Origin of the sequence: Natrinema salaciae (assembly GCF_900110865.1) — an archaeon.
GTDB classification, from domain to species: Archaea; Halobacteriota; Halobacteria; order Halobacteriales; family Natrialbaceae; genus Natrinema; species Natrinema salaciae.
In genome coordinates, this window is record NZ_FOFD01000002.1 from 744,705 (window position 1) to 801,874 (window position 57,170).

Here is a 57,170-nt window from a genome sequence, read left to right on the forward strand (position 1 = left end):
CGCGTTTCTCGCGGTCCTCGGCGGCGTCCCGACGCTGTCGCTCGGCGAACTGGCCGTCCTGTTGCTGGGGTCCTCGCTCACGCTGGGGGCCGTCGCCGGCGGGGGGACCTACTGGCTCCGGTGGTGGTACCCGGGGTACGTCGCCGACGCTCGCGCCCGCCGGATCGAGGCCGGACTTCCCTCGACGGTCGCGTTCATCTACGCGCTCTCGAAGAGCGGGATGGCGTTCCCGGCAGTCGTCCGCGTCGTCGCCGACCAGGAGGACACCTACGGTGAGGCCGCCGCGGAGTTTTCCGTCGCGGTCCGGAGCATGGACATCGTCGGGACCGACGTCATCACCGCCCTCCAGACGATGGGGCGGCGCTCGCCGAGCCCGCAGTTCCGCGAGTTCACCGAAAACCTCGTCAGCGTCCTCCAGAGCGGCCAGGGTCTCTCCGGGTTCCTCGAGCGCCAGTATCAGGACTACCGCGAGGAGGCCCAGTCGCAGCAGGACGGCATCCTCGACCTGCTCGCGACGCTCGCGGAGGCCTACGTCACGGTGCTGGTCGCGGGACCGCTCTTTCTCATCACCATCCTCGTCGTCATCGGGATCGCCGCGGGCGATACGTTCGGACAGCTGCAGGTACTCGTCTACGTGCTCTTGCCCGTCGCCAACCTCGGGTTCGTGGTCTACCTGAGTATGGTTACCGAGAAGCTCGATCCCAGTAGCGGGGTCGACGGAGCGCGCGCGGCGGTCGAGCCACCGTCGACGGCGGCGACCCGAACGGGCGGGGCCGCCGGCGAGGAGTCGGGTCCGCGTCCCCACCCCAACGTCGAACGGGTACGGTACTCCCGACGACTGCAGGGCCTTCGGGACCGCTTCGGTCGTCCCGTTCGGACGCTCGTCGGCCGACCGACGCTCACGCTCGCGATCACCGTCCCGATCGCGGCCGTCGCGATCACGAGGCGATTGCCCGCGGCCCTCGAGGGGGGGTTCGACGCGGCTGCGGTGGACGATACGATCGCCCTGGGTACGTTCGGCGTCGTGGCCGTCTTCGCGGTCGCGTACGAACTCCACCGCCGCCGGATCGCGGCGATCGAGGCTGCAGTGCCGGATCTGCTCGATCGACTCGCCAGCGTCAACGAGGCCGGACTGTCGATCGTGGCGGCGATCGATCGGGTCCGGGGGTCGGATCTGGGCCCGCTCGGCGACGAACTCGACCGCGTCTGGGCCGACGTCGAGTGGGGTGCAGACCTCCGGACCGCGCTGGGCCGGCTCGAGGGCCGCGTCGGGACCCGATCGATCGCCAGAGTCGTCACGCTGCTGACCGAGTCGATGAACGCGAGCGGCGACCTCGCGACCACGCTCCGGATCGCCGCGCGGCAGGCGGCGGCCGACCGCCGGCTCGAGCGCGAGCGCAAGCAGGCGATGGTCGAGTACATGGTCGTCGTCTACGTCTCGTTTCTGGTCTTTCTCTTTATCATCGCGGTGCTCGCGGGCTATCTCCTCCCGAACCTTCCGACGGAGAGCGCGGAGCTGGCGTCCGACTCCGGCGTCGGAGCCCTCGGCGGTTTCTCGGACGGCGACGCCGACGCCTACGCCACGCTGTTCTATCACGCGACGCTCGTTCAGGGTCTGTGTTCCGGGTTGATCGCCGGCCAGTTGAGCACCGGCGACGTCGGCGCTGGCGCGAAACACGCCGCCGCCATGATCGGGCTCTCCGTCCTGCTCTTCGCGCTTCTCGTCTGAACGGGCCAGCAGGCCGCGTCGGTGTCGACGTCGGCGTTAGCCCCGATGTAGAAACCCTTTAGTCCCCGACGAGGAAAGGGACGGTGGGAAGCGCACGGCCGCAAATCCGACTGTGTCACCCCCTTTTCCGGGTGGCTTGGGATTGCGGAAGTGCACGGCGAGAGCCGATCATACCAGCGGTCAGTGCGATTCCTATCCTCAACAATGGCACGAATGCACACCCGCCGTCGCGGCTCGTCCGGTTCGGACAAGCCGTCGGCAGACGAACCACCGGAGTGGAGCGACGTCGACCCCGAAGACATCGAAGACCGGGTCGTCGAACTGGCAGAGCAGGGCTACGATCCCAGTCAGATCGGGATGAAGCTGCGCGACGAAGGCGTGACCGGCACGCCCGTTCCGGACGTCAAACTGGCGACCGGCAAGAAGGTCACCGAGATCCTCGAGGAGAACGACGCGCGAGCGGACATCCCCGAAGACCTCTGGAACCTGATGGAACGCGCCGTGCGCCTTCGCGAGCACGTCCAGCAGAACCAGCAGGACTACCAGAACAAGCGCGCCCTACAGAACACCGAAGCGAAGGTCCGCCGCCTGGTCGCGTACTACCGCGGCGACGAACTCGAGCCGGACTTCACGTACTCGCCCGACCTCGCGAAGGAACTCATCGAAGACGCCGCGTAACCGGAGTCCAGTCACATGTCCACAGAGGGTCGATCCGCCGAGCCGGCGTCCGCCACGAGCGCGCTCGAGAGCGCCGGCTTCGTCCGACTGGTCGCCCGCGCCGACGGCGACGGGCTCGCGGCGAGCGGGCTCCTCGCGACGGCCCTCGACGAGCGGGGGACGCCGTTCCAGGTAACCGTCTGTCGGACGGTCGCGGATCGAACCGAACGCGTCCGCACACCGACCAACGAGGGCGACGTGACGGTCGTCGTCGGTACCGCCGACGCGGCCGCCGATCCCGACGACCTCGTCCGACTCGCGGCGACCGACCGACCCGCGACCCTCGAAGCCGTCGATCTCGTCCGCGAAATCGGTGCGACGCCGGAACCGGTACTCGCACTCGCCGGCGTCGTCGCCGGCGGAAGCGAACCGGGTGCGGGCGAGAGCGAGTGGCTCCTCGAGATCGCACGCGAACGCGGCCTCCTCGAACAGCGGCCGGGCGTCGCGGTGCCGACCGCCGACCCGATCGACGGCGTCGCGCACTCGACGCGGCTCCGCGCGCCGTGGTCCGGCGATCTCGACGCGGCTCGAGAGGCCCTTTCGGACGCCTTCGACGGCGATCACGACGGCCTCGACGCCGACGATCGTCGCGCCATCGGCTCGCTGGTCGCACTCGACGCCGTCGGCGCCGACGGGGCGTCCGACGCCGCGGCCGAGACCGTCGGACGAGCCGTGCGACCCTACGCCACGCCGGACGCCCCCTTCGAGACGATCGGCGGCTTCGCCGACGTCCTCGAGGCGCTGGCGCGGACCGACCCCGGCACGGGGACGGCGCTCGCGATGGGCCACGACGTTTGCGACGCCGCACTCGACGGCTGGCGCGCACACGGCCGCCGCGCTCACGCGGCGCTCGCGGACGCGTCGACGGGCCGCTACGACGGACTGTTCGTCGTCGGTATCGACGACGGTCCCGTCGAGGCGGTCGCGAGGATCGCGGCGGCGACCCGATCGCCGGAGCCTGCCGTTCTCGCTGTCGGCGCTGGCGAAGCGGCGATCGCGACCCGCGACGCGGCGTCCCTCGGCGCGACCGTCGAGGGCGTCGCTCGAGAACTCGCGGCTCCCCAGCAGGAGGCGGACGCAGCGACCGGCGACGACTCCGGGATCGACGTCGCGTACGACGTCGGTCACCGGCGCGGGTACCTGCGATACGATCCCGACGTGGACGACTCGACGATCATCGCGGCAGTGAGGAACCTGCTATGAGCCGACGAGCGACGATCCGGACGACACACGACGACGCGACACTCGTCGCGCGGGCGATTCGCCCGGACAACACCGACGAGATGACGACGACCGTCGAGCGCAACGACGCCGCAGACGCGGCCGGGCGCGACGAGCGCGCGGGAACGATCGTCACGCGGATCGACCGCGAGACGACGAGCGGACTGCAGTCGACGGTCGACGACTACGTCGTCAACCTCGAGGTCGCGATCGACGTCGTCGAGGGGGCGCGGACCGCACAGCACGCAGAACCGACGGACACGGGACCTGTGTCCGACACCGATAGCGACTCAGAACACGACACAACACAATGAGTGAACGATCAGTTTCACGTGCGAAACAGGAAAAGCGGTGGTACACCGTCCTGGCACCCGAGCAGTTCGACCGCCAGGAACTCGGCGAAACCCCCGCTGACGAACCGGAGAAAGTCTACGACCGAACCATCGAAACGACGCTCGGCGAACTCAACAACAACGCCAGCGAGAACAACACGAAGCTGACCTTCAAGATCACCGACGTCGGCAGCGACAGCGCGTACACGGAGTTCGTGGAGCACTCCCTGACCCGTGACTACCTGCGCTCGCTGGTTCGTCGCGGTGCGTCGAAGATCGAGGCGTACGTCACCGTCCTCACGACGGACGACTACCGCGTCCAGATCCAGCCCGTCGCCTTCACGACCAAGAAGGCCGACGCGAGCCAGGAGAAGGCCATCCGCGAACAGATGGTCCAGATGATCGAGGAAGCCGCCGAGGAGCGGTCCTTCGAGGAACTCATCGACAGCGTCGTCGAGGGCCGTCTCTCCTCGGGCATCTACGGCGAGGCCAAGACGATCTACCCGCTGCGCCGCGTCGAGATCCAGAAGGCCACCCTCGAGGCCCACCCCGAGGAAGTCGCCGAAGAGGAAGCCGCGTCGGTCGACGTCGACGAAGACGACGTCGCCGCCGACTGATCGCGACGGCAGCCCAGTCGATTTTCGCTGGGACGGCGACGCAGGAATCGATATGTTTGCCGCCGTCGACGACCGACTCGCGTCTCTTGCGGAGCGCACCGGGTCGCGAACGCGGATCGGATCGCGGGAACGACGGACGAACTGTACCGGACGGCAGTCTCAGAGCTCGAGCTCGGTCGCCGAGTCGACGTCGAACCGAATGACGTCCGGCTCGCCACCGAGCAGTTCCGGCAGGGCGGCCTGGAACTCCCGAAAGTGATCCGTCTGCGTGTGCGCCTCGAACGCGTCCTGATCCTCGTACCGTTCGACGAAGCGAACGACGTTCGGATCGACGACGTCCGTCGTCGCCCGGTAGTCGACGATTCCGTCCTCCCGCTGTGACTCGGCGACGAGGTCTTCGATCAGGTCCAGTGCGTCATCGCGTCGGTCGGGGTCGACCGGGAAACTCGCGTGTACAACGATCATCTACGACCGGGGTATTCGTCCGTCGGGTGATAAACGTGACTCCGCCGAGCACGGGTCGTCGGTGATCGGTGGACGGCAGATGCCGGACGGCGGTCGGAAGGCCTCGAAGCCGTCGTCGCCGCTCACTCGGTGACGACGACTTCGCCGACCATCTCGGCTCCCTCGTGGGGGATACAGAAGTACTCGTAGGTGCCCGCCACCTCGAACGTGTGTTCGTACGTGTCGCGCGTTCCGAGTCGACCGCCGCGTTCCTCCCACTCCTCGTCGTTCCAGGCGTCGTACGCAGCCTCCTGACTCTCGTAGCCGCCGGACGCGAAGTACTCGGCCGCGTCCGGAATGAGGTTCTCGTACGCCGTGACGGTGTGATCAGCCTCGCTGGTGTTCTTCCAGACGACCGTGTCGCCGACGGACGCCTCGTAGCTGACCGGGCGAAACTCGGTTCGGCTCATCCCGATGTGGCAGTCCTCGCCGCTGCAGGGGTCGTCCTCGAGGACGCTGAGCGCGGACGAACAGCCGGCCAGACCGACCGAGACGGCGGTGCCAACGGCGGCGAGATAACGGCGCCGGTGCATACGTGGTCGTTAGGAGAGTCGCGGTATAACCGCCCCGGTTCGATTCTCGAAAACCGGGCAGCCGGGAAAACGAAAACACGTAAGGTAACTCCCCGTCGAATCCGGGCATATGCTCCCCCGGTTCGTCGGTCGGCTCGGCGTCGCCGACGTGGTGACGATCGCAAACGCCGCCCTGGGGTTCGTCGCGGTCGTCGTCGCGGTCGTCGATATCGATCTCGCCGCCCGGCTCATCCTCCTGGCTGCTATCGCGGACGGGCTCGACGGCATCCTGGCGCGTCGCTACGGCGGCACGGACGCCGGCCCGTACCTCGATTCGCTCGCCGACGTCGCCTCCTTCGCCGTCGCCCCCGCCGTCCTCTCGTTCGTCGTCGTGACCGACGGGTTCGGCATCGACTTCGGTTCGGTCACCGGCGACCTCCTGCTCGTGACGGCCGTCTGTGCGCTGTTCGTCGCGATGGCCGTCACCCGGCTGGGAATGTACACCGCCTACGACATCTCCGGCAGTTACACCGAGGGCGTTCAGACGACGCTCGCCGCGACGATACTCGGCGCGGCGATTCTCGCCGGCGAGACCCAGCCGTGGCTCGTGCTCGCCGTCACCGGCGCGTTCTGTTACCTGATGGTCTCGCGCATCCAGTACCCCGATCTGCTGGCTCGAGACGCCGCAATCATGGGCGTCGTCCACGCGCTCGCGATCCTCGTTCCGAATTTCGCCGGCCGAACGTTCCCGTACGCCCTCCTGACGCTCGGTCTGGCGTACATGACGCTCAGCCCCTGGTTGTACTGGGGCGGGAAGGAACGATCGCCGTCGGTCGACGTGCATGGAAACGCTTAGGGCCGTGCTGACACGACCGTAGAGTATGTACACTGTCACGCGTCGGCGTCGTCCCGAGGTGGGACTATGAGCGAGGACGAGGCGAACGGTGACGACGCGGCCGCCGAGGCGGACGACCCCGAGCAGTCCGCCGATCTCGAGGCCATCGGCGAGCGCCTCGACGGGCTCGCGGCGGACCTCGAGGAACTCGACTCGAGCCTCGAGGCCGCCGAGACCGAGGCCGACCTCGACGTCGTCGAGGCCGACCTCGAGTCGTTCCGCTCCGAACTCGAGAGCGTCGAAGTGCCGGAGCCGCCGGAGACCGACGAGGACGAGGACGAAGATGAGGACGACGAGCCCGCCCCGGAGGAAGAACTACAAGAGCAGTACGACGAGATCGAGAGCGATCTCTCGGACCTCGAGTCCGACCTCGAGGACCAGCGCGGTCCCTACGGCGAGGACGTCGTCGGCGAGATCGACAGCGCCAGCGGCACGATCACGGGCACCCGGTGGACCGAGGAGGGCAACGCGGAGCTGATCGAGGCGATCGACGACTTCCTCGACGAACTGAACGACCTGCTGGGGAGCTCGGTCACGCTGGTCAACGAGGGCGAGACGGTCGCCGACCAGCTCGAGGCAACCCTCGACGACGCGGCCGACGCCGTCGACGCCGCCGCCCTCGATGCGGATGACGACGCCGAAACGATCGCCGGCCTGCTCGAGGCGACCGACCAGCTGGAGAGCGACGTCGACAACGCCACCGAGTGGACCGACCTCGAGGTCCGCGAACAGCTCCGCCGCGAAGGGTACTACGACGTGCTCGACCACGTCAAGGACTTCCCGCCGGAGTGGCACGCACTCAAGGTCCACGAGAAGCAGGGCAACGTCGACATGATCCTCCTCGCGCTCGAGACGTTCGACTCCGACTACATGGAGGAACACTGCATGGAGGCCCTCGAACGAATGGGGCCCGAGGAGGCCATCGACCCGATGCTCCAGAAGGCCAACCGCCGGGACCAGGCCGCGATGCGAATCCTCGGCAAGATCGGCGTCGACGACGAGGAGATCGTCGACACGCTGGTCGACTACGTCGACTCCAACCCGAACCTCCAGCAGCCGGCCTTCCGCGCCCTCGGCGAAATCGGTGCCGAAGACGCGGTCGAGCCGATCGCCCAGCAGCTCGTCGCCGACGAGGCCGACGTCCGCAGCTGGGCCGCCCGCGCGCTCGGGCTGATCGGCGACACCCGCGCCATCGACCCGCTCGCGGACGTCCTCGCGGACGACGAGTCCGATCGCGTCCGAGCCAGCGCCGCGTGGGCGCTCAACCGGATCGGCACCGAAGACGCCCGCGAGATCGTCGCCGATTACGGCGACGACCGCGCGTATCTCGTCCAGGCCGAAGCCGAGAACGCCGACCTCGAGCCCGCGGCCTGACGACCGGGCGACGAGCCCCGTTTTCGACGGCGCGAGAAGCGAGCCGCTCTCGAGCTACGCGTCCCGCGCCCGCGAGTCGTTCGGACCGCTCGAGCCACGCGAGACGGGAGGAACCACCTCCCGGTGGCCGAGCAGCAGGCGAGACCGGCATCGACTCCGAGATTTTATGTACGGACACGCGGCCAGACGGAGCGATGGACATCCGCCGGACTACCCTCACCCTCGCCGCAGTCGTCGCCTGCTGTCTCGTCGGGAGTGCCGCGATCGGTGCGAGCTTCCCGGTCACCGACGGACCGTCGGCTGCCGACCGGTCGACCGCTCGAGCGACCGCATCGCCGGACGTGAACGCGACCGACCTCGCCTGTCCCCCGCGGGCGGACGACACGGCGGCAACTGCGGACGAGACGGTGGCACCTCCCGGTACCGGTTCGGCGACGAGCCCGCGGATCGTCACCCTCGCCCCGAACCCCACCACCGACGGCAACGCCGGTGAGTTCGTCGTCCTCGAGACGCCCCCGGAAACCCCGCTCGGGAACTACACGCTGACGGACGGCCACACGACGGTCTCGCTACCGAACGAGACGGTTTCCGGCCGCGTCGCGCTCAGCGTGGCCCCGAACGTCACGGCAACGCTGACGGAGACGCCGGTGCTCGAACTCGAGGGACATCTCGCACTGGCGAACGACGGCGACGACCTGCGACTGCGAAACGCGACGGCCGCGGTCGACGCGGTATCGTACGACCGGGCGCGGTCCGCCGAACGCTGGTACCGATCGGAGTCCGACGCCACCGACGACACCGATAGCGACGACGCGATCGACAGCACGCCCGCTCGCGGCCAGTGGTGGCCCCGAGATGCCACCTGTCTCCCCGTCTCGCGTACCGCAGTCGACGAGGCCACGGCGTTCGTCCTCCCGGACGCGCCGGAGATACCGCGGGACACGCTCCGATCGGCCGACGACCGACTCCTGCTTGCCGGCTATACCGTCACCTCCGAGGCGATCGCCGCCGACCTCGTAGACGCGGCCGAGCGCGGGGTCGAGGTCGCTGTCCTCCTCGAGGCGAGTCCGGTCGGCGGCACGCCGGCAGCGACCGCGGAGGTCCTCGAGACGCTCGAGGCCGGCGGCGTCGAGGTGCGAGCCATCGGCGGTGAGGGGTCGCGCTATCGATACCACCATCCCAAGTACGCCGTTGCCGACGACCACGTCCTGATCACTACCGAGAACTGGAAGCCCGCGGGCGTCGGCGGTGAGAGTAGCCGTGGCTGGGGCGTTCGACTCGAGGACGATCACTTCGCCGCGGACCTCGCGTCCGTCTTTCGGACCGATTTCGAGGGGCGTGACACGCTATCTGGGCCGGCCTACCGCGCCAACACCTCGTTCGTCGAGGACGAGGGACCTGTCTTCTCCACGCCGGCCCCCGAGTTCCCGACGACTCACGAACCCGCGACAGTCCCAGTCGACTCGGCCGAACTCCTGCTCGCACCGGACAACGCCGAGCAGCGGTTGCAGGAGTTGCTGGCCAGCGCCGACGACGAACTCCTCGTTCTCCAACCCAGTATCGCCGCCGACGTGTCCCTGCTCGAGGCGACCATCGACGCGGCCCGCCGCGGCGTCGACGTTCGGATTCTGCTCGGGTCGACGCGGTACAACGCCGACGAGAACGAAGCGCTGGCCGCGGACCTCGAACGTGTGGCCGACCGCGAGGACCTCCCGCTCGAGGTTCGGCTCCTCGAAGACACCGACCGGTTCGAAAAGATCCACGCCAAGGGCGTCGTGATCGATCGGGAGACAGCGATCGTGGGCAGCGCGAACTGGAACGCGAACTCGCTGGAGAACAACCGCGAGGTACTGGTCGCGCTGCACGGCGCGGCGGTCGCGAACTACTACGCTGACGTGTTCGAATCGGACTGGACCGGCGACTCGCAGTCGTTTCCGATCGGTCTCGGCGCTGTGATCGTCGTCGCCCTCGCGGCTGCCGCCATCGTCGGGCGAACCTATGTCCGATTCGGTGACCGACCGCCGTCCGAGCAGACGTAGCGGTGCCGCTCTGCGAACTCAGTCCGCGCGACCGCCCGCCTCGATCTCGAGTAACTCACAGCAGTCCGCTTCGGGGTCGAAACAGTCGGGACACTGCTCGGGGCGGTCGATGATCGTGTCGAGACGCTCCGCGACGGTATCGTCGATGACGCTCTCGAGGGCGCGGGCCTCGTCGCGAAACTCCTCGACCTCGAGAACGTTCGCGAGGAACCGCTCGATGATACAGTACGTCTGGAGCGCGTTGTGAGCGCGCTCGAGCCCCTCGTCGGTTAGACTGGCACCCTTGTACTTCTCGTGGTCGACGAGTTCGCGGTCCTCGAGCTTGCCGATCATCTCGTTGACGCTGGCCGGGCTCACCTCGAGCAGGTCCGCGAGCGTGCCGGTCGATGCGGGGCCGTCCTCGATTCGCTGTGCCAGATAGATCGCCTTGAGATATTGATCTGCGGTGTTCATTGCGTCCCTCCGTCGCCGTCGGTCGCACTGCGTGCCGCGTCGGTCCCTCGCCGGTGTGCGCGATCCCGGGAGTCGATTCGCACTTCGAACGGCGTCCCACCGACCGCCACAGCCGCTGCCGGTGCCGGTGCCGGTGTCGTCTCCGTCGGCACGATCATGCTCTGTGCTCCATGATCTCGGTCACTTCCTCGACTCCCTCCTTTTCCTCCTCGCGGATGGCGGACAGCGTCTCGAGCAACCGGTCGCGGTCGACGGCGAACTCGGCGTCCGAGGCCTCGATCGCCTGTATCAGATCGTCGTAGAACTTGTACGCCGTCTCCTCGTTCGCCAGCTGATCGTAGAGGACGCCGTCCGTGTCCTCCGGCGGCCCGTACTGGGCGTCGACCAGCGCGTTGATCTCCTCGTATCCGACCGTCTCCGCCTCGAGATCGTCGATCAGCGCCTCGAGTCGCTCGCGGTGTTCGGCCGACTCCGCGGCGGCCTCCGCGAGCAACTCTTCCACCTCCGCGTCGAACGCCGCCCGCTCCTCGGGAGGGAGCGACTCGATGTGGTGGGCGGCGCGTGACTCGACGAGTTCCTCCAGCACGACGCCGATCTGTAGCAATCGGGTCAGCTGGTGGTCGCTCGAGACACGCTGTCCCAGACTCATATCGTGACAAGAGAGCCGCTGTTACTTAGTCGTCTCGGAGAACGGGCGGCCAAAACGGGTAGCCGGCACCGAAACGGGGCGACCGCGACGCGGGAGCTCAGTCGCGCTGGCGAAGCCGTGCGCCGATCAGCGCTTCGAGGTCGTCGCGGAGTTCGTCGACGTCGACCTCCTCGAGGACGGGCACGAAGAAGCCCTCGACGAGCATGTTGCGAGCGGCACGTGGGTCGACACCGCGGGAGGTCATGTAGAACAGGTCCTCCGCGTCGATCTGGCCGACCGTCGCGGAGTGGCTGGCTTCGGTGTCGTGGTTGTTGATGATCAGCTTCGGTGAGGCGTCCGCCTCGCTCTCGTCGGAGAGCATCAGCGTGTTCTCACGCTGGTAGGAGCTGGTGTCCCAGGCGTCCGCGCCGACGTCCTGAACGCCCTCGTAGACCGAGCGAGCGACGTCGTCGGTGACGCCGCGAGTGACGAGGTCCGCGGTCGTGTGCTCGGCGCGGTGCCAGACCTTCGCGTCGAGGTCGAAGTGCTGGTCGTTGTGGCCGTAGAAGGCACCGACGATCTGCGTCTCCGAGGAGTCGCCGCGAAGTTCGGTCGACACTTCCGTCTTGGTCAGCTGCGTCCCGAGGTTGCCCTCGATCCAGTCGATCGTGGCGTAGGTATCGGTGACGCCGCGCTTGACGGTGAAGTTGTAGGCCTCCTCCGAGAGGTTCTGGAGGCTGCCGTACTGGACGTAGCTGTTCTCACCGGCGGCGACTTCGACGATCCCGCTGTAGTACTGCTCGTCCTGTTCCGCGCCGGTCGACTGGCGCTCGAGGATCGTCACCGAACTCGATTCCTCGGTGACGACGAGCGTGTAGTTGAACAGCGAACGGGAGTTCTGCTCGGTCCGGACCGTGACGTCCTCGGCGTCGACGCCCTCGGGGACGTAGATGACGGTTCCGGTGCTGAACAGCGCCGTCGACAGCGCCGTCAGGTAGTTCTCCTGGGGATCGACGATGCTGCCGAAGTGCTCCTGCAGGAGGTCCTCGTGCTCCTGAACGGCCTCGGCCCACGACAGGACGTCGGCCTCGTCGGGACCGATCTGATCCTTGTCCTCGGCCGCGTTCAGCGGATCGACGAGGGACTCGAAGTCCAGGTCGTGGAGGTTCGTCCAGTCCCGACCCGGCGTTCGGATGACGTCGGGCATGTCGAGCTCCTCGAGCGCGTCGAGGGCCTCGAGACGGATCTCGAGAAGCCACTCGGGCTCGTCGAGGTCGCCCGAAATTTGGCGTACCTGTTCTGCCGTCAGATTAGCGTGTACCTGCGTGCTCATATTATCCGAGGCTTCCCTCCATCTCGAGTTCGATGAGACGGTTGAGTTCGACCGCGTATTCGATCGGTAGTTCCTCCGTGATCGGCTCGATGAAGCCGGCGACGATCATCTTCTTGGCGTCGTCGTCGTCCAGTCCGCGCGACTGGAGGTAGAAGATGTCCTCGTCGCCGATCTTGCCGACGGTCGCCTCGTGAGCGACGTCGACCTTCGACTCCTCGATCTCCATGTACGGCATGGTGTCCGACGTGGACTCGTTGTCGAACATCAGGGCGTCACACTCGACGGCGGTCGAGGAGTTCTCGGCGCCGTCGGCGATGTGAACGAGGCCGCGGTAGTTGGTGCGGCCGCCGTCCTTGGAGATCGACTTGGACTCGATGGTCGAGCTCGTGTCGGGCGCGTTGTGGTAGACTTTCGCGCCGGTGTCGATGTCCTGGCCCTCGCCCGCGAAGGCGATGGTGATGTGGGTGTCGGTCGAGCCGCGACCCTTGAGGATCGTACACGGGTAGAGCATGGTCGCTTTCGACCCCATGCTGCCCGAGACCCACTCCATCGTGCCGTTCTCCTCGCAGATGGCGCGTTTGGTGTTCAGGTTGAACGTGTTCTTCGACCAGTTCTGCACGGTCGAGTACTGGACGTGAGCGTCTTCGCCGACGAAGACCTCGACGCCGCCCGAGTGGAGGTTGTGGGTACCGTACTTGGGCGCGGAACAGCCCTCGATGTAGTGGACTTCCGAGCCCTCTTCGGCGATGATGAGCGTGTGCTCGAACTGCCCCATTCCTTCCGAATTCATCCGGAAGTACGCCTGAACGGGCATCTCGACGGTGACGCCCTCGGGGACGTACACGAAGCTCCCGCCGGACCAGACGGCTCCGTGCAGCGCGGCGAACTTGTTGTCGCTCGGCGGCACGCAGGTCGTCATGAAGTGCTCTTTGACGAGCTCGGGATGCTCCCGGACGGCCTCGTCCATGTTGCAGAAGACGACGCCCTTCTCCTCCCAGCGCTCCTGCATGTTCTGGTAGACGACCTCGGACTCGTACTGGGCGCCGACGCCCGAGAGGGCGTTCTTCTCGGCTTCCGGAATGCCGAGCTTGTCGAACGTGTCCTTGATGTCGTCTGGCAGCTCCGTCCAGTCGTCGACGCCTTCGCGTTTGTCGACGTCCGGGCGGATGTAGGGGACGATCTCTTCGACGTCGAGCTCGGAGAGGTCGGGCATGCCGGGCCAGCCGGACGGCATCGGCATGTTCTGGTACTGCTTGAGCGCACGCAGCCGGCGCTCCAGCATCCAGTCGGGCTCGTCCTTGTCCTCGGAGATCATACGGATGACCTCCTCGGTCAGGCCCTTGTCGGATTTGACCGCGGCGTTCTCCTCTTTCTTGAACTCGAACCGGGCCTCGGTGTCTGTCTCTTGTAGGTGGTCTTGATCGGAACTCATTGGTTGATGTAGTTGTGTTTACGGCCGTAGCGTTATTACGGTTGTTCTAGCCAAATCCGGTTACGCAGTGCCGTAGACTTCGTCGCGGACCCAGTCATACCCCTTGTCCTCGAGCTTCTCCGCGAGTTCGGGACCGCCGCTCTTGGCGATCTGTCCGTCGAGCATCACGTGGACGTGATCGGGTTCGACGTAGTCGAGGATGCGCTGGTAGTGGGTGATCTGAAGGATCCCGGTGCCCTGCTCGTCGCGCAGCGCGTTGATCCCGTTGGAGACGTCCTGCAGTCGGTCGATGTCGAGCCCGGAGTCGATCTCGTCGAGGACGGCGATCGAGGGCTCGAGGATGGCGGCCTGCAGCACTTCGTTCTGCTTCTTCTCCCCGCCGGAGAAGCCGGCGTTGAGGTAGCGCTGGGCGAACTTCTCGTCCATCTCCAGTTGCTCCATCTTCTCCTGGAGGATTCCCTGGAACTCGGCGACGCCGACGTCACCCTCGTCCGCGGGGCCTTCCATCGGCGAGGTCTCGAAGCCGTCGTCCTCCTCCTCGGCGTCGCCCTCGTCCCCCTCGAAGAGCTCCTCGCGCTCCTCGATCTTGGCGTTCAGCGCCGTCCGGAGGAAGTTCGTCATCGTGACGCCCTCGATCTCGGCCGGGTACTGGAAGCCGAGGAAGATGCCGAGCGCGGCGCGCTCGTTGGGCTCGAGGTCGAGCAGGTCCCAGGTGCGCTGGTCCGCGTCGATCTCGATGTCTTCGCCGAACTCCTCGTCCTCGAGGTGGAGCAGAACCTCGCCCTCGGTGACCTCGTAGGCGGGGTGGCCGGCGATGACCTTCGCGGTCGTCGACTTCCCGGAGCCGTTTGGCCCCATCAGGGCGTGGATCTCGCCCGACTCGACCTCGAGGGTTACCCCCTCGAGAATTTTCTCGTCGCCCTCCGCGACTTCCGCATGCAGGTTGCGTAGTTCGAGACGTGCCATAGTATTCTGTCGTCTAAACGGTGGGTCGTATGACTGATAACGGTTTCGTATCCAATTGGATACGGTCTCGCAATAGCAAAATAATTTGTTGAAAGGAAAACTCGCGTTGTGTCCGACCGAGGCCCTCGAACGGTGGGGCTCCGCGGGCCGGCCGGGAAACTCTCGGCCCAGACGGCGGAACGAGACGTCCCGATAGCTTACATGAAGCTATCTAATCCCTTCTGCTCCTGCCCGCTCTTCACTTCGTTCCACGAGATATCCAGCGCCTCGAGGATCCGCTCGATCGGCCCCTGTAGCGTCTTCTCGAGCATCGTCTCGTAGTCGACCGCGAACTCCTCGGGGATCTGGTCCTCGTACTCGAAGCAGATGACGTCGGGATCGCGCTTGAACGCGCCGTAGAGGGGGTCGGTGCGGGCGTCGAACCCCTCCTCGGCTTCGAGTCGCTCGAAGAACGAGGGATCGACGCGGTCGAGGTAGAGCCGCTTGGGTTTGCTCCCACGCTGAAAGTTGGTGCCGAGCAGCAGGTTCGCGTACTTCGCGCCTCTGACCTGTGCCGTGTCGGTATCGTAGTTGTCCAGCCGCTTGCCGATTCCGCCCGGAATCGCGATCTCCTCGAGCGAGATCTCGCCCGCCAGGACGTCCTCGATGATGCCGTTGACGTACTCCTTCGCGCCTTCGACGTCGCCCTCGCGGACGATCATCTCGATGACCCGGTGCTGGACCTCCTTGGTAATCGGGGCGATGTCCGAGCGCTGGTACTCGAAGCCGACGATGTCGACGTTGTCGACGTCCTTGCCCTCCTTCCAGGTGATGTGGCCCGCGTAGCGTTTCTTCTTCCCGGCCTGGAAGAACCGCCGGTAGAGCTTCTCGAACTCGATCTGGAACCGATGGTCTTCGGCGTTCAGATCTTCGCGCGCGAAGTCGTCGTAGCGGCCGTTGATGTACTCCTCGATCTCGAACGACTGCTCGAGCGCGTCCGCTTTCGAGATGTCGGGGCCGAGTTCGAGCATGACGCTGTCCGTATCCCCGTACGCGACTCGGTAATCGATCTCGCTCGCGGCAGTCTCGGTGAATTCGATCACTTCGCGACCAGTGGCGGTGATCGCGGACGCCGCTTCCTTGTCGTACAGTCGGAACTGCTCCCAGCCGGAGACGCCGTACAGCGAGTTCATGATGACCTTCACCGCGCCCTGCTGTCGGTCGTACTGCTCGTACTCCCTGGTGCCCGGTTCGTACTGGTTGCGCTGCGATTTCTTCTCCTCGCGTTCGGCCAGCAGTTCGTTGATCATCTCCCGCATGACGCCGTCGGGTTCCTTGCGGAAGTGGGTCGGCTCGGGTTCGGTCGGGGCGACGAACGTCTCGCCGTCGTACTCGGCCGGGTCGACCCGCGTCTCGGGCGAGGCGTTGACCGTCACCATACACATCGGATACAGCGACTTCAGGTCGAGTACCGTCACGTTCTCCTTGACGCCCGTGATCGGTTCGAACACCGCACCGCCCTCGTACTCCTCGCCGGCTTCCTGTTGCCCCTTCGAGGGCAGGGCAAATCGGCCGTACGCCTCGTGGAGGACGTACATGTCGACCGCGTCTCCCGGCGTCGGCGCGTCCTCGAGTTTACAGCCGACGAACGAGCGCACCTCGTCCCAGAACGCGATGATCTCCTGCTGGCGATCGAGTTCGACGCAGAGCTCGACGTCCCGGAGGTTGTACTCGAGCAGTTTCGTCGGATCGCCCTCCCAGAGATCACCGATGTCGCCGGCGTACCGCTCCTTTCCGACGCCGAGTTCCGCTTCGCCGACGGCGTCGAGCCGGTAGGAGTCGAGTTCGGAGAAGACCGTCCGCTGGTAGGCATAGAGGAGGTCGAAGACGATGCGACCCTTGATGTCGGGACCGCCCCAGTTGCTCCGCCAGACCTCGTCGACGCGAGAGAGGCGATCGATCGAGAGGTCGAAGTCGTGGTGGGGGCCCCCGAGTTCCTCGAGGCGGTCGAGGAAGTACGGCGCGTCGAAGTCCTCGAAGTTCCAGCCCGTAAGGATATCCGGGTCGGTCCGCTCGACGTACTCGATGAAGGCCTCGAGCATCGCCTCCTCCGCCTCGAAGCTCCGTACTTCGTGGTCGATCGCACCCTCGATCGGATCGTAGTCGTCGATTTCGGTGGGGATTTCCCCCTCGCCGATCGGGGCCTCGTAGAGCCACATGATGTACTCGTCGTCGTACGAATCGTGGCTGGTGAGACAGACGATCGGTTCCTCGCCGTCCTCGGGGAACCCCTGGCGGTCGTCGACCTCGATGTCGAAGGTACAGACTCGCGGCTCCGCGTCGACGTCCGTCGCTTCGACCTCGTCGTGGGGGACGACCAGCGAATCGTCCTCGGCGCGGCGCTCGGGGACTCGAATGCCGCTCCGGATGTCCTTGTCGATCAGGAACCGGTTCGGGAACAGGATGTCGGCCTCGTAGTGCTCGAAGTCGTCGCGGACCTGCCCGACGTCGCGGGGTGTCTGTCCGAAGATGCGGGTGAGCTTCTCGCCCCGGATGCTCTCGTAGGGCTCGCCGTCCGAGCCGTACTCTCGACTCCCCGTCAGCCGATCGTACTGCTCCTCGGGCGGCCGCTCGAGGGTCTCCGTCGGCGCGTAGAAGTACGGCCTGAAGCCGACTACCTGCACGTGCTCGAGTTCGCCCTCGGACGTCCGTCCGAACACGTGCATGATCGGTCGCTCCTCGTCGCCGTAGCCGACGATCGTGTAGTCGACCTGCATCACCGCGAGCTCGAGGTCGCCCTCTGGCTCGGGGAGCGTCTCCTCGACGACGTCGATCACCTCCGCGGCGTTCGATCCGCCGTTGCCGGCGACGGCAACCGCCTCTTCCGCCGGCCGGTCGTCGGTCTCGTCGGAGTCGCCGCCGAACTCCGCGAGTCCGGTCTGGCCCGCCTCAGTCATGATACCGAGATTTGCAGTCGGCGGATAAAAACCCCTGCAATCCCCGACCGCGTACCGCCGTCGCACAGGTGTTTCGAGGCGAGCCGACCGAGACGGGGTGTCGCCACGAGACGTCCGATCCGCCACACCCCGCCGATCGGCCGCGCTCGGTCGTCGACGTCCGAACGGGCCACGAAACGCCCTCGAGTCGACACGTTCGCGGTGCGGTACCGACTGGGCGGAACGGAGGCCCCCATAGCAGTGATCCAGGTAGAATTCGGTCGCCGTTTCGCGACCCGCGAGCGCTTGCGGGAGCAACAAGACATATAACGTGGTAACACATACCATAGCACCAGGTGATCGACGTGTCCACTCATCTAAACGACGACGCGACGAATCGGAGCGAACCGAGTAGTGAGCCCGAGGGGACCGCGACGATCGAGTCCTACGAGACGGAGGACGGCGTCGTCTTCTACGACGCCGAGAACCCGCTCGCCTGGGTAGAGACCTCCCGAACCCTCACCCTCGAGGAGTTGGCCTGACGGCGTTCGCGAAGCGAACGTTTTTCCTCCCGCTGCACATCGACCCGAATGTGGTATTCGACCGGACCGAGAACGAGCCCGAGGAGTGGGATCCGGAAGCGGAGTTTTACGATCCCGAGAGCGACGGGCTGACGATCCCGCAGGTCTCACCCGGAGACGACGGTCCGGACGACGATCTGGGCGACCTCTCGAACGCGATCGAGCCATCCACTGCCGAAACGGACGTTCCCGCCGACGTCCTCCAGACGTTCTGGGTGACGGTGCTGGTTCTCAACGCCGCCGTTCTGTTCGTTTCCCTCGGGCTGTTGCTGCTGATCTTCGAGGGCAGGCTGACTCACAGCGCGATACTCGTCGCCGCGGGCGTCGCGCTGTTCGGGCTGGCCGGCCGCCGATACAGAGAATTCCGGCGCGACGAGGACACCGAGCCCGAACACGATATCGACGAGCAAGACGACACGGATTTCGACGCGAACGATGCCGCCTCGCGGTCGACCGACCCGGCCGAAACTACTTCGGAAGACGGGCACCAATAACGGCTACCGACCCCGAACGACCCCATGAAAACAGTCGAGGACGACACCGGCAGACGGTACCTGCTTCTCAAGCGATCGGACAGCGCGAGTCTCGTCCGTGACCCGGAAAACGGCAACGAGTGTTACATCCAGAACGACCGCCTCGAGTCCGTCGGCGAGGAATCCGCCCTCGAGACGGCCGCGCGACGCGTGAGCGATCCGGTCCTGACGCTGCTGACCAACGTCCACGACGAGGAGACGCTGGGTCTCCTGGTCGAGCTCTCGGAACGGGGGCCGCTCGGCGTCCGCACCCTGCTCGACGCCTCCGACTTCTGTGAGAGCGACTTGCACGGCCGACTCACGATCCTCTCCGCTGCAGGGTTGCTCGAGGAGGCCGACGTCGCCGGCGAGCGCGGCTATCGGGTGACCGAGACGTGTGAGACCGCACTCGAGGCAATTCGAACTGGCGCGCGAAAAACGGGGGACGCTCCGTCGGACGATTCGTGACACGGCTTCGGACGAATCCAGAAACGGCTCCCAACTCGTCCGTATAATTCACCCACGAATAAGAAAATAGTTATAGATGTGACGAGAGACTCGGTCCGTGTTCGTCGATCCTGTGGCTGCGCTGAACGTTCCGCTGGGGCCGCCGGAACTGATCGTCCTGTTCGCCGTCGCCACCGCCGTTCCGGTTCTCGTCTATCGTGACGCGCGTCGCCGCGACATCGACCATCCGGTGTCGATCAGCGGAACGATATTCGTTCTTCTCCTGATCGGTATCGTCCCGGGCGTCCTGGGCACACTCCTCTATGTCCACCTCCGGCGTCCGGCCGAGGAACGGCTGTGAGCGCGGCCGAGGTCGCACCGTCTCGCTCCATCGGCGGTCGAAACGGCACCGCCGATAGCGTTCGATGGAACCGACGCTACTCCGACGCGAGCAGCGCCGCTTCCGGCGGTTCCCCGCGCTCGAGTCGCGAGCGGTTCGACGTGGCGTCTTTCTCGACGCGGACGATCGAATCGGCCGCCCCGACGAGCTCCTCGTCGTGGCTGACGACGACGATCTGCTCGACCCCCAGATCGCGCATCGATTCGACCAGCGAGACCAGTTGGGTGACGTGACCCGAATCGAGGAAGACGGTCGGCTCGTCGAGGATCAGCGGCGGCATCGGGGCCGTCCCCTCGACGCCCTCGGCGAGCAACCGATAGATCGCACACCGCAGGCTGAGGTTGAACAGCGCCCGCTCGCCGCCCGAAAGCTGCTCGGGCTCGAGGGCTTCGCCGTCCTTCTGGTAGACCGTCAGCCGGTAGTCGCCGTCGAGATCGATCGCCGCGTAGGAGTCGTTCTGGTAGACCAGATCGAACGTCTCGTTGAGCAACCGTTCGAGGGTCTCGACGTTGCGCTGGCGCAGTTCCGCCCGCAGGTCGCCGTAGGTGGTCTGCAGCGTCTCGGCCTCGTCGTACAGCGACTCGAGCCGATCGCACCGATCCTCGACGGTCTCGAGGCGCTCGCGGAGCCGCTCGAGCTCCGCGAGTTCGTTCTCGACCGCGCCGATCGCGTTCTGGATCTCGTCGCGTCGCTCCGCGAGCTCCGCGAGCTTCTCGTCGACCTGTTCGATGTACTGCTCGGCGTTTTCCTTGTCCGTGCGGGCGGTTTCCACCCGCTCTTCGTCGAACGCCGACTCGAGATCGCGCTTGCGGTCGCGCTTCGCCGAGAGCGTCTCCCGGCGCTCGTCGTTCATCGTCACCCAGTCCCGCCGCCGCTCGCGGAGGGTCTCGAGGTCGCTCTCGAGGGCGGCCCGCTCGTCGGCGATTTCCGAGACGCGAGTCAGGGTCTCGAGGGTCTCCTTGATCTCCCCACGTTCGGTGTTGATCTCGCCGAGTTCGGCCCGCGCATCGGCGACCTCGGCTTCCCGCTCCGCGGCCGCGGACCGCTTCTCCTCGGCCTCGGCCTCGGCGGTCGCCGCGTCGTCGCGGCGCTGATCGCGCTGGTCGCGCCGGTCGGCCAGCGTCTCGCGTTTCTCCGCGAGCAACTGCTCGACGTTGTCGCGGTTCTCCTCGAGCCGGTCGACTCGCCGCTCGGCCTCTCGCAGCTCCTCGGCGCGGTCGATCCGCTCGTCGATCTCGTCGCGCTCTGCCTCGAGCGCCTCGCGTTCGGCCTCGAGGTCGGCGAGCTCCTCCCGGCGCTCGTCCAGCACGTCGACGTGGGGCGAGTTCTCGACCGATTGGCCGCACTCGGGACACTTCCCCTCCTCGAGCAGGCGTTCGCCCTCCTCGATCGCGTTCTCCGCGGCTCGGATATCGGCCGTCAGGTCGCCGATTTCGGACGCTAGTTCGTCGCGCTCGGTCTCGAGTTCGTCGAGGGACGACGCCGCGCCGCCGAATTCGATCGCCGCGTCGTCGAAGACCGCCCGCGCCGCGTCGATCGACTCCTCGAGCTCGTCGAGGTTCCCCTCGCGGTCGGCGATCGTCTCCTCGTCGGACTCGATCCGGTCGTCGAGGTCGGCGGCCTCCTCGCGAGCGCGCTCGGCCTCCTCGTCGAGGGCGGTCGCTTCCTCGCGGAGCCGTTCGATCTCGTTGTTCCCTTCCGTGATCGTCACGCGAACGTCCTCGAGGTCGTCGCGGAGTTCCTCGTCGCGGGCCTCGAGAGCCGCGATGCGGTCCCGAACGGCGTCCGCGTCCGGATCGCCGTCCTCGAGATCGACGGTTTCGAGGAGGTCGTCGCGCTCGGCTGCAAGCTCCTCCCGACGCTCGCGGAGCTCGCCGATTTCGTCGGTCGCGTCCTCGCGCTCGCGCTCGGTCTCGGCGATCTTCGATCGCAGTGCCGCGATCTCGTCGTCGAGTTCGTCGATCTCGGCGCGGGTCTCCTCGTGGCGCTCGAGGACGTCTTCGGCGGTCTCGAGGGTGTCCCGGGCCTGCTCGCGCTGCGTCTCGTAGTGGTCGATTTCGTCGGTGACCTCGTCGCGGCGCGACTCGAGGCCGTTCAGTCGCTCGTGGAGGTCCTTCGCCTCCTTTTGGTCGACCTGCTTGCGGACGTCCTCGAGGACCTCGCGCTGGCCGTCGAGGACGGTCTTGACGCCCAGTCGTGCCTCGCTGGCCCGCTCGCGGTAGTCCTCGAGCGCGCCCAGTTGGAGGAGGTCGTCAATCATGTCCTGACGGTCGCTCGGCGAGGCGTGGATGAGCTTGTTGACTTCGCCCTGCCGGACGTACGCGCAGTTGACGAACGCTTCGGCGTCCATCCGCAGGAGTTCGGTCACCTCGCGGCGGACGTCCCGCGCCCCTTCGATCGCGGCCGTCGGCGTCTCGAGGACGCACTTGGTCGTGGTCGCACGGTCCCCGCGCAGCTTGAGGCGGCGCTCGACGTGGTACTCGCGGTCGTCGTGGGTGAACCACAGTTCGACCTCGGCGTCCTCCTCGCCGGTCGTGATGACGTCGTCGAGCGTCCGATCGTCCAGAGCCTTCGAGCCGTAGAGCGCGAAGAAGACCGCCTCGAGCAGCGTCGACTTCCCGCTGCCGTTGACGCCGTGGACGACGGTGACGCCGCGCTCGAGCGAGAGATCCGCGTCGTCGTAGCACTTGAAGTTCATGAGGCGGACGCGGTCGACCCTCACGCGAAATCACCCAGCGAGGCGGTGTCCGCGTCGGCGGGTTCGTCGCCGGCGTCGTCCGCCGCGCCCGTGTCGGCATCGGTCGCCACATCCGTGTCGGTGTTGGCGTCGGCCGCTGACGCGGTCGTATCCGGGTCGGCCGCTCCGTCGCCGTCAGCGGCCGCGTCCGTCGCGGAGTCGGACTCGGCTGCGAGCTGATCGGCGACCGTCGTCACGTCCTCGTCGCCCGGTTCGCGCTCCGGCGCGGGCTCGAACGCCGACTCGCCGTCCTCGAGCAGGTCGCGGACCCGCCGCTCGACCGACTCGCGGACGTTCGCGTCGGCGAGGTCGCCGCTCCGGACGGTTTCGTCGATCTCGAGTGCCGCTTCGCTGAGCCCCAGTTCGCGCACCCGTTCGCGGACGGCGTCGTCCGGGTCGGCGAAGCTCACGGAGACGTCGTCGTCTTCGTCCGGGAGGTCCCGGCGGTCGTTCACGCGGGCGACGAGCGCCCCGCGGTCGATCGCGAGCTCCTCGATCGCGGCCGGCGCGATGGGGCGTCCCTCGCCGTCGACGGTGACGATGACGACGGCGTCCGCGAGGTCGTGCTGGCGGACGCGTTCCCGAACGCGGTCGACCCCCTCGTCGGCCGCGAGTTCCACGTCGACGAAGACGAACTCGCGCGTCGAGTCGAGCCCGCGGCGACTGATTCCGACCCCGTCGTCCGCGAAGTCGACGAGGTTGTAGCCCCGGTCCTCGCGTTCACTGGCGCTCGCGCGCTCGGTCGACCCGCAGTAGGTGACCCAGGTGTCCAGCACCTCCGCGGTGCCCGGGTCATGGTTGTCGCCCAGCAGGACGGCATCGAAGTCGACGGGCGACTCCGCGAGGACGGTCTCGGTGTCCCAGTCCGCGTGTGCGAAGGGCTCGAAGAGGCCGTGGCTCACGAGGGTCGCGTGATCGGCCGCGTCGGGCACCGGCTCGAACACGTACTCGAGATCGTCGCGCCGGGATCGGGGCACGAAGTCCAGCCCGTAGACGGCGACGTCGTCGACGACGACCGGGTCCGCGCCCAGCCGGGTCGCGAGTCCGAGATCCGCGAAGAGATCGAGCCACTGCGCGTCGCGTTTCGACTCGTGGTTACCGACGACGGCGAGAAAGGGAATATCCGCGTCGGCGAGCGTCCGGAGGACGTCGACGGTTCCTTGGAGGTCGACCAGACTCGGCCGGCGGTCGTGAAAGAGGTCGCCGGCGTGAATCACCGCGTCGACGTCGTCTTCGACCGCGTCGTCGACGACGTTCCGAAACCCCTCGAGAAAGTCCCGTCGTCGCTCGGGCGAGTTGTACTGCTGGTACCCGATGTGGGTATCGCCCGTGTGGAGTACCCGCGTCATTGGCCAGTCGTTGGCGAGCCCACCCTAAAGGAGTTCCGTGACCGAAGTGAAACTAAAGTGTGTAATCGAACGAGCCGTCTTCGGCCGTGAGGAACGCCTCGAGCAGGTCGATCGTGCCCGCGATGTCGTCGACGTGAGCGGTCTCGGTGACGGTGTGTAGATACCGTGTCGGAATCGAGATCGCGCCGACGGGTTTCGCGCCGGCGGTGTGTTGGAAGCCGGCGGTGTCGGTGCCGACGGCGGGCAGGATCTCGAGCTGGTAGTCGATCGCCTCCTCCTCGGCGATCGACTGGAGCCGCTCGTGGAGCTTCGGGTTGGTGATGACGCTCCCGTCCTTGAGCTTGATCGCGGTGCCGTCGCCGAGTTCGGTGACGTGCTCGCCGGCGTCGAAGCCGGGGATGTCGTTGGCGACGGTGACGTCGAGCGCGAGCGCGAGGTCGGGGTCGATGTCGACGCCGAGGGCGCGGGCACCTCGGAGGCCGACTTCCTCCTGGACGGTCGCACAGAAGTGGATCGTCGCCGCGGGGTCGCGCAAGCGGCGGGCAGCCTCGAGCATGGCGAACAGGCAGACCCGATCGTCGAGCGCTTTGCCGGTGATCGTCTCGCCGACCCGCTCGGTCGTCTGAGCCATCGTGACGAGGTCGCCGCGCGAGACCCGCTCTGCGAGTTCCTCGTAGGGGAGGCCGGGATCGACCACGACGTCGTCGACCTCGGGGGTCTTCTCTCGCTGTTCGTCGTCCAGCGTGTGCGGCGGCGGCGAGCCGATAACGGCCGGAATATCCTCGTCGTCGGTGTGAATCGTCACGCGCTGGGCCTTGAGGACCCGCGCGTCCCAGCCGCCGAGTGCCTCGAGTTCGACGAAGCCGTAGCCGTCCTCGTCGCCCCGGACGTGACGGACCATGAAGCCGATCTCGTCCATGTGGGCCGCGACGGCGACCGAATACTCGCCCTCGCCCTCGAGCGTCCCGACGACGTTGCCCATCGCGTCGGTGCGGACGCGGTCGACCGACTGTTCCAGTTCCCTGACGACGACCTCGCGAACGCGATCCTCGTAGCCGGGGACGCCACTCGTCTCCGTCAGTTCCGTCAGGAGGTCCAGATCGAACGGGGCTGTCATGCCCGCACCTGAGTGATGGGGCGGTATAAACGCCCGGAAACGATGGGCGTGCTGCCGCGAACTGCGAACGGACGGCCCGTTTGGCGGCGGCGTCGTTTCAGCGGTCCGAACGGTCGCGGTCGTAACCGCGGGGTATTAACGGAGTCGTCCACTACGTCTGTGTACATGAGTGACGTACGTGTCGCAGGCACAGGGTTGACACCGTTCGGGAACAGCCCCGAACGGACCGGCCGAGATCTCTTCGCCGAAGCGAGTACCGTGGCCTTCGAGGACAGCGGCGTCCCCCGGGAGGACGTCGAGGCCGTCCTCTACGGCAACTTCATGGGCGAACTCTCCGAACATCAGGGCCATCAGGGGCCCTTGATGGCCGAAGCGGCGGGGGTCCGAGCCCCGGCGACCCGCTACGAGTCCGCGTGCGCCTCGAGCGGCGTCGCGGTCCGCGAGGCGGTCAAACGGATCCGTAACGGCGAGAACGACGTGTTGCTCGTCGGCGGCGCGGAGCGGATGACCAACCTCGGCACCGCTGGCGCGACCGAAGCGCTCGCGATCGCCGCGGACGACCTCTGGGAGGTGCGGGCCGGGGTGACCTTCCCCGGCGCGTACGCGCTGATGGCCCAGGCCTACTTCGACGAGTTCGGCGGCGAGCGCGAGGACCTGGCCAACATCGCGGTCAAAAACCACGCGAACGCCCTCACCAACGAGAAGGCCCAGTATCAGCGCGCCATCGAGGTTTCGGACGCGCTCGAGGCCCCGCCGGTCTCGGAACCGCTCGGGCTCTACGACGCCTGTCCGATCTCGGACGGCGCGTCCGCGCTCGTGCTCACGAGCGAGTCCTACGCCGCGAACCACGACCTCGAGGCACCGGTTGCGATAACGGGAACCGGACAGGGCGGCGACCGGATGGCGCTGCACGACCGGGAGCACCTCGCCCGCTCGCCCGCCGCACGCGAGGCCGGCGAGGAGGCCTACGCCGACGCGGGCGTCGACGCCGGTGACGTCGACCTCGCGGAGGTCCACGACTGCTTCACGATCGCCGAAGTGCTCGCGCTCGAGGCGCTCGATCTGGAACCGATCGGCGAGGGGATCTCTGCGGCCCGCGACGGCCGGACGACCGCGGACGGCGAGACGCCGATCAACCTCTCGGGCGGGCTGAAGGCGAAAGGCCACCCCGTCGGCGCGACGGGCGCGTCTCAGATCGCCGAAGTCACCGATCTGCTGGCCGGCGAACACCCCAACAGCAAGCACGTCGACGGGGCGACGACCGGCGTCGCCCACAACGCGGGTGGCACGGTCGCGAGTGCGACCGTTCACGTCCTGGAGGTGGTCGACCGATGAGCGACACCGAACACGTCGCCGACGCCGGCTTCGACGAGTGGCTCACCGCCGCCGAGGAGGGCGACGCCTACTACCTCGAGTGTGCCAACGGCCACGGTTCGCTGCCGCCCCGTCGGGTCTGCCCCGACTGCGGGTCGACCGATCTCGAGGAGAGCGACCTGCCCGATACCGGCGAAATCCAGACGTACACCGTCACGCACGTCCCGACGCCGGCCTTCGAAGAGGACGCGCCGTACGCGACGGCCGTCGTGGACTTCGGTCCCGTCCGCCTGACGGGGCAGGTCGTCGGCGTCGACGTCGCCGACGTCGAAACCGGACAGACGGTCGCACTCGAGATTACGGTTTCGGAGACGACGGGCGAACGCGTGATCGGACTCCGCCCGGCGTAGCCTCCGGGTCGTCCGAGCGACAACGGGTCGTTTTCTCACTCGGCCACGATCGGCGTGACGCGCGAAACAGCCGACTCGATCGGTTACTCGTCGCTGCCGAGACCGGCCCGCGGGAGTTCGGCGCTCAGGTACTCGACGAACTTGTCGGGGTGTTCGGCGTGGGGCAGCTGGGTCGCGTAGTCGATGACGACCAGGTCGAGGTCGGCGGCCTCGGCGAGGTCCCGGCCCTCGCGGAGCGGGACGAGTTCAGCGTCGCGGCCCCAGACCAGCGTGGTCGGCGTCTCGAGGGCGGCCAGTTCCGTCGCGAGGTCGAACTCGGGGTCGAGCGTGCCCGCGGCGAAGGAGGCGGTGGCGTAGCGCGCGCCGGGCTGGTGGGCGCTGTCCCAGGCGTAGCCGACCTCCTCGTCGCTGATCCGGTCGGCGTCGTAGTAGCCGTCCCGGTCGTAGAAGTACCGGATCGACGGCTTGCTCGCGAGCAGGTTGTACAGCGTCGTGCCGACGATCGGCGTCCGAAGGAGCGTCCGGACCCACGGCCGCTCGTCGCCCGTCTCGTCGGTCGGACAGATCAGGACGAGGCGTTCGAACGCGGTCTCGGCGGCGGCGTCGACGGCGAAGGTGCCGGTCAGCGAGGAGGCGACGGCGATCGGTTCGTCGGTGAGCTCGTCCGCGAAGTCGCGAACGAACTCGCCGTAGAGGGACCCGGAGTACACGAGCGGCGGCCGCTCCGAACGGCCGAAGCCGGGGAGATCCACCGCGTAGACGTGGTAGTCTTCGGCCAATCGTTCGACGATCGGGGCGAACTCGTGGCTGCTCGCACCCGCGTAGATCCCGTGGAGCAAGAGCATGTCCGGATCGTTCGGATCGCCGGCGACGGTGTAGGTCGTCTCGATTCCCCGCCAGCGATACGTCCGTTCGATACCGGGAAGCGGGTTCTCGAGGTCGCTCGCGCGTCGCTGGAGGAGGCGGTTGCCGACGACTGCGCCGGCGACGGTTCCCACTGCCGCACCGAGGACTGTTCGGGCGTTCATAGGAGACCGTAAGCGGGCAACGGCCTTAGACTTCAGGTTCGGGATCAGCACCTGCTGGGACCGGGACACGGCGAGGAGCCTGCGGATTCGGCGGATAGCGGCCGCAGACGGCGGACGATCTCGAGGCCGGGGGTCTACCGACGCCACATCGCTCGTTCGCGAGCGGATACGCGAGACGCGAGAAAACCCACGGCTTCGGCCGTGGGAGGAAGTCAATACGGTGCCGTCTGGCGGGAAGATCTCCGAACGCGGTCGCGGATCTCGACCAGGAGGAGATCCATCGCTCTCTTGTGTGCTTCTTTCGGGCGGTGGATGTGTGGCGGGCGGACCGGTTGTGCGTCGTAGTCGTCGAAGGCGTCAGGGGGCGCGATGTCCTCCCGCTCGAGATACAGCCGTAGCTCGAACAGCAACGCGTGGAGATGGACGAGTTCCTGTTCGTTCATGTGAGACAGTAACAGTGTCCACCGTGATATGGATTTTTGAGGGCGATACTAGATGTAATAATCCGAGTGACTGCCGCCCGACGGAGCCGTCGGGCGGGCATGGTTTCATGCCTGTCCGCCCGCCCTGCTCGAGCGCCGACGCTACTCCGCGCTCGAGTCCGCGTCTCGACCGGTCTCGAGGTTCTCGACGCAGGCCTCGACTGGCGCGAGCACGTCGCTGGCGATGGCGTAGGGATCGGTCTCGCCCCGCCGAACGGCCTCCGCGAGGTCGTCGATCCCGCCGCGGTCGGCGAGTTCGTCCTCGAGCAGGGCGTGGACGTCCTCGCGAAGCAGCGTGCGGATCTCTTCGGCGTAGCGCTGGCGGGCTTTCTTGGCGCGGGTGCCGGAGTCCACGAGATAGGTCCGGTGGGTGGCGAGTTCGTCGATGAAGTGCTCGACGCCGGTTCCCTTCGTGGCGACCGTTTCGACGATCGGCGGCGTCCAGCCTTCGTCCTCGCCGCCGCCTCCATCGGCGTCGTCGGCCCGCACCCCGCCGCTACCGCCCGCCATCGCGTCGGCACCGTGGTGCCCGCCACCGCCGCCACCGATCCCGCTCTCCTCGCCGAGGTGGACCATCTCCCGAAGCTCCTGGACCGTGCGGTCCGCGCCGTCGCGGTCGGCCTTGTTGACGACGAAGACGTCGGCGATCTCGAGGATCCCCGCCTTCAGCGTCTGGATGTCGTCGCCGGAGCCGGGCGGGACCAGCACGGCGACGGTGTCGGCGGTACGGACGATGTCGATCTCGTTCTGGCCGGCACCGACCGTTTCGATGATGATCTTGTCCTTGCCGAAGGCGTCCATCGCCTTGACCGCGTCGGCGGTCGCAGTCGAGAGACCGCCGAGCGTGCCGCGGGCGCTCATCGAGCGGACGAAGACGTCCATGTCGCCGACGGTAGAGGCCATCCGGATGCGGTCGCCGAGCACCGCGCCGCCCGTAAACGGCGAGGAAGGGTCGATCGCGATGATCCCGACCGTCTCGCCGCGGTCGCGGTACTCCTCGGCGAGCTTGTCGACGAGCGTCGACTTGCCCGCGCCGGGACTGCCAGTGATCCCGATCACGTCGGCGTCGCCCGTGTGTGCGTAGAGCGCCGAGACGAGGTCGCGATAGCCCGGCGACCGGTTCTCGATCTTCGAGATCGTCCGCGCGAGCGCCCGGTGTTCCCCCGACAGCAGCGCCTCGAGCAGCGATTCGTCGGCAGCGTCCATGGTCATCGCTGGGGCGCGTTCTCACGGACGAACTCGATGGTCTCCTCGATCGAGGTGCCGGGGCCGAAGATCGCCGCGACCCCCTCGTCTTTGAGTCCCGGACGATCTTCCTCGGGGATGACGCCGCCGACGAGGACGAGCGTGTCGTCCGCGGCACCGTACTCCTCGAGCCCGCCCATGATCTTCGGGACGAGCGTGTCGTGTGCGCCCGAGAGGATGGAGATGCCCAGCACGTCGACGTCCTCCTGGACGGCGGCCTGGACGATTTCGTCGGGGGCTTTGTGCAGCCCCGAGTAGATGACCTCGAAGCCGGCGTCCCGGAACGCGCGCGCGACGACGTGAGCGCCGCGGTCGTGACCGTCGAGACCGACTTTGGCGACGAGACACCGAATCGACTCCGCTTCCTGTTCACTGCTCATACCCCCTCCTTCTGGGGCCGACTGTTTGACTTTAACGGACATTATTGAGGAATACGGCGGTCGGCATACGCCGCGTCGTCAGCCGCTCGCGACGGCGCTCCCGCTCGGTTCGTCGACGGGTGTTCCACGACGCTCTCGGACCGAGTCCGTCGTACGAACGAAAAACGGAGGGGCGAAAGCCGCGGTCGAACTGGATTGCCGAGCAGCCCGACGGCGGTATCGAGTCAGCCGCGTATCGGGTCGGCGCTGCCGTCCGCACGGATCGGCAGGATCGTCGCATCGTCGGCCGCTTCCACGGTAAGGCCGTCCGTAGCGAGGTCCTGCAGCGTCGACACGGAGTACCGATACGATCCCGGGTCGGTGTCCGCATCGATCTCGTGGGTGAGCGAGACGACCGCGGACTCCCCGCCCTCGAGCGCGACCGTCGCTGCCGAGTCGATACCGACCGATTCGCGTCGGTCGGCCGGTGACTGCTCGTCGGTCTCGAGCGCCGGCGACGTCACGTTCCAGAAGAGGTAGACGTCCTGCTCGTCGGCTTCGTCGCCGGTGTTGGTGATCGTCGCGTCGACCGTGATCGCGTCACCCGCATTGGCGGCGGCCGGCCCGTCGACATCGCTCACGGCGAAGTACGCGGGTTCGGGCTCGCCGGCCTCTGATTCCTCGATCGTGATGGTCGTCGACGCCACCTCGTCGGCGGAGACGCCGTGTTCGTACTCGCCCGGCTCGTCGTCCTCGGGAATCTCGTAGGTGAACTCGACCGTCGTCGACTCGCCGCCGTCGAGGGTGACGGTCTCCGACAGTTCGGGCCGATAGTCGACGACGTCCGTTCCGAAGTCGGTTCCCGGCGGGAAGTAGAACGCCGTTCGGGTGTCCGTCCGGTCACCGGTGTTGGTGATCGTCGCGTTGACCACGATCGTTTCCCCCTGCGTGGCCGTCTCGGGGGCCTCGAGATCGCTGACTTCGAAGTACGTGCCGAGCGTGAGGTTCGCCGTCGCCGTCGCGCCCGGTTCGACGTCGACGAACTCGATGGTCGAGTCGTCGTAGCCGTCGGCGGCCGCGCGGAGCGCGTACCGCCCGGGTGCCAGCCCGTCGATCTCGTAGGAGCCGTTTTCGTCGGTCGTCACGCTGAACGCGCCGCCGTCGGCGTCGGCGACGGTCGCGTCGGCGATCGGAACGCCGGCGGCGTTCGTGACGTAGCCGTCGATCGTACCGGGAGTGCGTTCGATCTCGAAGTCGACGCCGGTGACGTGTTCACCGGGAGCGACCGTGACGATCTTCTCGGGCCGGTAGCCGGGCGGCGTGTCTGCGACGTCGACGACGTACGTGCCCGCCGAGACGTCCGTGAGCGCGTACGTTCCGTTCGCGTCGGTCGTCGCCTCGAAAACCTCGCCATCGTCGTTCTCGGCGGCGACCGTGACGTTCGCGACGGGAGTTCCGTCGTCACTCGCGGTCACCTGCCCGCTCATCGTCGCCGCGGTAGCGCGGAGTTCGACGTGCTTCGTGACGGTCTCGTTTTCGAGGACCGTCACGGTGTCCGTCACCGCCTCGTAGCCAGTCGCAGCGACCGTGAGGGTGTACTCCCCGGCCGGAACGTCCTCGACGGCGTACGTTCCGTCCGCGTCCGTTACGCCGACGTACGTTTCGTCGTCCCGCTCGAGTTCGACGGTCGCGTTGGCGACCGGCGATCCGGTCGTATCGTCGGACACCGTGCCGGCGACGGTGCCCAACTGCGCACCGAGTGCAAACGGTGTGCGCACCGCGTCGTCCTCGCTTTCGACCGCGTGAGCCCACTCGAGTTCGGGATCGAGATCCTCGAGCACGGCGGAGAACTCGACAGTCGACGACTCGCCCGGATCGAGCGATACCTCGGTCGTCGTGCGCTCGACGCTCGCTTCGAGGGGGTCGTCGACGTACGTGACCGCGTTCGCGAGGATCGCGTTGGCGTCGTCGGTGAAGTCCCCGTCCGCGACGAACTGCGTCCGTCCGAACGAGGCCAGCAGAACGTGGTCGCCGTCCTGGCCGACGCCGACCGCGGCACCGTCGGGGCTGCCGGCACCGACGTCCGCGATTGCGTCACCGCTGTAGTCGTCGAACCAGGCGCGGTCGGCGAAGGTGGCGTCGTGGATTTCGACCGACTCGCCTTCGTCCGCGATGCCGTCGAACAGGGCGTGGTCGGCCGTGATATCGAGTTCGACCGGCGGTGAACCGGAGTCGGCGATGTCGACGGCCGCGGGGTCGCCGGTTACATCGGAGCGATCGGTAATCGCGGTCGAATCGGCGCCCCAGTTCTCGAGGAAGACGACGGCCTGGTCGTCCGCGAGGGTGTCGAGGAACGCCTCGACGTCGGCGTCACCGAAGTCGTTGACGACGAAAACGTCGTACGCGTCGACCGATGCGAGCAGTTCGTCCGCTCCGAGCGGACTCACGTTGTACGAGTCGTCGAGTTCGCCTTGCAGGGTCGCGGAGAGCTCGTCGGCAGCATCGGCGAGGTCGTCCCGGTCGCCGTCGACGTTCCGATCGTCGAGGGCGGCCCGGACCGACTCCGTACCGGCCTTGCTGTCGACGACTGCGACCTCGGTGCGCTCCCGGACGACGTCGTACGTTACCCGTTGCGTGCCCGGCGCATCGCCGGTGTTCTCGACGCCGGCAGTGACGGTGTAGGCATCACCGGGCTCGAGCCGATCGGGCGCGTCGGCGATCTCGACGTCGAAGAAGGGCTCGAGGATCGTTATATTGCCGGTTGCAGCGTCGTCGTCGGTGAAGACGCCGTGTTCGTAGGTGCCCGCGGAGACGTTCTCCGTGTCGGCCGCGAACGAGACGGTCGTCTCCGCGCCGGGTGCAAGCGTGACGGACTCCTCGAGCAGCGTCTCGTCGAGGTCGCCAAAGCGGTACTCGACGGACTGAGTGTCCTCGACGTTGCCCACGTTCTCGACGGTCGCGTTGATGGTGACGTTCTCGCCGCTGTTGGCCTCGTCGGGCGCGTCGAGAGACGAGACGTCGAACTGCGAGGCCAGGTACGTGAACTCCTCGGTCGCCTCGTCGTCCTCGGTGGTGACGGTGACCGCGTACGCTCCGCTCCGGAGGTCGTCGGTGTCGACCTCGAACGTGATCGTCGTTTCGGACGGGGAGCCGATCGGCTCGTCGACGCCTTCAGGGGCCATATCGACGACCTCGGTCGCGACGGTCTCGCCGTCGCCCGGCTCGGCCGGATCGTCGCTCAGCTGGAGGGAGACTTTCTGGACCGCACCCTCCTCACCGGGGTTGGTGAGGTCGACGGTGACCTCGAGCGGCTCGCCTTTGTCGACGTTGTCGGGAACGTCGAAGCCGGTCACCGCGATCTCGCCCTCGTCGAGCGACCCCAGTACCTTGCGCTGGAGCAGGTTCAGATCGGTCGTCGTAACCTCGCCGTCGCGGTTCAGATCGCCGAGATCCTCGCTGAAGGGCTCGGGGGTTTTGTCCTGCAGGTACTGCTGTGTCAGCCGAACGTCCCGGACCGTGAGCGACTCGTCCCGGTCGACGTCGCCGAGCTCGTACTCGAGCGCAGCGCCACCGACCTCGGCGACCGCGGCGCGGACGTCGATGATACCGTGACCGTACCGGACGTCCTTCTCGTCTGGCGCGTCCGCGGGTTTCCAGGCCGTCTCCTCGAGGGTGGACTCGATCTCCTCGTCGGAGAGGTCGTCGTTCGCCGAGAGCATGAGTGCGATGGCACCCGACACGTGCGGGGCCGCCATCGATGTCCCCGAGTATCGCTCGTGTCCGCCGCCGGGTACTGCGCTGAGGACGTCCGCACCCGGTGCGGAGACGTCCGGCTTGACCCACTCGTCGGGCCATTCGGGGTCCGGCTCCTCCCAGTTGTCGGCCGCGACCGTGCCGCCGCTCGAGAAGTCGGCGATGGTACCGGCCTCGTTGGAGGCACCGATGCTGAACGAGTCGTAGATGTTCGCGGGCGAACCGACACAGCCCTCGCCGGAGTTCCCCGCGGAGGTGACCGCGACGACGCCGACGTCGTTGGCGTTCTGTATCGCGGGGATCCAGGCATCCTGGTACACCGGTCCGAAGGGCCCACAGCCCGCGCCGAAGCTCATGCTGACGACGTCGGTGTCCATCTCCTCGATGACGTACTCGAAGCCGGCGATGGGGTCGGAGTTGGCGCTCGATCCGCCGGGCAACACGAGCGCGTGCTGGAGGTCGACGTCGGGGGCGACGCCGTACGCGGGAGTCTCGTTGTCGTCGGGAGCGGCGGCACCGATCGTTCCGCCGACGTGGGTCCCGTGCGACTGGGTGTCATGTGGTTCGGAGCCCTCGACGGGCTCGCCGTCCGGGCCGATCTCGACCCAGCCGCCGGGGTAGGTCGGATCGTCCTCGTCCTCCGTGTAGAGGTCGAGGTCGGGATGACTGACGTCGAAGCCGGTGTCGAGGACGGCGACTTTCACGTCCTCGCCCGTGGCATCGAACTCGTCCCACGTTTCAGTGGCGTTGATCTGCTCGAGCCCGTAGGTGAACTCGTCGGAATCGGGCTCCGCGGCCGGCCGGGCGGCCGTGTCCGGCACGCGATACTCCGGTTTCGCCGTGATCGATCGGACGCCGTCGATCGTCGCCAGCTCCGATGCGGTGACCGATGTCGTGTCGATCGACGCACGAACGGTGTTCGTAATCCAGTAGCTGTTGATCACCTCGACACCGCTGCGGGCACCGAGTTGTCGTTTGGCCGTCGCCTGTGACGACTCGGCGTGGTCCTTGAGTTGGGCGATCGCCCGCTCGCGATCGGCGCTGAGCGCGCCGTCGTACTGATCGAAGGTGAGATAGACCTCCGTGGTCCCGTTTGCGTCCTCGATCGCCGGATCGATCGTCGGCGCTGCGGTGTCCGTCTCGAGTGATTGCGCGTCGATACCGTCGGTTGCGACCGCGGTTCCTGCTAACCCGCTCCCGGTGATCGCGACGAGCGACACTACCAGCAGTAGCGACAGCAGGGCGGCCGTAATCCGTTCTCGCGTATCTGTCATTTATGTCATTTCTAATTAGCTTTCTTTCCCACACACAGCGTGTGTAACCCGGTCCTTCCAAATTCCTATTTAGAGATTGTTATTTCACACCAGTTGATCACATAATGCACAATGAATTAACTCACTAATATAACTATTGGTAAGCCGTTGTAGTAATTGCTCTCGCCCATTTCGGGTGCGGAGCAGACGAATCGTCGTCGAGAAGAGACCGACCAAGCGAGCGGTTTGGAGGCACGGAACGGACCGGCGGCCGCTTACTTGTCCGGCATCGTGACTGTCACGACGGTCCGAAACCGGTACGAACCAAAGGCTAAAGAACGAAACGACCGAACATTCGGATAATGACTATCGTTCGTCTATTGCGGAGGGATCTATCGTGGGCGTTGAAATAAAAGAAAACCGGGTCGCCGACGCCGAATTCGAGGAGATGAAAGGGTTCGTCTTCGAATACCTCGCGGCCAGCGTGGAGAAGGAAGAGGAGGGTGGCCGCATGCGCTGGTATCCCTGGCACTCCGCGGAGTACCGGCACAACCACATCCTCAACGTCGTCGATCTCGCCACCGAAATCGCCGAGAAGGAGGGTGCGGACGTCGACGTTACCCGCGTCGCCGCCCTCTTTCACGACGTCGCCAAACTCGAAACCGACCAGGAACTCCACGCCGAGGCCGGCGCTCGCGTCGCCCGCGAGTACCTCGAGTCGCGCGTGGACTACCCGGAATCGTTCATCCAGCAGGTATGTCGCGCCATCGAACACCACTCCTACCAGGGAGACCTGACCGACCTCACGCTGGAGGCCCAGTGTCTCATCGAGGCCGACATGCTCGACAAGGTCGGCGCGAACGGCACCGCACTGATGCTGTTGCGGATGGGGTACGAGGCCCGCACGCACATGGACTGCGACGAGATGGTCGAGCGGGTCCTCGAACGGGGCTACGACGCCGCCTCGCGCGTCCAGAGCGACACCGCCGAGGGGATCGCCCACCAGCGCCTGAAACGCGTCAAGTGGTTCAGCGAGTGGCTCGAGGACGAGATCGCCGCACTCGGCGAGTAGCCGCCGCTCGCGACCGGCCGGCGAGCGGTCCGCGCGAGAACTGCCCCGGAGCGGCCGCTCCATCGCGCCGCTCCGGTGCCAGTCCGTTCCGCGTCGGGAACAGTCGAGGACCGCCGTCGCCGCCCGAACGCGGGTGCCGTTCAGACGATCCGTAGCGTCCCCATCGCGAGAAAGAGCAGTCCGAACCCGACGAGGACGACGGCGCTCAGCGCGGCCACTGCCGGTGCGAACGCGTCGACCCGCCGTCCCGCCGCGGCGAGCGCCGCCGGATAGGCGACGATCCACAGGCCGATCCCCCCGAAGAACCCGACCAGCAGCGCCGGGGAGCCGGTCTGGACGACCAGTGCACCCTCGAGCGCCCGTCCCACCAGCGGGGCGTGTGCGAGCACGTCGAGCGTTCCGGGCTCGAGCAGGCCGACGCCGACGGTGAGCCAGAAGCCGATCTGGTAGGGGTTGGTTAGCGAGAGGACGAACGTCTTCCGGAACCCCGTGGTGGCGGCCCGCCCGGCGTCGGTAAACGAGGTGGCGGCCCGGGCCTCGTGGATCGCGCCGACCGCGAAGTACAGCATGAGACCGCCGCCGGCCAGGTAGAGCGCGGGCCGAACGGCCGGGACGCGGTCGATCACGGCGACGATACCCGCCAGCGTGAGTCCGAAGAAAATCGCGTCCGCCAGCATCGCACCGAGACCGGCCCGGAAGCCGGCTGGCCAGCCGCGGACCACGCTCTCTTCGGCGATGATCGCGTTCATCGGCCCCGGCGGTGCCGCGAGCGCGAGTCCGAAGGTTACGCCGGCCAGCGCGGTAACGACGATGGAAGCCACGGTGTCTCGGTCTCGAGTGAGCGAGCGACCGCTAAAAGGGCAGTGAATTCGCCCGCCGCGGTCGAGCGACGGGAATCGGCGGTCGGCCGGTCGGGCAGTTCCCGCCCGACACAGCCGTCCGACCAGTGATGCTTTGCAACGGGGGCCCGTCTATCGGGCTATGGATGGGACTCGAGGAACCGGGCGGTCCGGGTTCTCGATCGACCGTCGGGAACTCCTCGCATCGGCGGCCGGGATGCCAGCGCTGGTCGGTTGTCTGGACGGTGGCGCTGACGACGGCGACGACGGCGACGGCGGGACTGACACCAGTGGCGACGGGGCCGGCGAACCGCCGTTCGAAATCGCCACGATCGACGCGCCCGGAAGCGAGGCCGGAACCGTCCAGATCCCGCAGTCTGGACGGGTCACGTGCTGTAATTTCACTCGGACCCAGTGTCCGACGAGCCGCGGTCTGCTGCCGACGCTCGGCGAGGCGAAGACACGCCTCGAGAACGAGGGCTACGCCGTCGGCGGCGACGATCCCGCGATTCGGTTTCTCTCGGTCACGGACGCCACCAGCGGCCCCTCGCCGTCGGACGACGAACTGGCGGCCTGGTTCGACGAGAACGGTGGCGACTGGCCGCTCGGTCGCGACGAGACCGGGGCCAGTTACGAGTACTACGAGATCGACGGCTACCCCACGACGATCGTCCTCGATGGGGCCGGGGAGAGCCGCTGGCGTAACGCGGGCGACACGACCGCGAGTACCGTCGTCACGGCGGTCGAAACGGCGCTCGAGGAGGGCTGACGATCGGGGATCGGTCGCGGACTGCGGAGTGGCGCGGTTCCGGGGCTCACCCACCGCCGTCGGTCTCGGCCGCTCGATTCGGATACGACTGCGTGCCGCCGCTCGAGCGCCGCGCGACGAGCGTGGCTACCGCGATCGAATCGTCGTCGTCGCCGTCTCCGGTACCGTCCCCGACCGGTCGTCGCCGTTCCTCGTACGAGAGGACCGTCAGATCCAGACACGCCCGCAGCAGGTCGTTCGACCGATAGCGATAGCGGTCGGTCGACGGGCCGGCGACCGGATCGCTCGAGCGGAGGTGGTGCTCGTAAACCAGCACGCCGCCCGGGGTGAGTGCCTCCTTGAGGGCTGGCAGGTGTTCGAGGGCGGCGAAGAAGCCGACCGTGATCACGTCGTAGCGGCCGCGGCCGAGGTCGACCTCGGCCAGGTCGGCGCGGATCCAGTTCGAGTTCGCCGCGACGCCGCGGTCACTGGCCCGCTCGCGAGCGCGCTCGATCGCGGCGTCGGAGATATCGACCGCATCGACGTCGTACCCGTGTTCGGCGAGGAAGAGTGCGTTTCGCCCGGTGCCCGTCGCGACGTCGAGTGCGCGCCCGTCCGGGAACGTCGCGATTCGGCGCTCGAGCGCCGGAATCGGCTCGTCGGCGGGATCGAACGTGCCCTCGTCGTATCGTTCGTTCCATCGCTCGCGGTCGTCGGTCACGGGGACGACGACGGCCGCGAGGCGCTTAAGTCGTACCGTCGGTAAATCGGTGCGTTCGGTTCGCCAACCGATGGTCCGTTTTCTTCGAACCGATCCGTCTTCGTACGGACGTCCGTTCGGACGCTCGCGGCTGGACCGCCCGATCCGCACCGGACCGAACGAACCCGACCGGCTCTCTGACGCCGGTGAAACGACCGTGAGACGGACGCGGGAAGCGACGCCGACGAACGACCGGTGCCGTCCAGAACCGTTTTTATCCTCTCCGACGTAGCCCGTACCATGTCCCCCGCATCCGGTATTCACGGGCTCCTCGAGACGACGAGATCGCGGCTCGAGTCCCAGCCGATCAGCCACTGGGGAGGTCTCCTGATCGCTACGGGGGCGGTCTACGCGGCCGCGAGGACGGCGAGCAGCAACGAACCGCTCTCGGTGGCGGCGAACGGGGTCATCTTCTTCGGGACGGCGTTCGCGACCGTTCGCGTCCTCCTCGGGGCGATAGACGAGGCTGAGACCGTATGAGACGCCGCGAAATCGTCGCCGGCTTCGGCAGCATCGGTGTCCTCGCCGGAGCGACCGGAGTCGCCGTCGGCAAACTGTTCCTGCCCTCGTTCGGCAGCGACTCCACGACGGACGACGGCGACGGCGGCCACTCGGACGGGCCGGTCGACGTCGAGACGATCGACGCTCGAGGGAGCGAGGCCGGTACGGTGACAGTCCCCAACGACGGTATTACGGTCGTCTCGTTCTTCGTCACGGGCTGTGGCCACTGTCAGGCGACGATGCCGCGGCTCGCCGAGGCCCGGTCCCGACTCGTCGAGGACGGCGGGGACGAGCTGACGTTCCTCTCGGTCACCTACCAGTCACTCGATAACAAACCGGCAGACGAGCTCCGCGAGTGGTGGCGCGCCCACAGCGGCAACTGGAACGTCGGCTACGACCCGAACTCGACGCTCGCGGCGCGCTACGGCGTGTACGGCTACCCCGTCACGGTCGTCGTCGACGAGCGGGGCGAGAAACACTGGGACAAGCTCGGCATCATAGAGCCCGCGGACCTCGTCGAGGCCGTCGAATCCGTCCTCGAATCTGCCGACGGCAACGCATCCGAGTCGGCCGACGGCAACGTGTCCGAATCTGCCGCCGACTGACGTCGCGTTACGACGACCCGTTCCCGAACCGAGTGAACAGGCCGGAGATCGAATCCTTCCAAGAGGAGTTGGCGTCCCCGATCGCGGTGATGCCGTCCGGACCGACGAGACAGAGCCGGCCGCTCGCAATCGCGAGTGACGTCGCGCTCGCGACGGACTCCACCGCGAACTCCCACCGGCGGGTGCCGTCGTCGGTCGTCAGGGCGACGACGTGCCCCTCGGCGGTCCCCAGACAGACGGTGTCGTCGATGACGACCGGATCAGTCGTCGTCCCGTCCGTGACGACCCGCCAGCGCTCGGCACCCATCGCCGCGTCGACCGCGTAGACGCTTCCGTCTCCACTGGCAGCGTAGACACACCCGTTCGCGACGGCCGGCGACGCGACGAGACGACCGCCGGTATCGAATCGAAACCGTCGCGAGCCGTCGGCGGCCGAGAGCGCGCGGAGCGTCGTCCCGCAGCCGACGTAGACGGTGCCGTTCGCGACCGCGGGCGACGCGGCGACCGATCCCTCGAGATCGATCACAGTCTCCCAGTGCCGGCTCCCGTCGTCGGCAGCGAGTGCGATCACGCGGTCCTCACAGGCGGCGTAGACGACGTCGTCGTCGACGGCGATACCGACGAGCGGCGCGTCGAACGGGACCGTCCAGATCGGATGGCCGGTTTCGGCGTCGATCGCGTGGAGCGTGTCGCTCCCGACGTAGACCGTCCCGTCGACGACGACCGGTGACGTGCGGACGGTGGCGTTCGTCCGGTATCGCCAGGTCCGCTCGCCCGTTTCGATATCGAGCGCGTAGACCGCCGCGTCGCCGCCGACGTACACGGCGTCGTCGATCACCGCGGGCGTCGTCCCGATCGGGGCGTCCGTCTCGAACCGCCAGCGCTCGCCGCCGTCCTCGAGCGCCAGCGCGGCGACGGAGCCGTCGTCGCTCGTGACGAAGACGGTCTCGCCGACCAGCGCCGGCGGCGCGTCGACGCGGCCGTCCGTCTCGACGCGCCACTGCGTCGCGGGGGTCCCGCCGAGCGCATCGCCGTCTCCGACCCGGCCGGTACCCGACGGGCCCGCGCGGGTCATTCGCCAGTCGAACGTCTCGTCGCCCTCATCGGAATCGCGCTCGAGTCGGTCGACCGCGGTCGTCGCCGCGCTCGAGACCGAGGGAACGGGGTCGTCGACCAGCGGCCGAATCGCGGCCGCGGAATCGTCGGCCTCGATCGCCGTCAACGCCCGGATCGCGCGGGCTCGAACGCGACCGTCGGGGTCGGCGAGACGCGGCCGGAGCGCAGCCGCGATCCGATCGACGTCCGCCGCCTCACTGCATTCGTCCGCGGCCGCGGCGAGGACGGTCCCCACTGTTGCCCGAACGTCGGCGTCCGGATCCGACAGCGCCACGAGCAACTCGTCGGTCGCCGCGCCGATCCCGTGCGAGTCGTCCGCGACCATCGTCGCCAGCGTCCGTCCGGCGGTCGCTCGGACGATCGGGCTGTCGACGGTGAGCCCAGCCGCGATCTTCGAGACGCCGGTCGGACGGAGACTCTCGGACTCGTCGGCGAGCACCGAAAGCGCGAGGACGGCCAGTCCGGCGGCCCACGGGTCGTCTTCGAGTCGCGTCCCCATGCCGGAGAGTTGATTGTTGATTCCGTCGGTGTTGTCCGGCGTCTCGCCGCCGCTGACGAGCGAAGCCGCGTCGAGCAGCCGATCGTCGACGCCGTCGAGTCCGCCGTCTAGCGCGGAGCCGTCGTCGCGGCCCGTGACGGCGAGGCACCCGAGCGCTAGCGCCGCGTATCCGCGGACGGCCTCGTCGTCGTCGTCGAGCAGGTCGACCAGCCGCTCCCGAACGATCGCGACGTCGTCCGGAGCGGCCGCCGCCAGCCGCGCGAGTTCCCCCGCGACCGACGCGCGGTCGGCCCCGTCCGACGCGAGCTCCTCCAGCAGGAGTTCCGAGACCGAGCTCCGGTCGGTCTCCGCGACGACGGTCGTCGCCGTGCGGACGACCGCTCGGCGCTGCTCGTCCGAGGAGTCCCGCAGCCGATCGACCAGGAGCGTCGCCCCCTCGGCGACCAGTTCCGCGTCCGTCCGCGCGACGTCGCCGAGCGCCAGCGCCACCGCCGTCGCGCGCTCGTCCGCGGCGGACAACACCGCCGAGAGCGCCTCGAGCGGCGTCGGGTCGGTCCCGGGATCCGCCGCGAGGAGCCGCTCGAGCGCGTCCAGCGCGGCGGCGCGGACGGTCGGCGTCGGGTCGACGAACAGGTCACAGACGGCACCGACGGCGGCCTCGGTTTCCGCGCCCGTCTCGAGGTCGAGGGCGGCCAGAGTCTCGCAGGCGGCGACGCGGACCGCCTCCTCGTCCGCGTCGGTCTCCGCGGCGGCGACGGCGACCGTCGGGCGGCAGTCGCTTCGCGAGACGGGTGCGACCGACGCGAGGGTCTCGCGGACCGTCGCGCGGACGCCGGGATCCGAGTCGTCGACCGCGGCGAACAGGTCGACCAGCGCCGGCCGGACGTCGTCGGGACGGGCCGCCGCGAGCCGCGAGAGCGCGAGCGCCGCGTTGTTTCGGACGCTCGCGTCGTCGTCGGAGAGCCGACCGCCCAGCGGTGCGACGGCCTCGCTGGTCTCGCGGGGACGCTCGGTGGCGATCGGAACGAGATCCCGGGTCGCGGACCGCCGAACCGCCACGCTGTCGGCCTCGAGCCGCCGACACAGCGATCGAACGGCCGGGTGTGGATCGACCAGCTGCGACTCGGCGATCTCCGCCAGCCGGCGGGCGGCGTGGCCGCGAACCCACTCGTCGCCGTCCTCGAGCCGGTCGACCACCGCCGGAACGTCGACGTCCTCGTCCGGGTCCTCGAGCGCGATCTCGCTCAGCGCGTCGGCCGCACTGTGACGGACCGGTTCGTGCGGATCGTCGAGGCGGTCGGCGAGTCGGGACACGACGGGCCGAACTGCGGCGGGCGCGATCGCCGAGACGGCGGCGATCCCTCGAGCGGCCGCCGCCCGGACGTCCTCGTCCTCGTCGTCGAGGACGTCGGCCAGTTCGGCGGCGACGGGTTCGGCGGCCTCGGGTGTCGTCTCGGCCACGCTGGCGATGGCCGCGACGCCGTGGCTTCGAACCGCCGGCTCGTCGTCCGTTAATCGATCCGCGAGCGGTTCGACGGCCGGGACGACCGCCTCGGGTCGGTCCGACGCCAGGGTCGCCAGCGCGGCGGCCGCGTCGACCCGGACCGGCTCGAGCGAGTCGTCGAGTCGCTCGACGAGCGCGTCGACGGACGGCGAGACCGCATCGGGGGCGACGTCCGTCGCGTTCCGGAGCGCGCTCGCGGTTTCCCGGCGCACGTCGGCCTCGGCGTCGAGGCTCGCGGCGAGTCGATCCGCCACTTCGCTGACGGAATCCGGGTGCTCCGCCGCGACGGCCGCGAGCGCCGCAGCGGCGTCGGCCCGGACGGATTCGCGGTCGTCCGTGAGCGCCGTCGCGATCGGCTCGACCGAGGCCGTGACCGCCGACGGCTGGTCGGCCGCAACCGACCGGATCGCCCGGGCGGCGCGCTCCCTGACGCCCGGCTCGTCCTCGAGCCGAGCGACGAGCCGATCGATCGCGGCGAGAACTGCGTCGGGGTCGTGCGCCGCGACGGCCGCGAGGGTCGCGGCCGTCTTCTCCCTGACCGCCTCGGTCTCGTCGTCGGTTGCGGCCATGACGACGTCCGCGACGGGGACCACCGACTCCGGATCGTCGGTCGCGATCGACGCGATCGCGTCCGTCGTTCGGATTCGAACGGTCTCGTCGTCGTCGGTGACGTAGGCCGCGAGTTCCGTCGCCGAATCGGAGATGGCACCCGGGTCGTCGGCGGCGATCGACGCGATCGCGTCCGCCGCATCCGCCCGCACCGCCGTCGATCCCTCGAGACGCTCGGTCAGTGCCGGCGCGGCGTCTCGCGTCTCCCGCGGGAAGGCGGCGGCGACGGCCGCCAGCGCGGCGGCCGCGTGCGATCTGATCGCCGGATCGTCCTCGAGACAGTCGGTCAACGACCCCACGGCGGATCGCACGTCTCTCGGCCGATTCGAGGCTTCGTTCGCGAGCGTCTTGGCCGCGTACGCCCTGACTTCGGGGTCGTCGGCCGTCAGGAACTCCTCGAGTTGATCGATTCCGACGGTCACCTCGACCCCGTCCCCCTCTCCGTCACCCGATCCGTTCGTAATATTATTTATTTCTGACATGGTGTCTGCCTGTCTCACGGCATGCGTGATTCCAGTACACGCAATCGCGTTGATAGTTAAACATGCAGACACACTCAGTTAATTCTACCCCCGGCAGTCCACGATCCAATTTCGCAGTCGACAGATCGGCGCGAGCGATCGACGCCGCCCCCTCAGATGCAAGCCGGTCGGCCAACGGGGTTCACCGCGTTGGGTTTCACAGTTGTCCGCCGAGGACGGACCGAGTATGCACCGACCACCGAGACGACGGCAGCGGATCGCGGTGATCCGAGAGAGACGGGGGCTCGAATGAGCGAGCGGCCGCTCGAGCCGACGCGGCGCGACCTGCTCGCCGGCCTCGGCACCGCAGGCGGCGGCGCGCTCGCCGGCTGTTCGACGACGCTCGGAACCGGACCGTCGCCGACGTTCCGGGTCGGGACGCTCCGCCCGCCGATAACGCTCGACCCGATCGAGGCCCGTTCGATCGGCTCCGAACAGGCGATCGGGCGCGTGTTCGACGGACTCTACGAGTACGGCGAGGGGACCGACGTGGTCCCCGCGATCGCGGCCGGCGAGCCGGCGTTCGGGACCGACCGCCGCGAGGTCACTGTGGAAATAGACGAGCGGGCCCGGTTCCAGAACGGCCGGGACGTCGTCGCCGAGGACGTGGTCTACTCGTTCGAGGCACCGCTCGAGACGGACGCACCGACCGCGTGGCGGGTGGAGCCGTTCGACTCGGTCACGGCCGTCGACGAGCGCACCATCCGATTCTCGCTCGAGGAACCGTATCCGGGACTCGACTACGCGCTGACGCACCCGATCGTCCCCCGACAGGAGCGGGAAGACGACAGGGAGGCGTTCGCCACGGAACCGATCGGAGCGGGTCCGTTCGAGGTAACGTCGTTCAGCGCCGAAAAGAAGGCCACGCTGTCCCGCTGGGGCGATTACTGGGGCGATCCGGTGCCCGAAATCGCTCGGCTCACCATGGCGTACGTCGAATTCCCGATGACCCAACTGACGAGCCTCCGGACGAACCGGAACGACGCGATCGAACCGGTCTCGCCGCTGATCGTCGATCACGTGAGCGACGTGGCGAACGCCTCGGTGAAACGCCGGCAGGGCTACACGTCGTTCTACTTCGGCTTCAACCTGAACCAGGGACCGACGACCGACCCCCGGGTTCGGGAGGCGATCAGCTACTGCATGGACCTCGAGAAAGCGGTCGCCGACTTCGTCGCGCCGATGGGACGGCGTCAGTACAGCCCGCTACCGCCGCAGGTAGCCGACGACTGGGACATGCCGACCGACGAGTGGGCCGACCTCGCGAACGAGACGAACCCCGAGACGGCCCGCCAACTGTTTCGCGAGGCCGACGCGGCGAGCGGTCAGCTCCGCATCCTCACGTCGACGGATCCGAAACATAAGGAGTTCGGCGAGGCACTGGCCGGCGGCCTCCGGGACGCCAGCCGCGGTGCGCTCGTCGTCTCCAAACCCGAATCCAGCTTCCTCGAGACCGTCGTCTCCGGTTCGGCGCGCGACTACTCGGTGTTCGTGGGCGAGATCGTCGGCACGCCCGATCCTGACTCGCACCTCTATCCGACGTTCCACGAGAACATGGCGGGGGTGACGAACGGGACCTTTTACCGCGAGGACGCGGTCATGGAACGGCTCATGGCGGCTCGCGAGACGGAGGACCGCGAGCGGCGACGCCGGCTCTACGAGGCGGCGATCACGCGGCTGCTCGAGGACCGGGTCTGCTTGCCGATCTGCTCGTTCGAGAACAGCTTCGCCGTGGACGCCGGCGTTCGGAATTTCCGCGTCCATCCGATCGCGGGAGTCAACCCGCGGCTCGCAGCGGGTGCGGACATCGTAACGATGGAGACGGAACCATGAGCGGGGACGGCGGTGGCGGAAACGGGGACGGCGGGGACGAAAACGGCGGATTCGGCGTCGGAACGGCCGTCGCGCTCGGCGTCGGCGGCATCGTCGGCGGCGGCATCTACGCCGCGATCGGCATCGTCGTGGCCGCCGCGGGGATCTTGACGTGGTTCGCCTACGCGCTGGCGACCGTCGTCGTCCTCTGCTGTGCGTACTCGTACGTCAAATTGAACGACGCGACCGACAGCAGCGGCGGGTCGGTCTCGTACATCGAGGAACTCACGGGGAGATCGACGACGGCGGGCGTCGTCGGCTGGACGCTGGTCGTCGGCTACATCGGGACGATGGCGATGTACGCCTACGCGTTCGGCATGTACGGACAGATGCTGATCGGATTCGAGTACGTCTGGGGGCTCCCGATCAGGCAGTTCCTCTCGGTCGGCGTCCTCGCTATCTTTATCGGGTTGAACCTCCTCGGTGCGGGCTCGTCGGCGGCGGTCGAACGGTATCTCGTGTTCGTCCAGGCGGGGATCATCGCCGCGTTCGGCCTGATCGGCCTGTGGTACGGCGCAGCGAACTATCAACTCCGGCTGGGCTTTGCCGAACTCGGGCTCAATCCGATCCTCGCCGCTTCGGTCGGGTTCGTCTCATTCGAGGGGTGGCAACTGTTGTTCTACGATCAGGAGCAGTTCGACGATCCGGACGAGACGCTGGCGAAGGGGGTGTTCGTCTCGATTCCGATCGCGGCGTCCATCTACATCCTCGTCGGATTCGTGATTACGACGCTGTTGCCCGAAGAGGTGGTCACCGCCCAGCCCGAACCGTCGCTGCTCTACGCCGCGTTAGCCGTCTCGAAGTGGCTCGCGCTCGCGGTCGGACTCGCCGGCCTCATCTCGACGGCCAGCGCGATCAACTCGACGCTGTTCAGCGAGGCCATCTTCGCGAAAATCCTGATCAGCGACGACATCTTGCCCCACGAGATGGGTGACCCGGACGCCGACGCCGCCCCGAAACGGACCGTGATCGTCATCGGCGTCCTGACGGCCGCGTTCACCGTCCTCGGCAGCCTCGAGGCCGTCGTGGAGTTCGCCTCGCTGGCCTTCATCGTCGTCTTCGGCGCGATGAGCGCGCTCGCGTTGACGGTCCGCGACGCCGACGACGTCGACGTCAATCCGGTCCCGCCCCTGGTCGGCGTCGTCGGCTCGGCCGCCTTCTTCGTCATGCTGACGTGGTACCTCTACTCGCAGCTCCCCGCCGTCTTCTGGCTGGTCGTCGTCATCGCGGCGGCGGTCTTCGCAGTCGAAGCGATGTACTTCAAGCGACAGGAGCTTTCCGAAGGCGTTCAGCAGGTGGAAAAGCGGATCTAAGCCTTCGCCTGCCAGCTCCGGATCCGATCGGCGCTGACGCCCTCGACGTCCGCCGCGATCGCGTCGGGATCGGCGTCGGTCAGGTCCTCGAGGTCCTCGATCCCCGCGTCGGCGAGCTTTTCGACGGTCTTGGCACCGACCCCGTCGAGCGCCTCGAGGTCCGAACCCGACTCGCTCTCGCGGGCCTGGAACTCCTGATAGTTACAGATCGGACAGCCCAGCTCCCAGGGGTCGTCGCCGCTGTGGACGACGAGTTCGGGCAGCTCGTGTTCGTCGCAGTACTCGTCGGTGACTTCGATCTCGCCCCGGCGGGGCAACGGCAGCGAGTACTCGCAGTCGGGGTAGCGCGTACAGCCGACGAGCCGCGAGCCGTTCTCGAGGGTCTTGACGGCGAGCTCGCCGCCGTCGTCTCGCGACGAATCCGTCGTCGCGCTGTCTTCGCCGCACTCCGGACACGCACCCAGCACCGGCCCCTCGCCGGCGTCCTCGGCCTTGCAGAGCGGACAGCCGTGGACGAACGTCTGCCGCCCGGCGAGCATCTTGACCTCGTTGAGACCGTGTTCGTCGCACTCCTCTTCCAGGATCAGCGGCTTGCCGGTCGAGGGCAGCGGCAGCGTGTTCTCGCAGTCCGGATAGCCGTCGCAGCCGATGAAGTACGAGCCGTGGCGGCTCCGGCGGACGAGCAGGTCCTCGCCGCACTCCGGACAGGGGCCGAGGCGCTTGTCGTCCTTGAGCGACTTCCGGAGGTGGTCGCCGATCTCGTCGCGCGAGTCCGCGAGGTTCGCGAAGATCTCCTCGAGCATCTCCCGGGACTCGTCGGTGACGTCCGAGAGGTCCGCCTCGCCGCTGGCGATGGCGTCCATGTCGTGCTCGAGCTGGGCGGTCATCTCCTCGCTGACGATTCGGTCGGCGTAGTTCTCGGCCGCGTCGACGACGGCCATCGCGAGTTTCGTCGGTCGCGGCGGGTCGCCCTCGATGTAGCCGCGATCGTACAGCTTCTCGAGGGTGTTGTGGCGGGTCGACTTGGTCCCGATCCCCATCTCCTCCATCGTCTCGATGAGCCGCGACTGGCCGTACCGGCGGGGCGGCTGGGTCTGTTTGTCCTCGAGTGCCACGTCGGAGAGCGCCAGTTCTTCGCCCTCGTCGACGTCGGGAACGTAGTTCTCCGTCGTGGAGAAGTACGGGTAGACGTCGTGGTAGCCGGCCTCGACGAGGCGCTTGCCGTTGGCCTTGAGCCGGTAGTCGTCGACGTCGGCGACGACTTTGAGGTGCTCCCAGACCGCGGCGTCGGCGACGGTCGCGTAGAACCGCCGGACGACGAGTTCGAAGACCTCCCACTCGTCGTCCGAGACGTCGCCGCGGCTCGGAATCTCGCCGGTCGGATGGATCGGCGGGTGGTCGGTCGTCTCCTCGTCGCCTTCGGTCGGGACGATCTCGTCGGCCTCGAGCAGCGATTCGGCCGACTCGCCGAGCGACGAGTGGCCGACGAACTCGTCGAGGAGCTCCTCGGGGTCCAGATCGTCGGGGTAGACGGTGTTGTCGGTTCGCGGATAGGTGATGTACCCGGCGGTGTAGAGGTCCTCCGCGATCGACATCGCCCGCTTGGCCGAGTAGCCGATGGCACCTGCCGCACGGATGAACTGGGTGGTGTTGAACGGCTCCGGCGGCGTGTCGGTGCGGGTTCGCCGGTTGACGTCGACGACGGTCGCGGCGTCGCGGGCGGCCAGGGTCTCGTAGACTTCGTCCGCGGTGGCCTCGTCCCAGACGCGTTCGGCCTCGTTGCCGTCCTCGTCGCGGTAGAAGTACTGGGACTCGAAGGCGGTGTCGTCCTTCGTGAGGTCCGCGAAGATCTCCCAGTAGTCCTCGGGATCGAACGCCTCGATCTCGCGCTCGCGGTCGACGATCAGCTTCAGCGTCGGCGACTGCACCCGGCCGACGGAGATGAAGTCGTTCCCCAGCTGGCCCGCGGACAGGGAGAGATACCGGGTGAGCGCGGCTCCCCAGATCAGATCGATGATCTGGCGGGCTTCGCCGGCCGCCGCGAGGTCGAAGTCGAGTTCGTCGGGTTCGTCGAACGCGCTCTGAACTTCGTTCTCCGTGATCGAGGAGAAGCGGACGCGGCGAATCGGCACGTCCTCGTCGACGTTTCGGACGATGTCGTAGGCCTCCTTGCCGATCAGTTCCCCCTCGCGGTCGTAGTCGGTGGCGATCGTCACGCGTTCGGCGCGACGGGCCAGCAGGCGCAGCGTGGCGACGATGTTCTCCTTCGTGGCCGTCTTCTCGACGTCGGCGTCGATGAGTTCGACGGGTTCGACGTCCCGCCAGTCCGAGTACTCCGACGGGAAGTCCACGCCGACCACGTGTCCCGACAGCCCCACGCAGCGCTTGCCGCCCCACTCGTAGACGTTCACGCCGTTCTCGCGGCTCGAGTCGTAGGTCCCGCCGCTCAGGATGTCGGCGATCCGGCGGGCCGCGTTGTCCTTCTCCGTGATTATCAGCTCCACCGCGGCTCACCTCCCGGCCCTCGAGCCTCCGGCCGCAGCGACAGCGGACGAGTGTCGTTCATCGTGGCCCGCTACGATTGAGTTGTTGATAACGTTTTCGCCAAAACCGGCAGACAGCGCGGGTGTGCGTGCGGTCGGGCGTCGCGCGTGTGTCCGCGAGCGAAGGGATTTCGTTGCTGTCGACACCTTCGGTCACGCGACCGGAGTTCGGTCGGGGCGACGCGTCGGACTCGAGCGAACGGCCACAATATTGTCTGGTGTGGTACCGATCACCTTCGGTCTGCTCGGAGCCTAAGACGGGCTGCGTACGAACGCGGAGAGACAACTACCAATGAAGAAAAACGTCGGCGGATTCGATCGCGTATGGCGGCTCACTGGCGGCGCGATCCTGGCACTCGTCGGTATCGCCGCACTCGTCGGGTTCGTCTCGATCGGTGTCGTCCCGGCAGCGGTGATGGTCGTCCTCGGTTGGGTGTTTTTCGCCACCGGAGTCGTCCGGAGGTGCGTCATCAACCGGTTCCTCGGAATCGACACCACCCACGGAGAACAGACGGAGTCCAGCGGAATGACCGAGGTCTCCACGAAACGGCCGAACTGATCGGTCGATCCGTTTTTTCGACCAACGACACCCGCTATCGGCGGCGGAGCCGGCAATCCACAACCACGAGCCGAGCCCTTTTACCGCGCCCGAGCGAGGCTCAATGGAGAGTCAGGCGTGGCAACGACCGACACGGACCGATCGCGCGTCGACATGACGACGGGGGCGATCTCCCCGAAACTCCTCCGCCTCGCGTGGCCGCTGGTTCTGGGGAACCTCCTCCAGACCGTCTACAACCTCGCGGACATGTTCTGGGTCGGCCGCGTGAGCAGCGACGCCGTCGCCGCCGTCTCCCTCATGTTCCCCCTCTCGTGGCTGTTCGTCTCGACCGCGATGGGGATCACCGCCGCCACCATCGCCCTGGTCTCCCAGTACGTCGGCGCGGGCGACGATCGGACGGCCGACCGCGTCGTCGCCCAGACGATCCTGCTCACGCTCGCCGTCTCGAGCGTCCTCGCCGTCCTCGGGTTCGCCGCCCGGCGACCGCTGCTCTCCCTGATCGGCGCTCGCGGGTCGGTGTTCGTCGAGGCGCTCGCCTACATCGAGGTGATCTTCCTCGCGTTGCCGTTCACGTTCCTCTTCTTCGCCTTCCGGGCCTCGCTGCAGGGCGCGGGCGACACGAAGACGGCGATGTGGCTCGTGTTCGTCTCGGCGGGGCTCAACGTCGTCGTGGATCCCTTCTTCGTCCTCGGGTGGGGGCCGTTCCCGGCGATGGGGACGCGGGGAGCGGCCGTCGCGACCTTCCTCTCGCGCGGGCTCGCGACCGCCGCGGGGGTCGCGATCCTGCTGGATGGACGGTTCGGCGTCCGGCTCCGCCCCGGCGATCTCGCGCCGGATCTCGCGCTCCTGAAGCGACTGGTCGACATCGGCTACCCCGCCACGTTCGACGGCTGGGCCCGGAGCTTCGCGGCGGTGGCGATGGCGGGATTCGTCGCCCGCTTCGGGGCCGCACCGACCGCAGCCTTCGGAATCGGCGTCCGGCTGATGTCCGTGACGTGGGCCGTCGCGGGGGCCATCGGACAGGCGACCGCGACCGGCGTCGGGCAGAACCTGGGCGCGGAGACGCCCGACCGGGCCGCCGCCGTCGCGCGAACGGCGACCGCGGCGACGATGGTACTCATCTTCGCCGTTGCCGCCGTCCTGTTCGCGTTTCCGGCCGCAGCGATCCGCGTCTTCGTCGCGGACCCCGCCGTGATCGCCGAGGGCGTCGACTTCCTCCGGATCACCGCCCTCTTCTGGGCACCCTTCGCCGGCGTCATGGTCATTCAGGGCGCGTTCCGCGGCGCCGGCAACACCCGCGAGGCGATGATCCTCTCGATCCTCTCGCGGTGGGTTTTCCGGTTCCCGCTGGTGGTGGTACTCGCGTTCGCCTGGTCAGTGACGATTCCCGGCACCGACGTCACCGTCGCCGGCCTCGGCTGGGGCGTCGAGGGAATCTGGTGGGCATTCGTCGCCGGCATGATCGGCTCGTTCGTCGTGGCCGTCGGCTGGTTCCGACTGGGGACGTGGACCGAGGGCGTCATCGACGAGACCCACGCCGGGGCGAGCGGCGGCGACGAACGCCCTCGAGACGAGTCGGCTCCCGGCGGCGAGAGCGAATCGGAGTTCGTCGACGACTGAGCGGCCGAGTGCCGGTACGGACGCCGCTCGAGTCGCCGGGCGGTCGCGGCCGACCGGTTCTCCGGTGCATCCATCGACCGCTGAGATCCTCACGAACGATGAGTATATCACGATTAACGGCTGCGATAGACTTAACACTACCAGGTGTTACCACCTAGTTGTATGAGCGAATTCGAGCAGTTCAGTCAGGTCGGCGAAGCAGACGTCACCCGTGCGATCGGACAGGAGTGGACCGAGGAGTTCATGGACTTCTCGGACTCGGACGTCATCATCGTGGGCGGCGGCCCGTCGGGGCTGACGGCCGCGAAGGAACTCTCCGAGCGCGGCGTCCAGACGATGGTCGTCGAGAAGAACAACTATCTCGGCGGCGGCTTCTGGCTCGGGGGGTTCCTGATGAACAAGGTGACGGTCCGGGACCCCGCACAGCAGATCCTCGAGGATCTCGACGTCGACTTCAAGGAGTCCCGGGACAGCGAGGGACTCTACGTCGCGAACGGTCCCGAGGCCTGTTCCGGCCTCATCAAGGCCGCCTGCGACGCCGGCGCGAAGATGCAGAACATGACCGAGTTCACGGACATCGTCATCCGCGAGGACCACCGCGTCGGCGGCATCGTCATGAACTGGACGCCGGTCCACGCGCTGCCCCGCGAGATTACCTGCGTCGACCCGATCGCGGTCGAGGCCGATCTCGTCATCGACGCGACCGGCCACGACGCGATGGCGGTCAAGAAACTCGACGAGCGCGGCGTGCTCGACGCGCCGGGGATCGGCGACGCCGAGGCGTCCGCGACGGGCATGGATCAGACCGGCGACGACTCCTACGGCGCGCCCGGCCACGACTCCCCCGGCCACGACTCGATGTGGGTCGGCAAGAGCGAGGACGCCGTCGTCGAGCACACCGGGCTCGTCCACGACGGGCTCATCGCGACCGGCATGGCGACCGCGACCACCTACGGTCTCCCGCGGATGGGCCCGACCTTCGGTGCCATGCTCGTCTCCGGCAAACGCGCCGCCCAGGAAGCGCTCGACGAACTCGAGGTCGACGCCGATCCCGTCGAACTGACCTCCCGGGCCACACCGGCGGACGACTGATCGGGCCGTCGACTCGCCGAAACCCATAGCATTTTCGCGCCCCGGCGGCACCGCTCGAGCATGAAGCTCGTCGTTACCGGTGCGACCGGCGGCGCGGGGAGCTGGATCGTCGATCACTTCGCCAGCGAGGGCCACGACGTCGTCGGCGTCGACCTCGAGCGGCCGCCGGGCGAGCGCGACGGGGTCACGTTCCTCGCGGCCGACCTCAGCGACCAGGGGCGGGCCTGGGAGGTAATCCTCGATCACGACCCCGACGCGGTGATCCACTTCGCGGGAATTCCACGACTGGGAATCGCGACCGGCACCGAGACGTTTCTGACGAACGTCACGACCGCCTACCACGTGTTCGAGGCCGCCGGGCGGACGGGCGCGGACGTGATCTGGGCCTCGAGCGAGAGCCTCTACGGGATGCCGTTCGCCGCGGAGCCGTTCCTCCCCGACTACCTGCCGATCGACGAGGCTCACCCGATGCGGCCGGAAGACGGCTACGGCACCTCGAAGCTCGTGGGCGAGGAACTCGCGGCGAAGACCGTCCGGCGGTACGGCGTCTCCGTGGCGTCGATCCGCCCCTCGTGGATTCAGTATCCCGGGGCGTACCCCGTCGCCGACGAGCGAGCGGCGTTCGACCTCGCGACCGCCGACCGGAGCGGCAACTTCTGGTCGTACGTCGACGTTCGCGACGTCGTTTCGATCGTCGACGCCGCGCTCGAGGCCGAGATCGACGGCCACGAACCGTATCTGGCGGTGGCCGAGGAGAACTACCTCGACCGCGAGACCGCCGCGGTGATCGAGGCCGTCTTCGGCGACCTCCCCGATGAGTGCACTCTCGACGGGGACGAGTCGGCGTTCTCGACGGCGAAGGCCCGCGAGGAACTGGGCTGGGAGCCCGCCCACTCCTGGCGGGAGGCGGAGGGAGAAGCCCCGCGAGGACCGACCTTTCTGGAAGAGTAGCGCACGGCGGGTCGGCTCCCGCCGCCCGTCGCGTCCGCAGCCGTCTCGGACGCGCGTCGCCTCGCGACCTCCCCGTTACCTCGAACCGCGCGCCTGCACCCGCCTCGGCAACCGCAACCGGTTTCAACCACTCGGTGGTACAACCACGATATGAACGCGTCTCGCACCGTCCGTTCGTCCGCCGCCCGCTGTCCGTTCGAACACCCGACCGACCGACCGATCTACACCCACTGACGATGGTCGACCGCGTCATCCTCTACCGCGCACCCACGACGGTGGCCGACGTCGACGGGATCGCGGACTGGCTCACGGACCGGATCGACGCCGCCGTGACCGTCCGAGATCGCTTCCTCGAGGTTCACCGGACGGACGACCTCCCCGAACAGTTCGCCGAGGCGCGCGTTCCCTCACCGTACGAGCGGGAGACGGGCAACACGATGCTCGGAACGATCCGCTACGAGGAGCGCGCGCTCGAGAATCCCGACCGTGAAGGCGGGGTACTCTACGACGGCGTGCAGATCCAGCGGGCGCTCAACGCCGCGCTGCCTGCCGACGAACGGGGGCTCGAGACGCTACACGTCCCGGTTCTCGACCGCGCGATCGGGACGTGGGGCGAGCACGACGGCCGCTGGCACAAGCGCGTGACCGTCCTCGGACAGCCGGCGCTGGTTTCGGTACCGGGCCTCTACGAGGCACCCGCGAAACCCGAGGCGTACTACAAGGAAAAGCAGCGCCACGCACTCCTCTCCGGCGACGCACCGCCGCGGGAAATCCTCGAGAACCAGGTCGAGGGCGACTTTCTGATCGCGGACGATCCGCGAACCACCGACGCCCTGAAGGGGTACGTCCTGCAGGCGTTCCACTATCTCGAGACCGGCGAGACGTTCTGTGATCGAGCGAGTTGTCGACTCTTCAACGCCCACCGTCAGGCGGAGCTATTCGACGCCCAACTGCGCGAGCCCGCCTTCTGCAGCGAGCACGCGCGACTGTACGAGGGCTCGACGGGGTCGGCGTCGACGTAAGCCACTGGCGTGCGCAAGTGGTCCCGGAACCGGTGTGTACTTTTGTCCCAGTCGTCTTCGACAACGCACAATGAGTGCTGAGTTTACCGTCGAAGTTCCCGTTCGCTATCGCGACCTCGATCCGCTGAACCACGTCAACCACGCCGTCTACGCGAGCTACCTCGAGGCAGCCCGGACCGACTACCTGCAGGAGGTGGCGGGACTGGCATCCGGGGGGATCTCCTTCGTCATCGCGACCCTCGAAATTACCTACGAGCGCCCGATCACCATGGGCGACGACCCCACGATCGCACTCTCGGTGTCACGGCTCGGCGAGTCGAGTTGTACCATGACGTACGACCTCCGCGTCGACGGCGACACGGCGGCGACCGCCGAAACGACCATCGTTCACGTCGACCCCGAGACGGAACGCCCGAGCCCGATTCCCGAAGGGATGGCTCGACGGATTCGAGAGTACGAGGGGCTCGAGGCGGCCGCGTAAAATCCCTAGTACTCGAGCCGTCCGCCGGTCAGCCGGACGACGCCGAACACGTGCGTCTCGTCCGCGACGGCGACCGCACGCTCGCGAAGCCGGGCGTGGGCGGCGGCTATCTTTTCGTCGAGCCGAACGTGGGGGTCGTTCTCGTAGCGGAGTCGCGTCGTCGGCGGCGTCGAGAGGACGACGATCGCCCGGAAGACGGCGTTGACCGGCGGCGCGTACCACGCTCGGCTCCGGGCGGCGTTGGCGAGGACGACGGTCCCGTCGGGACCGACGAGGTCGCACCAGTCGTCGACCGCACTCGTCGGCTCCTCGAGCATTCCCACGACGAACGTCGCGAGGACGGCGTCGATCCCGTCGCCACCCGCCGGGATCGCGCCCTCGAGCGGGGCCCCGACCGGCGGCTGCGTCGCGTCACCTCGAACGACGTGGACGTTATCGGACGCCGCGGTGGCCGCGCGCGCCCGTTCGAGCACCGGCCGGGTGAAGTCGATCCCGATCACGGTCCCCTCGGGGCCGACCCGCTCGCGGAGGAAGGGGAGGTTCGCGCCCGTCCCACAGCCCATCTCGACGACCGTGTCGCCGGGCTCGAGGCGACAGGCGGCGGCCGCGCGCTTCCGGAGCCTCGCGATTCCGGGCGTTCGGCGTGCGATCAGGTCGTAGAGGCGAGCCCAGCGGCCGTAGAACTCCTGTGCTGATTCGGTCATAGCAGGTCTCGTCGTCGCCGGCTTCGTGCAGCGTTCAGAGGAGCGATCGAACCGAATCCGCGACCGACTCGGCGTCCGCGCCGAGGACGTAGATCAGCGGCTCGATTCCCATCCCGCCGGTCTGGTACAGCACCGTCGCCTCGGGGGCGTCCTCGATCGCCGCACCGACGCTCGAGGCGACGTCGCCCGATTCGTCGAACTCGGCGGCCACGTGGTCCTGCTCGGTCAGCTCGTCGACCAGCGCCGGCTCGTACGCGATGTTGACCGCGGCCGACGCATCCGCGCCGTGGCGGCGCGCGGCCAGCAACACCCGCGCGACGTGCTCGGAAACGCCGAACTCGGGGTCCGCGGGGATGGTCGTCCGACCTTTGACGTCGAAGATCCGGCCGGGAACGCCCGCGACGTCGTCGACGTTTTCGGCGTCCGGCGTGCAGGCAACCAGGTTCGAACCGACCGCGGGGATCAACCCCGTGAATCCGCTCGCCGTCTCGAGCATCCCCAGTCCGCGCCGGAGCGACGAGAGCACCCGCTCGCTGGTGCGGAGGTCGCTCTCGGGATCGTGAACCCGGAAGCTCGCGCCGTGGTCGGCGAGCTCCGGCACGGCCTCCTCGTGGAGCTGCGCGAGGAGGTCCCCGCCGGCCTCGAGGTCGCGGATCAGGACTTCGATCTCGATCAGCGCCTGAACCGGCGATATCTCGCCGGCCGCCAGCCCGTTTCCGAGGTCGTCGACGAGGGTCCGAACCCGCTCGTCCTCGGCGATACGATCGTTGACGGTCACGTCGCCGTGAGCGTACTTCGAGACGGCGCTCTGGCTGATTCCGAGCACGGTGGCGACCTCGCTCTGGGTGAGGTCTCGGTCCCGGAGTTCACCGGCGAGCAGCGACCGGACGGTCGGGAGGAACTCGTCTACGACGATTTCTTCGACGAATTGCATTCGTTACACGATGGTACGACAGCGGACGGGATAACTTGTTGGTCCGGCGGCTACGCGGCTCGAGGGAGCGGCGATCGGCCGCCGACGGGCCGGTCTAAACGACGACCGGAGCGACCATCGACGCGAACTCGTAGGTGAAGACGTGGTTGAGCAAGACGTAGGTGACGACCCCGAGGAAGAGGCTCAGGATCCACGCGGCGGCGGCGATCCGACCGATCCGGGCGTGGGGCGTGGTCCGGAGCTCGGCGGGCGTGTGAGTCAGCCCGAGGATCAGCGCGTAGAGGACGACCGGCACCGAGACGATCGAGAGGACGATGTGGATCGCCAGCATGACGAGATAGGCGTAGAAGACGCCGTCCGGACCCACGAACTCCTTCGTCCCGCCGCCACCGACCTTGAGCAGGTAGACGACCAGAAATCCGAGGATCAGCGTGAACCCGGTCAGCATCGCCAGCCGGTGTTTCTCGATCTCGCCGGCCCGAATCCAGTACCAGCCGAGCACCAGCACCACCGTCGCGGTCGTGTTGATGGCCGCGATCACGTGAGAGAGCAGGTCGACCTGCGCGTTCGTGAGGTCGGGGTAGATCGGAACGTCCAGCAGAAACGTCCCGATCACTAGCGCGTAGCCGACGATCGTCAGGAGGATCGTGA

General features: G+C 67.6%; 49 protein-coding genes (2 of these 49 cut by a window edge). 26 read left to right on the plus strand and 23 right to left on the minus strand.

Going from position 1 to position 57,170, the window contains the following annotated elements; all coding sequences use genetic code 11:
- From BMX07_RS08925 to BMX07_RS08945, 5 genes are all read left to right on the plus strand, one after another.
- A protein-coding gene (locus tag BMX07_RS08925; protein WP_090616939.1) for a type II secretion system F family protein crosses the window boundary here: on the plus strand, window positions 1-1,729 show its 3' portion. Its footprint begins 344 nt before the window's first position; only the last 1,729 of its 2,073 coding nucleotides appear in the window; the start codon falls outside the window, past its left edge; its stop codon occupies window positions 1,727-1,729.
- A 204-nt stretch (window positions 1,730-1,933) separates the two neighbouring features.
- Entirely contained in the window at window positions 1,934-2,407 is a 474-nt protein-coding gene (locus BMX07_RS08930) for a 30S ribosomal protein S15 (protein WP_090616941.1), read from the plus strand.
- A 15-nt stretch (window positions 2,408-2,422) separates the two neighbouring features.
- Entirely contained in the window at window positions 2,423-3,649 is a 1,227-nt protein-coding gene (locus BMX07_RS08935; protein WP_090616943.1) for an exonuclease, read from the plus strand.
- Window positions 3,646-3,981, plus strand: a complete 336-nt coding sequence (locus tag BMX07_RS08940; protein ID WP_090616945.1) for a KEOPS complex subunit Pcc1 — start codon at window positions 3,646-3,648, stop codon at window positions 3,979-3,981. The genes BMX07_RS08935 and BMX07_RS08940 overlap by 4 nt, the downstream gene beginning before the upstream one ends.
- Window positions 3,978-4,616, plus strand: coding sequence for a 30S ribosomal protein S3ae (locus BMX07_RS08945; RefSeq protein WP_090616947.1), 639 nt, complete (start codon window positions 3,978-3,980; stop codon window positions 4,614-4,616). Before BMX07_RS08940 ends, BMX07_RS08945 begins: the two co-directional genes overlap by 4 nt.
- Before the next feature lie 159 nt (window positions 4,617-4,775).
- Here the strand turns inward: BMX07_RS08945 and BMX07_RS08950 are convergent, their stop codons facing one another.
- A complete protein-coding gene (locus BMX07_RS08950) occupies window positions 4,776-5,081 on the minus strand; it encodes a putative quinol monooxygenase (protein WP_090616949.1) in 306 nt (101 codons plus the stop codon).
- A 122-nt stretch (window positions 5,082-5,203) separates the two neighbouring features.
- Entirely contained in the window at window positions 5,204-5,653 is a 450-nt protein-coding gene (locus BMX07_RS08955; RefSeq protein WP_090616951.1) for a cupredoxin domain-containing protein, read from the minus strand.
- A 109-nt stretch (window positions 5,654-5,762) separates the two neighbouring features.
- Here BMX07_RS08955 and BMX07_RS08960 point away from each other — a divergent pair, with 109 nt between their 5' ends.
- From BMX07_RS08960 to BMX07_RS08970, 3 genes are all read left to right on the plus strand, one after another.
- Window positions 5,763-6,488 carry a protein sorting system archaetidylserine synthase gene (locus tag BMX07_RS08960; RefSeq protein WP_090616954.1) on the plus strand — a complete coding sequence of 242 codons (726 nt, stop codon included), beginning with the start codon at window positions 5,763-5,765 and terminating at the stop codon, window positions 6,486-6,488.
- 66 nt (window positions 6,489-6,554) lie between these two features.
- The gene (locus tag BMX07_RS08965; RefSeq protein ID WP_090616955.1) at window positions 6,555-7,901 is read left to right on the plus strand and encodes a HEAT repeat domain-containing protein; all 1,347 of its coding nucleotides are present in this window, start codon (window positions 6,555-6,557) and stop codon (window positions 7,899-7,901) included.
- A gap of 194 nt (window positions 7,902-8,095) precedes the next feature.
- Window positions 8,096-9,940 carry a phospholipase D-like domain-containing protein gene (locus BMX07_RS08970; RefSeq protein ID WP_090616957.1) on the plus strand — a complete coding sequence of 615 codons (1,845 nt, stop codon included), beginning with the start codon at window positions 8,096-8,098 and terminating at the stop codon, window positions 9,938-9,940.
- Between the two features lie 18 nt (window positions 9,941-9,958).
- Here the strand turns inward: BMX07_RS08970 and BMX07_RS08975 are convergent, their stop codons facing one another.
- The 6 genes from BMX07_RS08975 to BMX07_RS09000 form a co-directional block, all read right to left on the minus strand.
- Window positions 9,959-10,393: a metal-dependent transcriptional regulator gene (locus BMX07_RS08975; RefSeq protein WP_090616959.1), complete on the minus strand. Its 435-nt coding sequence runs from the start codon at window positions 10,391-10,393 to the stop codon at window positions 9,959-9,961.
- Window positions 10,394-10,547: 154 nt separating this feature from the next.
- Window positions 10,548-11,042, minus strand: a complete 495-nt coding sequence (locus tag BMX07_RS08980) for a rubrerythrin (RefSeq protein WP_090616961.1) — start codon at window positions 11,040-11,042, stop codon at window positions 10,548-10,550.
- A 97-nt stretch (window positions 11,043-11,139) separates the two neighbouring features.
- Window positions 11,140-12,354, minus strand: coding sequence for a Fe-S cluster assembly protein SufD (gene sufD / locus BMX07_RS08985; RefSeq protein ID WP_090616963.1), 1,215 nt, complete (start codon window positions 12,352-12,354; stop codon window positions 11,140-11,142).
- A 1-nt stretch (window position 12,355) separates the two neighbouring features.
- Window positions 12,356-13,786, minus strand: coding sequence for a Fe-S cluster assembly protein SufB (gene sufB / locus BMX07_RS08990; protein WP_090616966.1), 1,431 nt, complete (start codon window positions 13,784-13,786; stop codon window positions 12,356-12,358).
- Window positions 13,787-13,846: 60 nt separating this feature from the next.
- Entirely contained in the window at window positions 13,847-14,752 is a 906-nt protein-coding gene (locus BMX07_RS08995; protein ID WP_090616968.1) for an ABC transporter ATP-binding protein, read from the minus strand.
- A 197-nt stretch (window positions 14,753-14,949) separates the two neighbouring features.
- Window positions 14,950-17,688, minus strand: coding sequence for a DNA-directed DNA polymerase (locus tag BMX07_RS09000; RefSeq protein ID WP_090616970.1), 2,739 nt, complete (start codon window positions 17,686-17,688; stop codon window positions 14,950-14,952).
- A 335-nt stretch (window positions 17,689-18,023) separates the two neighbouring features.
- Between BMX07_RS09000 and BMX07_RS09005 the strand changes: the two genes are divergently transcribed.
- The 4 genes from BMX07_RS09005 to BMX07_RS09020 all read left to right on the plus strand — a co-directional run bounded on the left by BMX07_RS09005 (window position 18,024) and on the right by BMX07_RS09020 (window position 19,568).
- Entirely contained in the window at window positions 18,024-18,209 is a 186-nt protein-coding gene (locus BMX07_RS09005) for a DUF7331 family protein (protein WP_175480099.1), read from the plus strand.
- A gap of 50 nt (window positions 18,210-18,259) precedes the next feature.
- Window positions 18,260-18,742: a DUF7322 domain-containing protein gene (locus tag BMX07_RS09010; protein ID WP_090616972.1), complete on the plus strand. Its 483-nt coding sequence runs from the start codon at window positions 18,260-18,262 to the stop codon at window positions 18,740-18,742.
- Window positions 18,743-18,766: 24 nt separating this feature from the next.
- Window positions 18,767-19,228 carry a DUF7346 family protein gene (locus BMX07_RS09015; protein ID WP_090616973.1) on the plus strand — a complete coding sequence of 154 codons (462 nt, stop codon included), beginning with the start codon at window positions 18,767-18,769 and terminating at the stop codon, window positions 19,226-19,228.
- A 97-nt stretch (window positions 19,229-19,325) separates the two neighbouring features.
- Complete coding sequence (locus BMX07_RS09020) at window positions 19,326-19,568, plus strand: hypothetical protein (RefSeq protein WP_139210849.1); 243 nt, start codon at window positions 19,326-19,328, stop codon at window positions 19,566-19,568.
- Between the two features lie 76 nt (window positions 19,569-19,644).
- Here the strand turns inward: BMX07_RS09020 and rad50 are convergent, their stop codons facing one another.
- From rad50 to BMX07_RS09035, 3 genes are read right to left on the minus strand one after another with little or no spacing between them, the layout of a single operon-like run.
- Entirely contained in the window at window positions 19,645-22,329 is a 2,685-nt protein-coding gene (gene rad50 / locus BMX07_RS09025) for a DNA double-strand break repair ATPase Rad50 (RefSeq protein ID WP_090616977.1), read from the minus strand.
- On the minus strand, window positions 22,326-23,693 hold the full coding sequence (gene mre11, locus BMX07_RS09030) for a DNA double-strand break repair protein Mre11 (RefSeq protein ID WP_090616979.1): 1,368 nt from the start codon (window positions 23,691-23,693) through the stop codon (window positions 22,326-22,328). The genes rad50 and mre11 overlap by 4 nt, the downstream gene beginning before the upstream one ends.
- Before the next feature lie 52 nt (window positions 23,694-23,745).
- Window positions 23,746-24,810 carry a M42 family metallopeptidase gene (locus tag BMX07_RS09035; protein WP_090616981.1) on the minus strand — a complete coding sequence of 355 codons (1,065 nt, stop codon included), beginning with the start codon at window positions 24,808-24,810 and terminating at the stop codon, window positions 23,746-23,748.
- A 165-nt stretch (window positions 24,811-24,975) separates the two neighbouring features.
- Between BMX07_RS09035 and BMX07_RS09040 the strand changes: the two genes are divergently transcribed.
- Both BMX07_RS09040 and BMX07_RS09045 read left to right on the plus strand, forming a co-directional pair.
- Window positions 24,976-26,145 (plus strand): thiolase C-terminal domain-containing protein, encoded by a 1,170-nt coding sequence (locus tag BMX07_RS09040; RefSeq protein WP_090616983.1) that lies wholly within the window; start codon window positions 24,976-24,978, stop codon window positions 26,143-26,145.
- Window positions 26,142-26,534 (plus strand): Zn-ribbon domain-containing OB-fold protein, encoded by a 393-nt coding sequence (locus BMX07_RS09045; RefSeq protein WP_090616985.1) that lies wholly within the window; start codon window positions 26,142-26,144, stop codon window positions 26,532-26,534. The genes BMX07_RS09040 and BMX07_RS09045 overlap by 4 nt, the downstream gene beginning before the upstream one ends.
- An 83-nt stretch (window positions 26,535-26,617) precedes the next feature.
- On the opposite strand, the gene BMX07_RS09050 is transcribed toward BMX07_RS09045, so the two are convergent.
- The 5 genes from BMX07_RS09050 to BMX07_RS09070 all read right to left on the minus strand — a co-directional run bounded on the left by BMX07_RS09050 (window position 26,618) and on the right by BMX07_RS09070 (window position 34,675).
- Entirely contained in the window at window positions 26,618-27,562 is a 945-nt protein-coding gene (locus tag BMX07_RS09050) for an alpha/beta fold hydrolase (RefSeq protein WP_090616987.1), read from the minus strand.
- A 212-nt stretch (window positions 27,563-27,774) separates the two neighbouring features.
- Window positions 27,775-28,005 carry a UPF0058 family protein gene (locus tag BMX07_RS09055; RefSeq protein ID WP_090616989.1) on the minus strand — a complete coding sequence of 77 codons (231 nt, stop codon included), beginning with the start codon at window positions 28,003-28,005 and terminating at the stop codon, window positions 27,775-27,777.
- Window positions 28,006-28,146: 141 nt separating this feature from the next.
- Window positions 28,147-29,250 (minus strand): methylmalonyl Co-A mutase-associated GTPase MeaB, encoded by a 1,104-nt coding sequence (meaB, locus tag BMX07_RS09060; RefSeq protein WP_090616991.1) that lies wholly within the window; start codon window positions 29,248-29,250, stop codon window positions 28,147-28,149.
- A 2-nt stretch (window positions 29,251-29,252) separates the two neighbouring features.
- Window positions 29,253-29,669, minus strand: coding sequence for a cobalamin B12-binding domain-containing protein (locus tag BMX07_RS09065; RefSeq protein WP_090616993.1), 417 nt, complete (start codon window positions 29,667-29,669; stop codon window positions 29,253-29,255).
- 224 nt (window positions 29,670-29,893) lie between these two features.
- A complete protein-coding gene (locus tag BMX07_RS09070) occupies window positions 29,894-34,675 on the minus strand; it encodes a beta-sandwich domain-containing protein (RefSeq protein WP_090616996.1) in 4,782 nt (1,593 codons plus the stop codon).
- Between the two features lie 376 nt (window positions 34,676-35,051).
- On the opposite strand from BMX07_RS09070, the gene BMX07_RS09075 reads away from it, so the two are divergent.
- Window positions 35,052-35,726, plus strand: coding sequence for an HD domain-containing protein (locus BMX07_RS09075; protein ID WP_090616998.1), 675 nt, complete (start codon window positions 35,052-35,054; stop codon window positions 35,724-35,726).
- Between the two features lie 140 nt (window positions 35,727-35,866).
- On the opposite strand, the gene BMX07_RS09080 is transcribed toward BMX07_RS09075, so the two are convergent.
- Entirely contained in the window at window positions 35,867-36,547 is a 681-nt protein-coding gene (locus tag BMX07_RS09080) for a LysE family translocator (protein ID WP_090617000.1), read from the minus strand.
- 160 nt (window positions 36,548-36,707) lie between these two features.
- On the opposite strand from BMX07_RS09080, the gene BMX07_RS09085 reads away from it, so the two are divergent.
- Window positions 36,708-37,334 carry a TlpA family protein disulfide reductase gene (locus tag BMX07_RS09085; protein ID WP_245742080.1) on the plus strand — a complete coding sequence of 209 codons (627 nt, stop codon included), beginning with the start codon at window positions 36,708-36,710 and terminating at the stop codon, window positions 37,332-37,334.
- Between the two features lie 46 nt (window positions 37,335-37,380).
- Here BMX07_RS09085 and BMX07_RS09090 read toward each other — a convergent pair whose 3' ends face one another.
- Window positions 37,381-38,034, minus strand: coding sequence for a class I SAM-dependent methyltransferase (locus BMX07_RS09090; RefSeq protein WP_090617232.1), 654 nt, complete (start codon window positions 38,032-38,034; stop codon window positions 37,381-37,383).
- Window positions 38,035-38,313: 279 nt separating this feature from the next.
- On the opposite strand from BMX07_RS09090, the gene BMX07_RS09095 reads away from it, so the two are divergent.
- Window positions 38,314-38,553, plus strand: coding sequence for a hypothetical protein (locus tag BMX07_RS09095; protein ID WP_090617001.1), 240 nt, complete (start codon window positions 38,314-38,316; stop codon window positions 38,551-38,553).
- A complete protein-coding gene (locus BMX07_RS09100) occupies window positions 38,550-39,179 on the plus strand; it encodes a TlpA family protein disulfide reductase (protein ID WP_090617003.1) in 630 nt (209 codons plus the stop codon). The genes BMX07_RS09095 and BMX07_RS09100 overlap by 4 nt, the downstream gene beginning before the upstream one ends.
- A gap of 7 nt (window positions 39,180-39,186) precedes the next feature.
- Here the strand turns inward: BMX07_RS09100 and BMX07_RS09105 are convergent, their stop codons facing one another.
- Window positions 39,187-43,389 (minus strand): sister chromatid cohesion protein PDS5, encoded by a 4,203-nt coding sequence (locus BMX07_RS09105; protein ID WP_090617005.1) that lies wholly within the window; start codon window positions 43,387-43,389, stop codon window positions 39,187-39,189.
- Between the two features lie 288 nt (window positions 43,390-43,677).
- Here BMX07_RS09105 and BMX07_RS09110 point away from each other — a divergent pair, with 288 nt between their 5' ends.
- Both BMX07_RS09110 and BMX07_RS09115 read left to right on the plus strand, forming a co-directional pair.
- Entirely contained in the window at window positions 43,678-45,261 is a 1,584-nt protein-coding gene (locus tag BMX07_RS09110) for an ABC transporter substrate-binding protein (protein WP_090617007.1), read from the plus strand.
- Window positions 45,258-46,613, plus strand: coding sequence for an APC family permease (locus tag BMX07_RS09115; RefSeq protein ID WP_090617009.1), 1,356 nt, complete (start codon window positions 45,258-45,260; stop codon window positions 46,611-46,613). Before BMX07_RS09110 ends, BMX07_RS09115 begins: the two co-directional genes overlap by 4 nt.
- Here BMX07_RS09115 and BMX07_RS09120 read toward each other — a convergent pair.
- On the minus strand, window positions 46,610-49,117 hold the full coding sequence (locus tag BMX07_RS09120) for a DNA topoisomerase I (protein ID WP_090617011.1): 2,508 nt from the start codon (window positions 49,115-49,117) through the stop codon (window positions 46,610-46,612). The genes BMX07_RS09115 and BMX07_RS09120 overlap by 4 nt on opposite strands.
- A 331-nt stretch (window positions 49,118-49,448) precedes the next feature.
- Between BMX07_RS09120 and BMX07_RS09125 the strand changes: the two genes are divergently transcribed.
- The 6 genes from BMX07_RS09125 (at window position 49,449) to BMX07_RS09150 (ending at window position 54,881) form a co-directional block, all read left to right on the plus strand.
- On the plus strand, window positions 49,449-49,715 hold the full coding sequence (locus BMX07_RS09125) for a YgaP family membrane protein (RefSeq protein WP_090617013.1): 267 nt from the start codon (window positions 49,449-49,451) through the stop codon (window positions 49,713-49,715).
- Window positions 49,716-49,832: 117 nt separating this feature from the next.
- Window positions 49,833-51,335 (plus strand): MATE family efflux transporter, encoded by a 1,503-nt coding sequence (locus BMX07_RS09130; protein ID WP_245742081.1) that lies wholly within the window; start codon window positions 49,833-49,835, stop codon window positions 51,333-51,335.
- A 162-nt stretch (window positions 51,336-51,497) separates the two neighbouring features.
- On the plus strand, window positions 51,498-52,427 hold the full coding sequence (locus tag BMX07_RS09135; protein WP_090617015.1) for a sulfide-dependent adenosine diphosphate thiazole synthase: 930 nt from the start codon (window positions 51,498-51,500) through the stop codon (window positions 52,425-52,427).
- A 60-nt stretch (window positions 52,428-52,487) separates the two neighbouring features.
- The gene (locus BMX07_RS09140) at window positions 52,488-53,378 is read left to right on the plus strand and encodes an NAD-dependent epimerase/dehydratase family protein (protein ID WP_090617017.1); all 891 of its coding nucleotides are present in this window, start codon (window positions 52,488-52,490) and stop codon (window positions 53,376-53,378) included.
- Window positions 53,379-53,614: 236 nt separating this feature from the next.
- Entirely contained in the window at window positions 53,615-54,400 is a 786-nt protein-coding gene (locus BMX07_RS09145; protein WP_090617019.1) for a DUF7001 family protein, read from the plus strand.
- A gap of 70 nt (window positions 54,401-54,470) precedes the next feature.
- Window positions 54,471-54,881, plus strand: coding sequence for an acyl-CoA thioesterase (locus tag BMX07_RS09150; RefSeq protein WP_090617021.1), 411 nt, complete (start codon window positions 54,471-54,473; stop codon window positions 54,879-54,881).
- A 5-nt stretch (window positions 54,882-54,886) separates the two neighbouring features.
- Here the strand turns inward: BMX07_RS09150 and BMX07_RS09155 are convergent, their stop codons facing one another.
- The 3 genes from BMX07_RS09155 to BMX07_RS09165 form a co-directional block, all read right to left on the minus strand.
- On the minus strand, window positions 54,887-55,585 hold the full coding sequence (locus BMX07_RS09155; RefSeq protein WP_090617023.1) for a class I SAM-dependent methyltransferase: 699 nt from the start codon (window positions 55,583-55,585) through the stop codon (window positions 54,887-54,889).
- 34 nt (window positions 55,586-55,619) lie between these two features.
- Window positions 55,620-56,519 carry a thiamine-phosphate synthase family protein gene (locus BMX07_RS09160; protein ID WP_090617025.1) on the minus strand — a complete coding sequence of 300 codons (900 nt, stop codon included), beginning with the start codon at window positions 56,517-56,519 and terminating at the stop codon, window positions 55,620-55,622.
- A 94-nt stretch (window positions 56,520-56,613) separates the two neighbouring features.
- Window positions 56,614-57,170 carry the 3' portion of a DUF420 domain-containing protein gene (locus BMX07_RS09165; protein WP_090617027.1) on the minus strand. The gene runs 49 nt beyond the window's last position, so 557 of the gene's 606 nt are visible here — the last part of the coding sequence; the start codon falls outside the window, past its right edge; it ends in the stop codon at window positions 56,614-56,616.

Excerpts from the sequence above, each read along its gene's own strand:
- BMX07_RS08930 (WP_090616941.1), top strand. The coding sequence starts at position 1,934 with ATGGCACGAATGCACACCCGCCGTCGCGGCTCGTCCGGTTCGGACAAG.
- BMX07_RS08935 (WP_090616943.1), top strand. The coding sequence starts at position 2,423 with ATGTCCACAGAGGGTCGATCCGCCGAGCCGGCGTCCGCCACGAGCGCG.
- BMX07_RS08940 (WP_090616945.1), top strand. The coding sequence starts at position 3,646 with ATGAGCCGACGAGCGACGATCCGGACGACACACGACGACGCGACACTC.
- BMX07_RS08945 (WP_090616947.1), top strand. The coding sequence starts at position 3,978 with ATGAGTGAACGATCAGTTTCACGTGCGAAACAGGAAAAGCGGTGGTAC.
- BMX07_RS08950 (WP_090616949.1), bottom strand. The coding sequence starts at position 5,081 with ATGATCGTTGTACACGCGAGTTTCCCGGTCGACCCCGACCGACGCGAT.
- BMX07_RS08955 (WP_090616951.1), bottom strand. The coding sequence starts at position 5,653 with ATGCACCGGCGCCGTTATCTCGCCGCCGTTGGCACCGCCGTCTCGGTC.
- BMX07_RS08960 (WP_090616954.1), top strand. The coding sequence starts at position 5,763 with ATGCTCCCCCGGTTCGTCGGTCGGCTCGGCGTCGCCGACGTGGTGACG.
- BMX07_RS08965 (WP_090616955.1), top strand. The coding sequence starts at position 6,555 with ATGAGCGAGGACGAGGCGAACGGTGACGACGCGGCCGCCGAGGCGGAC.
- BMX07_RS08970 (WP_090616957.1), top strand. The coding sequence starts at position 8,096 with ATGGACATCCGCCGGACTACCCTCACCCTCGCCGCAGTCGTCGCCTGC.
- BMX07_RS08975 (WP_090616959.1), bottom strand. The coding sequence starts at position 10,393 with ATGAACACCGCAGATCAATATCTCAAGGCGATCTATCTGGCACAGCGA.
- BMX07_RS08980 (WP_090616961.1), bottom strand. The coding sequence starts at position 11,042 with ATGAGTCTGGGACAGCGTGTCTCGAGCGACCACCAGCTGACCCGATTG.
- sufD (WP_090616963.1), bottom strand. The coding sequence starts at position 12,354 with ATGAGCACGCAGGTACACGCTAATCTGACGGCAGAACAGGTACGCCAA.
- sufB (WP_090616966.1), bottom strand. The coding sequence starts at position 13,786 with ATGAGTTCCGATCAAGACCACCTACAAGAGACAGACACCGAGGCCCGG.
- BMX07_RS08995 (WP_090616968.1), bottom strand. The coding sequence starts at position 14,752 with ATGGCACGTCTCGAACTACGCAACCTGCATGCGGAAGTCGCGGAGGGC.
- BMX07_RS09000 (WP_090616970.1), bottom strand. The coding sequence starts at position 17,688 with ATGACTGAGGCGGGCCAGACCGGACTCGCGGAGTTCGGCGGCGACTCC.
- BMX07_RS09015 (WP_090616973.1), top strand. The coding sequence starts at position 18,767 with ATGAAAACAGTCGAGGACGACACCGGCAGACGGTACCTGCTTCTCAAG.
- mre11 (WP_090616979.1), bottom strand. The coding sequence starts at position 23,693 with ATGACGCGGGTACTCCACACGGGCGATACCCACATCGGGTACCAGCAG.
- BMX07_RS09035 (WP_090616981.1), bottom strand. The coding sequence starts at position 24,810 with ATGACAGCCCCGTTCGATCTGGACCTCCTGACGGAACTGACGGAGACG.
- BMX07_RS09040 (WP_090616983.1), top strand. The coding sequence starts at position 24,976 with ATGAGTGACGTACGTGTCGCAGGCACAGGGTTGACACCGTTCGGGAAC.
- BMX07_RS09045 (WP_090616985.1), top strand. The coding sequence starts at position 26,142 with ATGAGCGACACCGAACACGTCGCCGACGCCGGCTTCGACGAGTGGCTC.
- BMX07_RS09050 (WP_090616987.1), bottom strand. The coding sequence starts at position 27,562 with ATGAACGCCCGAACAGTCCTCGGTGCGGCAGTGGGAACCGTCGCCGGC.
- BMX07_RS09055 (WP_090616989.1), bottom strand. The coding sequence starts at position 28,005 with ATGAACGAACAGGAACTCGTCCATCTCCACGCGTTGCTGTTCGAGCTA.
- meaB (WP_090616991.1), bottom strand. The coding sequence starts at position 29,250 with ATGGACGCTGCCGACGAATCGCTGCTCGAGGCGCTGCTGTCGGGGGAA.
- BMX07_RS09065 (WP_090616993.1), bottom strand. The coding sequence starts at position 29,669 with ATGAGCAGTGAACAGGAAGCGGAGTCGATTCGGTGTCTCGTCGCCAAA.
- BMX07_RS09070 (WP_090616996.1), bottom strand. The coding sequence starts at position 34,675 with ATGACAGATACGCGAGAACGGATTACGGCCGCCCTGCTGTCGCTACTG.
- BMX07_RS09085 (WP_245742080.1), top strand. The coding sequence starts at position 36,708 with ATGGATGGGACTCGAGGAACCGGGCGGTCCGGGTTCTCGATCGACCGT.
- BMX07_RS09095 (WP_090617001.1), top strand. The coding sequence starts at position 38,314 with ATGTCCCCCGCATCCGGTATTCACGGGCTCCTCGAGACGACGAGATCG.
- BMX07_RS09100 (WP_090617003.1), top strand. The coding sequence starts at position 38,550 with ATGAGACGCCGCGAAATCGTCGCCGGCTTCGGCAGCATCGGTGTCCTC.
- BMX07_RS09105 (WP_090617005.1), bottom strand. The coding sequence starts at position 43,389 with ATGTCAGAAATAAATAATATTACGAACGGATCGGGTGACGGAGAGGGG.
- BMX07_RS09110 (WP_090617007.1), top strand. The coding sequence starts at position 43,678 with ATGAGCGAGCGGCCGCTCGAGCCGACGCGGCGCGACCTGCTCGCCGGC.
- BMX07_RS09115 (WP_090617009.1), top strand. The coding sequence starts at position 45,258 with ATGAGCGGGGACGGCGGTGGCGGAAACGGGGACGGCGGGGACGAAAAC.
- BMX07_RS09125 (WP_090617013.1), top strand. The coding sequence starts at position 49,449 with ATGAAGAAAAACGTCGGCGGATTCGATCGCGTATGGCGGCTCACTGGC.
- BMX07_RS09135 (WP_090617015.1), top strand. The coding sequence starts at position 51,498 with ATGAGCGAATTCGAGCAGTTCAGTCAGGTCGGCGAAGCAGACGTCACC.
- BMX07_RS09140 (WP_090617017.1), top strand. The coding sequence starts at position 52,488 with ATGAAGCTCGTCGTTACCGGTGCGACCGGCGGCGCGGGGAGCTGGATC.
- BMX07_RS09145 (WP_090617019.1), top strand. The coding sequence starts at position 53,615 with ATGGTCGACCGCGTCATCCTCTACCGCGCACCCACGACGGTGGCCGAC.
- BMX07_RS09150 (WP_090617021.1), top strand. The coding sequence starts at position 54,471 with ATGAGTGCTGAGTTTACCGTCGAAGTTCCCGTTCGCTATCGCGACCTC.
- BMX07_RS09155 (WP_090617023.1), bottom strand. The coding sequence starts at position 55,585 with ATGACCGAATCAGCACAGGAGTTCTACGGCCGCTGGGCTCGCCTCTAC.
- BMX07_RS09160 (WP_090617025.1), bottom strand. The coding sequence starts at position 56,519 with ATGCAATTCGTCGAAGAAATCGTCGTAGACGAGTTCCTCCCGACCGTC.